56 protein-coding genes and 2 pseudogenes (1 of these 58 cut by a window edge) are annotated in these 54,568 nt (G+C 73.9%); 30 read left to right on the forward strand and 28 right to left on the reverse strand.

Features of this window, described 5'->3' with window-relative positions; translation table 11 throughout:
- Nucleotides 1-187: 187 nt before the first annotated feature.
- Nucleotides 188-805 (reverse strand): GDSL-type esterase/lipase family protein, encoded by a 618-nt coding sequence (locus tag AB0O40_RS13740; RefSeq protein WP_365039738.1) that lies wholly within the window; start codon nt 803-805, stop codon nt 188-190.
- Nucleotides 806-992: 187 nt separating this feature from the next.
- Here AB0O40_RS13740 and AB0O40_RS13745 point away from each other — a divergent pair, with 187 nt between their 5' ends.
- From AB0O40_RS13745 to AB0O40_RS13760, 4 genes are all read left to right on the forward strand, one after another.
- Entirely contained in the window at nt 993-2,033 is a 1,041-nt protein-coding gene (locus tag AB0O40_RS13745; RefSeq protein WP_365039741.1) for a hypothetical protein, read from the forward strand.
- On the forward strand, nt 2,030-4,099 hold the full coding sequence (locus tag AB0O40_RS13750; protein WP_365039744.1) for a hypothetical protein: 2,070 nt from the start codon (nt 2,030-2,032) through the stop codon (nt 4,097-4,099). The genes AB0O40_RS13745 and AB0O40_RS13750 overlap by 4 nt, the downstream gene beginning before the upstream one ends.
- Nucleotides 4,096-5,049 (forward strand): AAA family ATPase, encoded by a 954-nt coding sequence (locus tag AB0O40_RS13755; protein WP_365039746.1) that lies wholly within the window; start codon nt 4,096-4,098, stop codon nt 5,047-5,049. Before AB0O40_RS13750 ends, AB0O40_RS13755 begins: the two co-directional genes overlap by 4 nt.
- A 186-nt stretch (nt 5,050-5,235) precedes the next feature.
- A complete protein-coding gene (locus AB0O40_RS13760; RefSeq protein WP_365039749.1) occupies nt 5,236-7,845 on the forward strand; it encodes a TIR-like protein FxsC in 2,610 nt (869 codons plus the stop codon).
- Between the two features lie 52 nt (nt 7,846-7,897).
- Here the strand turns inward: AB0O40_RS13760 and AB0O40_RS13765 are convergent, their stop codons facing one another.
- Complete coding sequence (locus tag AB0O40_RS13765; RefSeq protein WP_365039752.1) at nt 7,898-8,527, reverse strand: hypothetical protein; 630 nt, start codon at nt 8,525-8,527, stop codon at nt 7,898-7,900.
- Nucleotides 8,528-8,766: 239 nt separating this feature from the next.
- Here AB0O40_RS13765 and AB0O40_RS13770 point away from each other — a divergent pair, with 239 nt between their 5' ends.
- Nucleotides 8,767-9,567 (forward strand): hypothetical protein, encoded by an 801-nt coding sequence (locus tag AB0O40_RS13770; protein WP_365039755.1) that lies wholly within the window; start codon nt 8,767-8,769, stop codon nt 9,565-9,567.
- Nucleotides 9,568-9,595: 28 nt separating this feature from the next.
- On the opposite strand, the gene AB0O40_RS13775 is transcribed toward AB0O40_RS13770, so the two are convergent.
- The 3 genes from AB0O40_RS13775 to AB0O40_RS13785 form a co-directional block, all read right to left on the reverse strand.
- The gene (locus tag AB0O40_RS13775; RefSeq protein ID WP_365039758.1) at nt 9,596-10,660 is read right to left on the reverse strand and encodes an esterase-like activity of phytase family protein; all 1,065 of its coding nucleotides are present in this window, start codon (nt 10,658-10,660) and stop codon (nt 9,596-9,598) included.
- A gap of 193 nt (nt 10,661-10,853) precedes the next feature.
- The gene (locus AB0O40_RS13780) at nt 10,854-11,957 is read right to left on the reverse strand and encodes a hypothetical protein (protein ID WP_365039761.1); all 1,104 of its coding nucleotides are present in this window, start codon (nt 11,955-11,957) and stop codon (nt 10,854-10,856) included.
- Between the two features lie 333 nt (nt 11,958-12,290).
- The gene (locus AB0O40_RS13785; protein ID WP_365039764.1) at nt 12,291-13,166 is read right to left on the reverse strand and encodes a hypothetical protein; all 876 of its coding nucleotides are present in this window, start codon (nt 13,164-13,166) and stop codon (nt 12,291-12,293) included.
- Between the two features lie 169 nt (nt 13,167-13,335).
- On the opposite strand from AB0O40_RS13785, the gene AB0O40_RS13790 reads away from it, so the two are divergent.
- Nucleotides 13,336-13,785 (forward strand): SRPBCC family protein, encoded by a 450-nt coding sequence (locus AB0O40_RS13790; RefSeq protein ID WP_365039767.1) that lies wholly within the window; start codon nt 13,336-13,338, stop codon nt 13,783-13,785.
- Nucleotides 13,786-14,165: 380 nt separating this feature from the next.
- Complete coding sequence (locus tag AB0O40_RS13795; protein WP_365039770.1) at nt 14,166-14,417, forward strand: hypothetical protein; 252 nt, start codon at nt 14,166-14,168, stop codon at nt 14,415-14,417.
- Nucleotides 14,418-14,443: 26 nt separating this feature from the next.
- Here AB0O40_RS13795 and AB0O40_RS13800 read toward each other — a convergent pair whose 3' ends face one another.
- A complete protein-coding gene (locus AB0O40_RS13800; RefSeq protein WP_365039773.1) occupies nt 14,444-15,199 on the reverse strand; it encodes a metallophosphoesterase in 756 nt (251 codons plus the stop codon).
- A gap of 351 nt (nt 15,200-15,550) precedes the next feature.
- Between AB0O40_RS13800 and AB0O40_RS13805 the strand changes: the two genes are divergently transcribed.
- Nucleotides 15,551-15,958 carry an STAS domain-containing protein gene (locus AB0O40_RS13805; RefSeq protein WP_365039776.1) on the forward strand — a complete coding sequence of 136 codons (408 nt, stop codon included), beginning with the start codon at nt 15,551-15,553 and terminating at the stop codon, nt 15,956-15,958.
- A 153-nt stretch (nt 15,959-16,111) separates the two neighbouring features.
- Here the strand turns inward: AB0O40_RS13805 and AB0O40_RS13810 are convergent, their stop codons facing one another.
- A complete protein-coding gene (locus AB0O40_RS13810; RefSeq protein ID WP_365039779.1) occupies nt 16,112-16,660 on the reverse strand; it encodes a DUF4262 domain-containing protein in 549 nt (182 codons plus the stop codon).
- A 179-nt stretch (nt 16,661-16,839) separates the two neighbouring features.
- Between AB0O40_RS13810 and AB0O40_RS13815 the strand changes: the two genes are divergently transcribed.
- Complete coding sequence (locus AB0O40_RS13815) at nt 16,840-17,637, forward strand: hypothetical protein (protein ID WP_365039782.1); 798 nt, start codon at nt 16,840-16,842, stop codon at nt 17,635-17,637.
- A gap of 29 nt (nt 17,638-17,666) precedes the next feature.
- On the forward strand, nt 17,667-18,320 hold the full coding sequence (locus tag AB0O40_RS13820; RefSeq protein WP_365039785.1) for a maleylpyruvate isomerase N-terminal domain-containing protein: 654 nt from the start codon (nt 17,667-17,669) through the stop codon (nt 18,318-18,320).
- 75 nt (nt 18,321-18,395) lie between these two features.
- Here the strand turns inward: AB0O40_RS13820 and AB0O40_RS13825 are convergent, their stop codons facing one another.
- Complete coding sequence (locus AB0O40_RS13825) at nt 18,396-19,013, reverse strand: hypothetical protein (protein ID WP_365039788.1); 618 nt, start codon at nt 19,011-19,013, stop codon at nt 18,396-18,398.
- 257 nt (nt 19,014-19,270) lie between these two features.
- Here AB0O40_RS13825 and AB0O40_RS13830 point away from each other — a divergent pair, with 257 nt between their 5' ends.
- Nucleotides 19,271-20,320, forward strand: a complete 1,050-nt coding sequence (locus tag AB0O40_RS13830) for a serine hydrolase (protein WP_365039791.1) — start codon at nt 19,271-19,273, stop codon at nt 20,318-20,320.
- 224 nt (nt 20,321-20,544) lie between these two features.
- Entirely contained in the window at nt 20,545-21,027 is a 483-nt protein-coding gene (locus AB0O40_RS13835) for a VTT domain-containing protein (RefSeq protein WP_365039794.1), read from the forward strand.
- A gap of 21 nt (nt 21,028-21,048) precedes the next feature.
- Here the strand turns inward: AB0O40_RS13835 and AB0O40_RS13840 are convergent, their stop codons facing one another.
- On the reverse strand, nt 21,049-21,894 hold the full coding sequence (locus tag AB0O40_RS13840) for an alpha/beta hydrolase (RefSeq protein WP_365039797.1): 846 nt from the start codon (nt 21,892-21,894) through the stop codon (nt 21,049-21,051).
- A gap of 258 nt (nt 21,895-22,152) precedes the next feature.
- On the opposite strand from AB0O40_RS13840, the gene AB0O40_RS13845 reads away from it, so the two are divergent.
- Nucleotides 22,153-22,815 carry a hypothetical protein gene (locus AB0O40_RS13845; RefSeq protein WP_365039800.1) on the forward strand — a complete coding sequence of 221 codons (663 nt, stop codon included), beginning with the start codon at nt 22,153-22,155 and terminating at the stop codon, nt 22,813-22,815.
- 35 nt (nt 22,816-22,850) lie between these two features.
- On the opposite strand, the gene AB0O40_RS13850 is transcribed toward AB0O40_RS13845, so the two are convergent.
- The 4 genes from AB0O40_RS13850 to AB0O40_RS13865 form a co-directional block, all read right to left on the reverse strand.
- Complete coding sequence (locus tag AB0O40_RS13850; protein WP_365039803.1) at nt 22,851-24,317, reverse strand: S8 family serine peptidase; 1,467 nt, start codon at nt 24,315-24,317, stop codon at nt 22,851-22,853.
- A 35-nt stretch (nt 24,318-24,352) separates the two neighbouring features.
- The gene (locus AB0O40_RS13855; RefSeq protein WP_365039806.1) at nt 24,353-25,810 is read right to left on the reverse strand and encodes a S8 family serine peptidase; all 1,458 of its coding nucleotides are present in this window, start codon (nt 25,808-25,810) and stop codon (nt 24,353-24,355) included.
- Nucleotides 25,811-25,994: 184 nt separating this feature from the next.
- Complete coding sequence (locus AB0O40_RS13860) at nt 25,995-26,420, reverse strand: hypothetical protein (protein WP_365039808.1); 426 nt, start codon at nt 26,418-26,420, stop codon at nt 25,995-25,997.
- A gap of 261 nt (nt 26,421-26,681) precedes the next feature.
- Nucleotides 26,682-26,861 carry a hypothetical protein gene (locus AB0O40_RS13865; protein ID WP_365039811.1) on the reverse strand — a complete coding sequence of 60 codons (180 nt, stop codon included), beginning with the start codon at nt 26,859-26,861 and terminating at the stop codon, nt 26,682-26,684.
- 249 nt (nt 26,862-27,110) lie between these two features.
- On the opposite strand from AB0O40_RS13865, the gene AB0O40_RS13870 reads away from it, so the two are divergent.
- Nucleotides 27,111-27,386, forward strand: a complete 276-nt coding sequence (locus AB0O40_RS13870) for an isoamylase early set domain-containing protein (protein ID WP_365039813.1) — start codon at nt 27,111-27,113, stop codon at nt 27,384-27,386.
- Between the two features lie 154 nt (nt 27,387-27,540).
- Entirely contained in the window at nt 27,541-27,894 is a 354-nt protein-coding gene (locus tag AB0O40_RS13875) for an STAS domain-containing protein (RefSeq protein WP_365039816.1), read from the forward strand.
- 28 nt (nt 27,895-27,922) lie between these two features.
- Here the strand turns inward: AB0O40_RS13875 and AB0O40_RS13880 are convergent, their stop codons facing one another.
- Nucleotides 27,923-28,324 (reverse strand): ATP-binding protein, encoded by a 402-nt coding sequence (locus AB0O40_RS13880; RefSeq protein ID WP_365039819.1) that lies wholly within the window; start codon nt 28,322-28,324, stop codon nt 27,923-27,925.
- A 217-nt stretch (nt 28,325-28,541) separates the two neighbouring features.
- Here AB0O40_RS13880 and AB0O40_RS13885 point away from each other — a divergent pair.
- Nucleotides 28,542-29,579: pseudogene (locus tag AB0O40_RS13885) on the forward strand (Ku protein).
- Between the two features lie 75 nt (nt 29,580-29,654).
- On the opposite strand, the gene AB0O40_RS13890 reads toward AB0O40_RS13885, so the two are convergent.
- The 4 genes and pseudogenes from AB0O40_RS13890 to AB0O40_RS13905 form a co-directional block, all read right to left on the reverse strand.
- On the reverse strand, nt 29,655-29,876 hold the full coding sequence (locus AB0O40_RS13890) for a hypothetical protein (protein WP_365039822.1): 222 nt from the start codon (nt 29,874-29,876) through the stop codon (nt 29,655-29,657).
- Between the two features lie 121 nt (nt 29,877-29,997).
- Entirely contained in the window at nt 29,998-30,972 is a 975-nt protein-coding gene (locus AB0O40_RS13895; protein ID WP_365039825.1) for a PQQ-binding-like beta-propeller repeat protein, read from the reverse strand.
- Between the two features lie 71 nt (nt 30,973-31,043).
- Nucleotides 31,044-32,982: pseudogene (locus tag AB0O40_RS13900) on the reverse strand (catalase).
- A gap of 181 nt (nt 32,983-33,163) precedes the next feature.
- Nucleotides 33,164-33,589 (reverse strand): hypothetical protein, encoded by a 426-nt coding sequence (locus tag AB0O40_RS13905; RefSeq protein ID WP_365039828.1) that lies wholly within the window; start codon nt 33,587-33,589, stop codon nt 33,164-33,166.
- 390 nt (nt 33,590-33,979) lie between these two features.
- Between AB0O40_RS13905 and AB0O40_RS13910 the strand changes: the two genes are divergently transcribed.
- Nucleotides 33,980-34,474: a hypothetical protein gene (locus AB0O40_RS13910; protein WP_365039831.1), complete on the forward strand. Its 495-nt coding sequence runs from the start codon at nt 33,980-33,982 to the stop codon at nt 34,472-34,474.
- A 3-nt stretch (nt 34,475-34,477) separates the two neighbouring features.
- On the opposite strand, the gene AB0O40_RS13915 is transcribed toward AB0O40_RS13910, so the two are convergent.
- The 3 genes from AB0O40_RS13915 to AB0O40_RS13925 all read right to left on the reverse strand — a co-directional run bounded on the left by AB0O40_RS13915 (nt 34,478) and on the right by AB0O40_RS13925 (nt 36,756).
- Nucleotides 34,478-35,041, reverse strand: a complete 564-nt coding sequence (locus tag AB0O40_RS13915; protein ID WP_365039834.1) for an FxLYD domain-containing protein — start codon at nt 35,039-35,041, stop codon at nt 34,478-34,480.
- Between the two features lie 138 nt (nt 35,042-35,179).
- A complete protein-coding gene (locus tag AB0O40_RS13920; RefSeq protein ID WP_365039837.1) occupies nt 35,180-35,902 on the reverse strand; it encodes a response regulator transcription factor in 723 nt (240 codons plus the stop codon).
- Nucleotides 35,899-36,756 (reverse strand): histidine kinase, encoded by an 858-nt coding sequence (locus AB0O40_RS13925; RefSeq protein ID WP_365039840.1) that lies wholly within the window; start codon nt 36,754-36,756, stop codon nt 35,899-35,901. Before AB0O40_RS13925 ends, AB0O40_RS13920 begins: the two co-directional genes overlap by 4 nt.
- A gap of 139 nt (nt 36,757-36,895) precedes the next feature.
- Between AB0O40_RS13925 and AB0O40_RS13930 the strand changes: the two genes are divergently transcribed.
- Both AB0O40_RS13930 and AB0O40_RS13935 read left to right on the forward strand, forming a co-directional pair.
- Nucleotides 36,896-37,603 carry an ABC transporter ATP-binding protein gene (locus AB0O40_RS13930; protein ID WP_365039843.1) on the forward strand — a complete coding sequence of 236 codons (708 nt, stop codon included), beginning with the start codon at nt 36,896-36,898 and terminating at the stop codon, nt 37,601-37,603.
- Complete coding sequence (locus tag AB0O40_RS13935; RefSeq protein WP_365039846.1) at nt 37,600-39,936, forward strand: FtsX-like permease family protein; 2,337 nt, start codon at nt 37,600-37,602, stop codon at nt 39,934-39,936. The genes AB0O40_RS13930 and AB0O40_RS13935 overlap by 4 nt, the downstream gene beginning before the upstream one ends.
- A gap of 140 nt (nt 39,937-40,076) precedes the next feature.
- On the opposite strand, the gene AB0O40_RS13940 is transcribed toward AB0O40_RS13935, so the two are convergent.
- Nucleotides 40,077-41,114, reverse strand: a complete 1,038-nt coding sequence (locus AB0O40_RS13940) for a hypothetical protein (RefSeq protein WP_365039849.1) — start codon at nt 41,112-41,114, stop codon at nt 40,077-40,079.
- Between the two features lie 182 nt (nt 41,115-41,296).
- Between AB0O40_RS13940 and AB0O40_RS13945 the strand changes: the two genes are divergently transcribed.
- From AB0O40_RS13945 to AB0O40_RS13960, 4 genes are all read left to right on the forward strand, one after another.
- Nucleotides 41,297-41,479 (forward strand): hypothetical protein, encoded by a 183-nt coding sequence (locus AB0O40_RS13945; protein ID WP_365039852.1) that lies wholly within the window; start codon nt 41,297-41,299, stop codon nt 41,477-41,479.
- The gene (locus AB0O40_RS13950; protein WP_365039855.1) at nt 41,469-41,969 is read left to right on the forward strand and encodes a DUF5959 family protein; all 501 of its coding nucleotides are present in this window, start codon (nt 41,469-41,471) and stop codon (nt 41,967-41,969) included. The genes AB0O40_RS13945 and AB0O40_RS13950 overlap by 11 nt, the downstream gene beginning before the upstream one ends.
- 172 nt (nt 41,970-42,141) lie before the next feature.
- Nucleotides 42,142-43,419 (forward strand): sensor domain-containing protein, encoded by a 1,278-nt coding sequence (locus tag AB0O40_RS13955; RefSeq protein ID WP_365039858.1) that lies wholly within the window; start codon nt 42,142-42,144, stop codon nt 43,417-43,419.
- Nucleotides 43,407-44,057: a response regulator transcription factor gene (locus tag AB0O40_RS13960; protein ID WP_365039861.1), complete on the forward strand. Its 651-nt coding sequence runs from the start codon at nt 43,407-43,409 to the stop codon at nt 44,055-44,057. Before AB0O40_RS13955 ends, AB0O40_RS13960 begins: the two co-directional genes overlap by 13 nt.
- A 129-nt stretch (nt 44,058-44,186) precedes the next feature.
- Here the strand turns inward: AB0O40_RS13960 and AB0O40_RS13965 are convergent, their stop codons facing one another.
- The 3 genes from AB0O40_RS13965 to AB0O40_RS13975 all read right to left on the reverse strand — a co-directional run bounded on the left by AB0O40_RS13965 (nt 44,187) and on the right by AB0O40_RS13975 (nt 47,133).
- Nucleotides 44,187-44,483 carry a DUF6225 family protein gene (locus AB0O40_RS13965; RefSeq protein ID WP_365039863.1) on the reverse strand — a complete coding sequence of 99 codons (297 nt, stop codon included), beginning with the start codon at nt 44,481-44,483 and terminating at the stop codon, nt 44,187-44,189.
- Nucleotides 44,484-44,516: 33 nt separating this feature from the next.
- A complete protein-coding gene (locus tag AB0O40_RS13970; RefSeq protein ID WP_365039865.1) occupies nt 44,517-45,746 on the reverse strand; it encodes a glycosyltransferase family 4 protein in 1,230 nt (409 codons plus the stop codon).
- Between the two features lie 97 nt (nt 45,747-45,843).
- The gene (locus tag AB0O40_RS13975; RefSeq protein WP_365039868.1) at nt 45,844-47,133 is read right to left on the reverse strand and encodes a glycosyltransferase 87 family protein; all 1,290 of its coding nucleotides are present in this window, start codon (nt 47,131-47,133) and stop codon (nt 45,844-45,846) included.
- Between the two features lie 140 nt (nt 47,134-47,273).
- On the opposite strand from AB0O40_RS13975, the gene AB0O40_RS13980 reads away from it, so the two are divergent.
- The 4 genes from AB0O40_RS13980 (at nt 47,274) to AB0O40_RS13995 (ending at nt 51,730) form a co-directional block, all read left to right on the forward strand.
- Complete coding sequence (locus tag AB0O40_RS13980) at nt 47,274-48,026, forward strand: hypothetical protein (RefSeq protein ID WP_365039871.1); 753 nt, start codon at nt 47,274-47,276, stop codon at nt 48,024-48,026.
- A gap of 274 nt (nt 48,027-48,300) precedes the next feature.
- Nucleotides 48,301-50,481 carry a hypothetical protein gene (locus tag AB0O40_RS13985; RefSeq protein WP_365039874.1) on the forward strand — a complete coding sequence of 727 codons (2,181 nt, stop codon included), beginning with the start codon at nt 48,301-48,303 and terminating at the stop codon, nt 50,479-50,481.
- Nucleotides 50,482-50,621: 140 nt separating this feature from the next.
- A complete protein-coding gene (locus AB0O40_RS13990; RefSeq protein ID WP_365039877.1) occupies nt 50,622-50,813 on the forward strand; it encodes a hypothetical protein in 192 nt (63 codons plus the stop codon).
- A gap of 308 nt (nt 50,814-51,121) precedes the next feature.
- Entirely contained in the window at nt 51,122-51,730 is a 609-nt protein-coding gene (locus tag AB0O40_RS13995; protein ID WP_365039880.1) for an ankyrin repeat domain-containing protein, read from the forward strand.
- 128 nt (nt 51,731-51,858) lie between these two features.
- Here AB0O40_RS13995 and AB0O40_RS14000 read toward each other — a convergent pair whose 3' ends face one another.
- Nucleotides 51,859-52,092, reverse strand: a complete 234-nt coding sequence (locus tag AB0O40_RS14000) for a hypothetical protein (protein WP_365039882.1) — start codon at nt 52,090-52,092, stop codon at nt 51,859-51,861.
- Between the two features lie 117 nt (nt 52,093-52,209).
- Between AB0O40_RS14000 and AB0O40_RS14005 the strand changes: the two genes are divergently transcribed.
- Nucleotides 52,210-52,332, forward strand: a complete 123-nt coding sequence (locus AB0O40_RS14005; RefSeq protein WP_365039885.1) for a hypothetical protein — start codon at nt 52,210-52,212, stop codon at nt 52,330-52,332.
- Between the two features lie 48 nt (nt 52,333-52,380).
- On the opposite strand, the gene AB0O40_RS14010 is transcribed toward AB0O40_RS14005, so the two are convergent.
- Nucleotides 52,381-52,833 carry a DUF5990 family protein gene (locus tag AB0O40_RS14010; RefSeq protein ID WP_365039935.1) on the reverse strand — a complete coding sequence of 151 codons (453 nt, stop codon included), beginning with the start codon at nt 52,831-52,833 and terminating at the stop codon, nt 52,381-52,383.
- A gap of 5 nt (nt 52,834-52,838) precedes the next feature.
- Nucleotides 52,839-53,420, reverse strand: a complete 582-nt coding sequence (locus AB0O40_RS14015) for a helix-turn-helix domain-containing protein (RefSeq protein ID WP_365039888.1) — start codon at nt 53,418-53,420, stop codon at nt 52,839-52,841.
- A gap of 161 nt (nt 53,421-53,581) precedes the next feature.
- Between AB0O40_RS14015 and AB0O40_RS14020 the strand changes: the two genes are divergently transcribed.
- Nucleotides 53,582-54,043, forward strand: a complete 462-nt coding sequence (locus AB0O40_RS14020; protein ID WP_365039891.1) for a nuclear transport factor 2 family protein — start codon at nt 53,582-53,584, stop codon at nt 54,041-54,043.
- Nucleotides 54,040-54,568, forward strand: the 5' portion of a protein-coding gene (locus AB0O40_RS14025) for an NmrA family NAD(P)-binding protein (RefSeq protein ID WP_365039892.1). It continues 365 nt past the right edge of the window; the window shows 529 of its 894 coding nt (coding positions 1-529); its start codon is at nt 54,040-54,042; the stop codon falls past the right edge of the window. Before AB0O40_RS14020 ends, AB0O40_RS14025 begins: the two co-directional genes overlap by 4 nt.

Consider the following 54,568-nt stretch of genomic DNA (forward strand, 5'->3'; position numbering starts at 1 on the left):
GTGCTCGTCGTTACCAAGCTGTGTGACTCGTGATCACGTCCCTCACGTTGGTCCGCCCCACGCGAGCATCACTGGAGAACCACTCAAACCCGCAGGTCAGAGCCTCATTCAGATCATTGCAGCGGCCATTCAACAACTCCGGACCCGGCGGAGAGCCGCCCGCTCCCGGCGGATTCCGGACGCTGCCTCAGAAGCGGGGCGTCAGGGGCCCCAGACCCAGGGCGCGCAGGGTGTGCTCCGCCATCTGGAGGTGGCCGGCGGCGTTGGGGTGGGCCGGGTCGTCCAGCCAGGCGATGGGGTCGGCCTCGCCGAAGTGCGCGCGCCAGTGGGCCTCGTGGTCCACCAGCAGGGCCCCGGTCTCCCCCGCGATCTCGCGTACGGCCTGCGCGTACGCGGGCAGCTCACCACGGGCCTCCCGGCCGGCCACGCTGACCAGCACCGGCGTGTGGAGGACGATCTGGGTGTCGGTCCGGGCGCCCGCCCGGTCCACGATCTGCCGCATGGCCTCGCGGAACTCCGGCAGCCCCGCCAGGCCGGCCCGCGCGTCGTTGGTGCCGAGCGACACGGACAGCACGTCCGGCGCGAAACGGCCGATCAGGTGGTCGTAGGCACCAAGCACGTCCACGGCCCGCCAGCCGGACACCCCGCTGTTGACCACGAGGTCGGTCAGCCGGTCCAGCTCCCACCGGACGCGTTCCTGCAGGTGCTCCACCCAGCCGCGGGCGCCGTGGGTGTGCAGGACGGCCTGGGTGATGCTGTCCCCGGCGGCCACCCACGTCATGGGCTGGGCAGACAGGCGGATCATCTCGTTCTCCTCGCGCGCTCACGGCCCCGGCGACTGCCCTGGGCCCCTTCCAAGATCACACGCATAACGCACCGGGCCGCCGTGATCTTCCGACCGCCGGACCTCCGACCTCCTGCAGCGATCCTGGCCCGGGCGGCGCCGGACGTTGTTAGCCTGCGGGGAGTTGCCACCACGGGGAGGCTGGTTGATGCGATCGCGCCTGGTCTTCGTCCACGGGATCGGCGGGCCCCGCGATCCCGCCACGGACCTGGCCGCCTGGACCCGGGCACTGGCCTCGGGCATGCGCGCGGCCGGCCACGGGCAGGCGGCCGACGAGCTGGAGGGCACCGCGTCCGGCGAGCACCCGGATCAGCGGCGCTCCGTCCGTTTCGCCCACTACGCCGACCTGTTCGGCGCCGCGCAGGCCCAGGGCGGGGAGCACGGCCGGACCGACGGGGCCGAGGCCGAGGCCCTGTCCGAGCTGCTGGTCGCGTGGGTGGCCGAGCTGGCCGCCGTACACACCGACGACCGGGACCTCGCGGTCCTGGCGCACGCCCGGGCCGAGGCCGCGCCACGGGCGCAGGAGCAGGGCGTCCTGGAAGTGGTGCGCCGGGCACTGAACGTCGCGACCACCGTGCTCGCCCTCAAACCGTGGGGCGCCGCAGCCGGGTGGGTCACTCCCAAGGTCCTGGTGGGCCAGCTGCGGCAGGTGGCGCGCTACCTCGCCCGTGCCGAGGCCGACGCCGACGGGACCTGCCTGGACCGGCGGATCCGCGCCCGGGTCGCCGAGGCCGTCGGAGCCGGGCCGGCCGTGGTGGTGGCGCACTCCCTGGGCACCGTGGTCGCGCTGGAGGCGCTGCACGAACTCGAGGCGCAGGTGCCCCTGTTCGTGACCCTCGGCTCGCCGATCGGCATGCGGACCTTGGTGTGGCCCCGGCTGCGCCCCCAGCCGCCGGGCGTCCCCGCGGCCGTCGGCGGCTGGCTGAACTTCTGGGACCGGGACGACGTGATCGCCGTACGGCCGTGCTTCGAGCGGGAGTTACGCCCGGGCCCCGGCGGGATCGTGCCGGTCAGCCGGCGCGTCGACTCGGACGGCGTCTGGGTCCACTCCGCCGAGAAGTACCTGGCCCAGCCGGGCGTGGCCGGGCCCGTCGCGCAAGCCCTCGGCCTGGCGGACGGTACCGCGCACACTCCGGACGGAGCCGGCCCGCGCTCCCCCGGCCCCGGCAGTACGGCCGACCGCGGGTGAGGGGCCGCACCCCCGGCCGCCCCCGGCACGTCCTGGTGGTCGCCCCGCAGTGTGACGCGATGGACCCCCTGGCCCGCCTGACGGAGGCCGCGGACGGGCTGTACGAGGCGCTGACCGATCCCTCGCTCGGCGCCTGCGACAGCGCGTTCCCGGACGGCCGTGCCGCCCTGCTCGCCGGTGACGGCCTGACGAGCGAGGTCGTACGGGCCGCCGTGACCGAGGCGATCGACCACGCCGCGGCCCGCCGGGCCGTCCTGGTCCTCGCCTTCCTCGGGCACGGCTTCACCCCCGGCCGCACCGGCACCCTCCACCTGATGTGCGCGGACTCCACGGACGACCTGCGGCACCACTCCGTGAACGTCAGCGAGCTCCTGGCGGTCGCCGCCGACCACCCCGGCACTGACGGGGTGCTCGCGCTCGTCGACACCTGCCAGGCGGCCGGCGCGCCCCCCACCGCCGAGACGCTGGCCGCCGGTGCCCGGCGGGGCCGCACCCGGCTCGGGGTGTTGATGGCCTCCTCGCTGGACCAGCCCGCGGTCGACCTCGCCTTCTCCCGCCACCTCACCGCTCTGGTACGGGCCGGACTGCCCGGTGCCGGGCCGGCCCTCGCCCTGGACGACGTACGCGACGCGCTGGGCACCGTCGTCCTCGGGCAGAACATCACGCACGTCGACTACCACGGCGACGGTCCGGCCGGACCGCTGTGGCTGACGCACAACGCCCAGGCCCCGGACGGCCTCGACGGCGGCCTGATCGGGCCGACGGGCAAGGCCGAACTGGTCGAGGCGCTGGCCGAGTTGGACCCGGCGCCGGCCGTCCCCGCGGCCACCGATCCCGCCGCGGTCCACGCGTGCCGGGCCGAACTGCGTCGCCGCCCGCCCGGCCCGCCGCGGGAGCGCGCCCTGCGGGCCCTGGACGGGCTCCTCCTCGCGGCGCGCACCGTCGAGTTCGTCCGCGGCTGGCTGGGCGCCGAGCTCACCACCGCGCGGATCCGGCGGGCCCTGCACACGTCGCTGGCGGCGGAGGGCCGGCCGCCGGCCCACGCCGCCGAACCGACCGAGGTCACCGTCATCGACGAGCTGGTCTTCAACCACCCCGCCACGGACCGGGACGGCCGGCGTGGCCTGGCACGGTTCGTGGTCCTCCTCGGCCAGGCGTGCGGCAAGGACCTCGACGACCTCGACCTGCGCGCCTGGGCCGGGAAGGCCGGGGCCCTGGTCGAGGTCAACGACGCCGTGGAGCAGGCCCGTCGGCGCAGCCGGGACCAAAGGCTCAGCCTCGTCGTCAGCCTGCACTCCTCACTCACCGGTGACTGGCCCGAGGTGCTGGACGGCTGGCTGCTGCTGGACGGCGCGCTGATCCACCACGAGCAGTTCGCCAACGAGGCCGCGGACCGCAGGGGCGCGGAGTACGCGATCGAGTCCGCGGTGCTGTGGGCCGAGGAGCACGCCGCAACGCTGGAGCTGCCCCTCAAACGGCTCGACCTGGCCGTGCCCGGTGGGCTCCTCCTCGCCTGGCGGCCCGAGGAGGCCGGGGTCGCCATGCTGCTGGGTATCCGGTACGAGGTACGGCTGCACTGGAGCAGCCGCCTCACGCCCGACGCCGTGCTGCGCAGCATCGAGCCGGTGGTCGCCGACTGCTGGAAGACGATCGCCCGGCACGAGGACGGGGCGCCCGTGGACTGGCTGGCCCGCGAGGACCTGGCCGATCCGGGCACCCTGCGAGGGCACCTGCGCCACGGCCGGTACACCCGCGGCATCGGGCTCACCCAGCACCCGGGCTCGGACGCGCGGCTGTTGGAGATGCTGCTCGCCTACACCCCCGTCCTCCTGTGGCCGCACGCGCCGGACGGCTTCCCCCGGGAGCGGCAGGGCTGCCTCGACCGGAGTTGGTGGGCGATGCCGGGCGCGCTGGCCAGCGCCTACCGGGACCGCTGGCGCGGGATGCCCGACGCGGGCCTGGCCGATCTGCGGGCCGTCTGGGACGACGAGGACTGGCTGCGCTTCTGCCGGCATTTCCGTACCTCCGCTCCCCCGACCCGAACCCGAGAAGAGGGGACTCCATGAACTGGGACGCCTGCTACCGGGGCGACGGTGTGACCAGGCCCGACACGGCCCTGCCGGCGCCGCCGCCGTGGCGCACCTTCCCCCGTCCGTCCGCCGCCGAGGTCTTCAGGCCGCCGGCCGGACTGACGGAGGCGGTGAACGCCGCGCTCGCGCTGCGCCGGCCCCTGCTGATCACCGGGAGCCCGGGCACGGGCAAGTCCAGTGTGATCGAGCAGGTGGCCGCGGAGCTGGCGCTGGGGCCCGTCCTGCGGTGGCACATCACCTCCCGCAGCAACCTGGCGGACGCCCTGTACACCTACGATGCGTTGGGCCGCATCCATGCCCACCGCCTCCAGCAGGAGGTCGTGCGGGCGGGCGGCGCGGCCGGCCAGGACGATGTCGCGGCCTTCCTCACCCTCGGGCCGCTGGGGACCGCCCTGCTGCCCGCGGACCGGCCGCGCGCCCTGCTCGTCGACGAGATCGACAAGGCCGACCTGGATCTCCCGGGCGACCTGCTCGACGTCCTGGAGCGCGGCGGGTTCCGGATCGCCGAGCTGCTGCGCGAGGAGCAGCGCGCCGCCCGGGTACGGGCCTGGGACAGCGAGGAGCGGCACCTGGTGGCGGACGGCCGGGTCCAGTGCACCGAGTTCCCGTTCATCGTGATGACCAGCAACGGCGAGCAGGAACTCCCGGCGCCCTTCCTGCGCCGCTGCGTGCGCTACACCATGCCGCGGCCGACGGTGGAGTTGATCCGTGAGGTGGTGCGCGGGCACCTGGGATTGGACGTCGGGCCCACCGGGCCCGCCGCCGAGCTGGTGGACGACTTCGTGCGCCGGGTGGCGGCGGGCGAGTCCGTGGCCGTGGACCAGTTGCTGAGCACCCTGCACCTGCTGGAGGGGCCGGCCCGGTCGCCGAACGCGGAGCGCGAACACCTGGTGGCGCTCCTCATGAAGGACCTTTCGGGTGCCTGAGGACCCGTTGGCCTCCGTGGTGTCGGCCCTCCACGGCCTGGGCCGGGAGATGGACGGGCGGTCCCTGGCCGACCTGCTGTGGCTGGCCGCGACCACCTCGGAACGCCGGGCGGCAGCCGGCGGGTCGGGCAGCGGCCCGGCCTCGGCGGCCGCGCCCGCCGCCGACCCGCGTGAACGGCTCAGCAGGTGGGGCCGCCGGCTCACGCCGCTGTACGGGCCCGCGTCGACGGGCGCCGGGGCCACCGTGCCGGCCCGTGCGGTGTCCCTGCCCGGCGGGAGCGCTGTGCCGGGGCCCGGGAGGTCGCCCGCGCGCTCCGGCCGCTGCGGCGGCCCTGGCCGGGCGGGCGCCGGCCCCGGCTGGACGTCGGCCGGACCGTGGCGGAGTACGCGCGCACCGGTGTGCTGCTGCCCGCCTTCGGGCCCGCTCCGGAGCGCTGGTTCGACCTGACGGTGGTGGTGGACCGGTCTCCGACCATGGCCGTGTGGGCGGACACGGTGGACGAACTACTCAAGGTCCTCGCCACCACCGGCGCCTTCCGGACCGTCCGGGTCCGGAAGCTGGACCTGGGTACGCCGGCCGATCGCTCCGGGACCGTACCCGTGCGGTCCGGTCCGGGTGGCGGGCTCGGCGCGGCCCAGCGGCGCCGGCTGGTGCTGGTGGTCTCGGACTGCGTGGCGGGGGCGGACGGCGGACGCTTCTGGGACCGGATCCACGCATGGGCCGCGGTCGCCCCCACCGTGCTGGTCAACCCGCTGCCGCCCAGGATCTGGCGGCCCAGCGGGCTCGACCTCCCGGCGGTCACCGTCACCACGCCCGGCGTTCCTGGCGTACCCAACGCCCGGCTGCTCTTCGAGACACCGCCCCTGCTGGAGGCGTTCGCGCCGGCGGGCGACCGGCTCCCCGTGCCGGTCACCGGGTTGTCCCCGCGCTCGCTGGCGCGCTGGGCCCGGATGCTGATGCGGGTCGACCCCTCCGGCTGCGCGGCGGTACTGATGCCGGGGCCGGGGCGGGATCCGGTGGCGCCGCCGCCCGCCCCGGCCTGGGACTCGGACGACCTCGTCGAGGCCTTCCTGCACCGGGCCGGCGCGCCCGCCGTCCGGCTCGCCGTGCTCTGCTCACCGTACGAGCGGCTGAGCACGGCCCTACTGCACCTGGTGCGCCAGGAGCTGGTCCCGGAGGCGGAGGCGGCCGACCTGGCCGAGGTCGTGGTGGGCGGCCTGGTCACGGTCGAGGCCGCGAGCGGCACCGGGATCGGGACCGGGGCGGTGCTGCGCTTCCGGGACGGGGTCCGCGAGCGGCTGGCGCCCCGGCTGGGCGTCCGGGACGCCCAGCTCGTCCGGGACGCGATGAGCCGGTTCCTCACCGCGCGGGGGACCGCCGCGGGCGGCCTGTCCGTGCTGGTCCCCGACGCTGAGGGCGAGGCAGCGCTGCCGGCGGACCCGACCCCGCTGGCGGAGGTCCCCGCGGAGACGCTGACGCGCGTCGTCCCACGGCGCTCGGCGCCGCCCAGCCGCGGCTTCGTGGTACCCGAAACGCCCCCACGGGACCGGCCGTACTTCTTCCTCAGTTACGCGCACACCCCACGGTTCGGTCCGACGGGCGCGGATCCCGACATGTGGGTCGAGCGGCTCTTCCGCGATCTGTGCGAGCACGTCATGGCCCTCACCGACCTGCCCGAGGGCGAGCCGGCGGGCTTCATGGACCGGGAGATCCGGTCAGGCGAGGGCTGGTCGGAGCGGCTGAGCTCCGTGCTGGCGAACTGCCGGGTGTTCGTGCCCCTTTACTCCCCTCGGTACTTCGCCAGCGAGACCTGCGGCCGGGAGTGGTTCGCCTTCGCCCAGCGGAGCATCCGGCACGAGGCACGGACCGGTCGCGCGGCCCAGGCCATGGTCCCGGCCCTGTGGGTGCCGGTGCCGGACCGGAACCTCCCCCTGGTCGCGCGGCGCCTGCAGCACGACCCGGCCCGTTTCGGAGCGCGGTACGCCTCCGAAGGCCTCCACGGGCTGATGAAGCTGCGGGTGTTCGCCCAGGACTATGAAAGGGCCGTCTACGAGCTGGCCAAGAGCATCGTCAGCACGGCCCAGCGGGTGGATCTTTCGGCCGACTCCGCGGTGGACTACCGCAGCGCTCCGAGCGCGTTCGGTCAGCAGCCCGCCGCCGGAGCGGGACTGCGGATCGCCGTGGCCGCGCCGACCCGCCGCACCCTGCCCGAGGGCCGCGACCCGGCCTACTACGGCGAGACCCCCGACGACTGGAACCCCTACCACCCGCAGTCCACGAGGCCGCTGGCCCATCTGGCCACCGAACTGGCCTACCAGCTCAACAGCCAGGTGAACGTCTCCACGCTCGAAGCCGAGCTGGACCTCACGCAGCGCGGGGAGGCCGTACCAGGGCCCTTGCTCCTGCTGGTGGACCGATGGGCGTCGCGGGTACCCGCGCTGCGTGCCCGACTGGCGGCGCTGGACGCGACCCACCGCCCGTCGGTGAGCGTGATCATCGCCGCGAACCCCCGCGACGCGCAGAGCGACACGGCGGCCGGCGAACTGACGCAGACACTGGCGCGCGTCATCCCGCACCTGATCACGACGGCGCGTACGGACGACCCCCGGACCCGCGCCGGGCGGGCCGTCCGGACCCTCGAGGAGTTCAGCCGGACGATGCCGGCGGCCCTGGAACTGGCGTACCGGGACTACTTCCGTCACGCCCAGCCCTACCCGCCCGCGCCCACCCGCGGCGACGCCCGCCCCCGACTCCGGGACATCATCCCCGAACCTCCCGGGGAGGAACCCGGCTGACGCCGGGGCGGGGCGGTGGGCGAGGGCACGGCGGCCGGGACGCCCCGGCGGGCTAGGAAGGCGTACCCGGAGTCCGGAGGGTGCGTTCGACGGTGGAGACGACGCGGACCAGGGACGGGGGCTCGGGGGACGAGGCGAAGCCGAAGCGGACGGGTGGGGAGACGGGGGCGAGCGGGCCGAGGTCATGGCCGTCGAGCCGGGTCCGGGCGGTGACGACGGGACGGAGGTCGCCGGCCGCGTACCACTGGCGGCAGCCCGGGCGGGAGCTGCCGCGGGTCCGTACGCCGGTCATCAGGCGGGACGGCAGGTCGGAAAGGGCCGCCCACAGCGGGCGGCTCGCCAGCGGCCGGGGGACGGCGCGCAGGGCGAGGCCGAGGGGGCCGCGAGCTCCGACGACGAACCGCAGGTCCAGCGGGCCGGCCGCGACCTGCCACACGGCGCCGTGACGGCCCACGGTCACCGGCACGGTGCGGACCTCGTCGAAGTGGTAGACGGCGGACACGTACGCGGCCGTCGGCCCGGTCGGCGCGAGCAGCGTGCGCCATCCGTCGGCGCGCTCCAGCATCACGTCGCTGAACGGCCCGAACGGCGACCGCGGCCAGTGGCCCACGACCACCCGCGTCCCCGATCCGGTACCCACGGCGGCGATCCACCCGTCGAAGGTCAGCCGTTCCCTGTCCACCCCGCCTGCATACCGCACCCTCCCCCGACCTGCCACCCGGCCGCCCATCGGCGGGACCGCCGCTTCCCGCCCCGGCCCGCCGGCCGTTCGGACCCTCACGGCCTCCTGGCCGAAGGAGCCTCACCCGTTCGGGGGCGGGGAACGTTTCTGCGATTCCGGTCGTGTTGACGATCGCGGCATGATCACGGCGCCCTGCGGATGCAGGGAGAACCCCTTCCCCTTCTCGGAGGTGACCGTCTGTGGTCCTCGTCATCGTCGTCGCGGTCGTGGCGCTGCTCGCTGGTCTCGCGGCGAACAGGTACCTGCGGCCCAGGCTGCTCACCGAGGACGACGGGACGGGCATGGCCGTCAAGGACCTCGTCGGGCCCCTGCTGACCATGACCGTCCTCCTGCTGAGCTTCGTCCTGGTCACCGCCAACGGCTCGTACGGCAAGGCCGAGGTCGCCTCGCGCGGTGAGGCCCGGGCGCTGGACCAGCTCGTGGAGAGCGCCGAGTACGCACCCGCCGCCCAGCGCGGGCGGGTGCAGTCCGACGCCGTCTGCTACGCCCGGGCGGTCCGCACCCAGGAGTGGCCGGCCATGGCCGACGGCCACGGCTCCCCCGCCCCCAGCGTGTGGTCGGCGGACTTCCGGCAGACCTTCCAGGACCTCCAGGGCCAGCCCGCCTTCGGCATGCTCGTCGCCGCCGACAACAAGCGCTCCGACGAACGCGACGAACGTCTCACCCAGGCCAGCCCGAGCATCCCCGGTGCCATCTTCTGGTTCCTGCTCGCCACCCTCGTCATCACCGTCATGGCACTCGGCATCTGCCTGCCCAGGACCCACAACCGCGGCCAGCTGATCACCCTGACCGTGATCACCGCTCTGCTCACGACCATGCTGATCATCATCCGCGACGTCGACCGGCCCTTCGACGGCATCATCGTCGTGGACTCGACCGCGATCACCGAGGTGGAACGCCAGGCCACCCGCGACTTCCTCGCCAACCACCCGGCGTCCGAACTCCCCTGCGACGAGCGGGGCAACCGCCGCCCGGCCTGACCGCCGCCGCCCGGGCCGGGCCGGCCCACTAGGACCGGCGGGCCGGGAGGCGTACGTCCATGCGGTAGAGCCGGGTGATCTGCTGCGGGAACTCGTTGTCGTCGCTGACCAGCAGCAGACGGACCCGGCCGGGGCCGTGCTCGCCGGTGACGACCATGCCCTCGATGTTGTCCACCAGCGGGTGGTTCTGGGGCAGTTTCGAAGGGGCGCCCAGCGTCGGGCAGGTGTCGAAGTCCCCGATCGGCGTCTTGCGGGCCAGGCGCAACCGCGGTCCCTCGGTCAGGGTCTCCACCGCCGAGGTGTCGCTCGCCCCCAGCGGATCGGCCGCGTACAGCCGCACGGTGATCCTGAACTCCCGGGTGAAGCCCCGCTCCAGCACGATCAGCCGCCCGTCCCGGGTCGCCGCGAGCTCGGCCACGCCGTGACCCGCGTCGACGGGATAGGCGTACTGCCGGCCGAGCACGAAGCGTCCGTCGTGGCGCCGCTCCCAGGTCTGGATCCGCTGGAGGCTGCGGCCGAGGCCGTCGGTGCCGTCCCCGGCCAGCGGGCCCTCCAGCGCCGCGACCAGGGTGCGGCCGCCGGGCAGCAGGGTCAGGGACTCGAAGGTCTGGTTGACCGTGGCCCGGCCCGCCGGGGCGATCCGGAACGCGGGCGGCACGGGCAGGGTCGTCAGCACCCGGCCGGTACGGGAGTAGCGGCGGATGGCCGGGGCGGTCTCGTCGGTGACGAGGTAGCTGCCGTCCCGGTCGACGACCACCCCCTCCGAGTCCAAGGCCTGCCCGGCGCCGTCGGTGAGCGGCAGCCGGGCCGTCGCCGTGGCCGTCGGGGTACGGCCGCCCGCGACCTGGAGCCGGTACAGCGCCGACCGGTCGGAGACGGCGGCGACCGAGCCGTCCCGGTCGAGGGCGAGGCCGGAGATGCCGCCGACCGGCTTCCCGTCCAGGGGGGCTTTGTCGAGCGAGTCCGAGAAGCCGGCGACGGACAGGAACGGCGAGCAGGCATGGTCCGTGGGGACGGCGGCGGCCGTCGGGGCGGGCAGCGCGCAGAGCGCGGCGGCCGCGACCGTGGCGGGCAGGAGCGTACGAAGGCGCATGGGGCCTGTTCCTTCTGATTCGGGCGGTGCGAGCGGATTCGAAGACGTACGCGTGTGTGCGGGGGCGGACGACTGCCGAACTGTCATATGACGAATCGAAAGAAACCGGAAGAGGAGACGGCGTCGCGGCAACGAATTCGCCAACTCCCGTTCACGTACGGCCGGGTACGGTCGGCTTCTGACGCCCCGGCAGCTAGAAGATGCTGCCGGGCGGGCGCCGGGCGAGGCGGTCGAGGGCTTCGCGCACCCACGGGCTCCGGACGACGGGAAGCCGCACGAGGGTGCGCTGGAACGCGTTCTCATCGGCCCGGAAGCGCCCGGGCCGCGGGGCGGGCGGGTCGTCGCGCAGGACGCCGGCCGGCAGGCCGCCGGAGGCGGGCACCGGCAGGTGCGAGCGGGGGAAGGCCAGCCGCAGCCACATGCCGAACGGCAGGGGCACCCGGGGAGCCGCGCCGCCCGCGCCCTCGGGCCGCCACATCTCCCCGGTCTGCGGATGGGTCGGTACGAGGAGGATGTCGGCGCCCGCCGCGGGCACGGGGCGTCCGGGCCCGGCCGGCACGGCGCGCAGTGGCGGTGCTCCCGCGGGCAGCATCGCGTCGAGGGCGCGTTGGAACACCTGGCCGCTCAGGCCGTCGGGGACGGCCACCGGACGGCCTTCGGAGGCGGCCAGGAGATGGGCCAGGGCCCGGCCGGCCGCGGGCTCCCATCGGGGGCTCCACGACCAGAAGTGCTCCACCCCCCGCCGCGCGCCCCACATGGCGACCGGCTCGAAGGGAGCCAGGTCCTTCCCCTCGTCCAACACCTCCGCCCAGGACAGCGGTACGGGGTCGGCGCCGCCGACCGGGACCCGGCGGACGGCATCGGGGGCCAGCCAGACCGCCTGCCAGAGCGAGCAGTCGTCGATCCGGCTCGCCACCGGCAGGCCGCACCCCTCACACGCCAGATTGGGGCCGTCCGCCCCGTCGAGCCCGCAGCAGTAGCCGTCGGCCCGGTCCGGGATCAGCCGGGTGCCGCGGACGTCACCGGGCGCGATGACGACCGCGCCGGGCAGGCCGTCGGAGAGGTGGAAGACCGGCGCGTAGACGCCCCGGGCCTCGGCCTCGGCCGGATCGATCTCCTCCCACCGGCGCCACGGCGGCCCCCAGGGCTCCGGGTCCACCGCGAAGGTGCCCGGCTCCATGAGCACCGGGAGTTGCAGGCCGTTCCCGTACTTCTGATGGGCGTGGGCCGGCAGTTCGACCCGGGACAGCGGGGCGGTCAGATCGGTACCGCATCCCGCACAAACAAAAACGAACAAATGCCCTCCGGTGGCGAATCAGAGGACATGATCGCGGCTCTCGCGCCTGGCCCGCCAACGGTTTTCCGAAGGCGACCCGGCCCAGGTCAGAGCGGCGCGCCCGGACCCGGACCGCGCTCACGCCACGCCGCGGAGCCGCCCCCCGGGACGTCCCACCAACCCGGCGCTCCAGGGCATCGGTTCGAGCTCGCTGGGCATGAGCGCGTCATGCTGCTCGCCCTGCTCAGCGTGCTCCCCCTCGGAGTCGCCATGGTCCTGACCGCCCTCGCCGACCTCGCCCCGCCCGGCCGCCGCCGCGGCGCCCGGTAGCCGCGACCGGGCCGTTCGGGCCCGTCACTGGACCAGCTCGGTGTGCGGATGGCCGCCGTTCGCCGGACATGCGTACAGCTGGATGCGGTTGACGTCCAGCACGGTGACCTCCGGGGGGTTGGACCAGATGTCGGCGGGCGTCTCGGGGACCTCGCCCTCTTCCTCTTCCGGTATCCAACTCGTGCTGTTGCGGTGCCATTCGGACGAGGCGATGGTCAGCAGCGGTGTCATCGCGGTACCGCAGGCGATGCAGAACCGCGGCATCGGGTCGGTGAGGCCCCAGGCCGACCAGCCGCCGACCTTCCACCCGGGGGCGTGGGACAGCGCGTGGTCATAGAGCTCCCGGGGGTCGACCCCGTCGAGGTCGACCCCCGCTGCCCGCCACAGCTCGGGGTCAGTGATCTGCTGCCTCAACTCCTGCGGGAGTTCCAGTGAGCCGGGGTATTCGGTGATCTGCTCCGGTGCGAGCACGCACGGCTCGGGCACGTACAGGTCCTCGTCCGCGTCGAAGGCCTCCGGCGGCGCGGTCAGCACGTCCGTGACGTCCGCGGCGGTCCGCCAGCACACCTCGATCGGGATACTCGAGTCCGGATCGTGCTCCGAGGGGCACCACAGCACCTGCAGCACGTCGGCCCGCCCGGGCGGCCGGAGCAGCGGTATGTCCCGCGCGTACAACTGCGCCACGGGCACCAGGGGGTGGAGGCCGTCATGCCCGAGGTAGCAGCGCGGCCAGGGCTGCTGCGCCGGCCACAGCAGCGGCCCGCCGATCGAGCTGTCGTGCACCGTGGGAGAACCGGGACGCGGGTGCAACCGGACCGCCGGGCGGGCCAGCGGGGCCAACGCCGGGAAGACCTCGGCGATGTCGACCGGCCGCGGCGGGGTGGTACGTGTGCCGTTCATGCCGACGATCTTGCCAGCCCCCTCTGACAACGGGCCGACTCACCATCCGCCGAGCACTCACCGTCGGTCATGAGGATGCGCGGGCCGATCGCGGGCAGGCGCGGCCCCGGAGGAAGAGATCCCCGGGCACGGCCGGGCCCGTCCGGCCGGCGAACAGGAAGGACAGTTCATGTCCCAGGTCGAAGAGTCCATCAAGGTCGATGTCCCCGTGCGCACCGCGTACAACCAGTGGACGCAGTTCGAGGCGTTCCCGCACTTCATGGACGGCGTGGAGCGCATCGAGCAGCGCTCCGACACGATGACGCGCTGGGTCGCCAAGGTCGGCGGCGTCACCAAGGAGTTCGACGCGGAGATCACCGAGCAGATCCCCGACGAGCGCGTCGCCTGGACGACCCTGGGCGGGGAGGTGCGGCAGGCCGGCGTGGTGACCTTCCACCGGCTCGCCGACCGCGAGACCAAGGTGATGCTCCAACTCGACTACGACCCGGAGGGCTTCACTGAGAACGTCGGCGACAAGCTCGGCTTCGTCAAGCGCCAGATCACCGGCGACCTCAAGCGCTTCAAGGAGTACATCGAGGACCGCGGCCGCGAAACCGGCGCCTGGCGGGGCGAGGTCTGACCCTCCCGTCGGCCCGCCGGTCCGGCCCCCTTCGCTGCCCTCCCCGCGTGGAGCGAAGCGAAGGGGGCCGAGCAGGTTCAGGACAGGCAGAACCCGTCGTCCTCGATGTCCTGCATCGTGATGCGGGACTCGTCGACGGCATCGGCGCACGATGTTGGGCCCCGCCGACCTCACCGGGCGGGTGCGCACCCGTCGCCGCGAGGGCCGGATACGTGGTGAGGATCCGGGTTGCCGGTGCACATGGACACCACGACCGAAACCACGCCGCTGCGAGCCGTCGCGCTGGTCTGCAGTCATCCGGATCGCCGACCACGACGTCAAGACGGGTATCGCGCTCGACCTGAGCCGGGCCCGTCCGCCCGGGCTGGAAGGAGGCCGCGGTGGTGACCCCGGACGAAGCCCTGCGCCGGATCGCCTTCCTCCTGGAATGGCGCGGCGCGTCCCCGTACCGGGTACGGGCCTTCCACACGGCGGCCGACGCCGTCCGGGACCTGCCACCGGGCCCCGTCGACCCGGCCCGGGCCGAGCAGCTGCGCGGGGTCGGCCCGGTCACCGCCGAAGTGATCGGCCAGGCCTCGACCGGGTCGGTACCGCAGTACCTTCCAAGCCCCGCTCGGAGACCGGACCGATGACCGCCCCTGCCCCGCCCCCGCCCGCGTCAGACGAGGACGGTGCGGTGGTGGCTGGTCAGGTGTCCGGCGTCGTCCAGGACGTGGAAGAGGACGGCCGGGGGCTGGTCGAGGTGGACGTGGTCCGTCGGGTGGGCGTACCGCTCCCAGGGCATGCGGAGGGTGGAGACGACCCCGGGCGCGACCAGCAGCGGCCGGCCGGCGAAGGTGGTCGCCGCGGTGGTGTGGGCGTGACCGCAGATCAGGGCCGCGATGTTGGGGTGGCGCTGCACCAGTTCGGCGAGCCGTTCCGCGCCGAACTGCCGCAGGCCGTCGATGTAGGGGTGGTGGAGCAGGGCCGGGGGGTGGTGGAACCCGACGAGGACGGGCAGGTCGCCGGGCGTCTCGGCGAGTACGCCGTAGAGCCAGCGCAGGGTGCCGTCCTCGAGGAAGCCCTCGTCCTTCCCCGGTATCGAGGAGTCGCACAGCGCGATGGTGAACCGGTCCGTGCGCAGCACCCGGTTGACCGGTCCGGTCGAGGCCGGCTCGCCCAGCAGGTGCTCCCGGAAGGCGCTCCGGTCGTCGTGGTTCCCCGGGCAGACGATCAACGGATGCCGCGATCGCAGGAGTTGACGGGCCTGCCCGTACTCGGAGGGGAGCCCGTGGTCGGCGATGTCACCGGTCACGACCACGGCGTCGAGGTCGTACGGCAGGCCGTCCAGGTACGCCATGACCGCGCGCGTGCGCTCGATGCTGCGGGGCTCGCTGTCGAGGTGGGTGTCGCTGAGATGTGCGGTGACGATCATCGCGGTGCCTGGTCCTCGTGGGATCGGGTGCGGTGGTGAGGGATCTTGGGTGGGGCGGGCGGCCCGGCGCGGTGGTTCGGTCCGGCTCGTCGTCCCGCGCCGGCACCACCCCCCGCACGATCAGCGTGGGGACCTGCACCGTGTCCCCCGCGTACCAACGCCCAAGCCCGGCTTCGAAGATCCGACCATCGGATGAGCGTAGAGGCATGCGCGCGGGGCCGGGAAGGGCGCACCGCGATCCGTACGGGACCGCCGCGCACAGATGCGGAGGAGGAGGCTCCGCGCGCCTGCCCTCCGTACGGGCTACGGCACGTCACCATGGGATCCCCCTGACAGCGGAGGCGAGCACGCTTGATCATCACGGACGTCCAGCACTGCGGCACATCGACCCTGATCAACATCAGCGGACACCTCGACCATGCCTCGGCCACCCCGCTCGAGCGGGCGATCGACAGCCTGACCGGCTACGAGCGCGACCTCATGCTCGACGTCCACGGCATGACCTCCATGGACGACGCCGGTCTGCTCCACCTCCTCGCGCTCCACCACTACGCCGAGGACCTGCAGCTGCGGGTACGGGTGGTCGGCTGGCAGCCGCAGCCCCAGCAGCTCATGGCCCGCATCGCCGGCATCCCCGGCCCCAAGTCGGCCACCGGCGAACGCTTCGCCCTCGCAGGCTTCCGCCGCCTGATCGAGACCCGCGCCCAACGCGCCCTCGACGAGGCCGACCCCGCCAACGCCTGGTCCCCGGACGCCTGACCCTCCCCCACCGCACTCCCGGCAGCGGGCCCCGGGGCCGGCCGGGAGCGGGTGGGCGGATGACGACCGGACTCGGCGAGGACGGGGGCATGGGCCGGTCGCCGAGACCGCCACGACCGGCCTGATGGACCGCCTCCCCGACCTGGCGTCAGATCAGAGCTCGCTCGTCCAGACGCCGACGGGATGGTCGCCCGGGGGCAGCCACAACTGCGGCTGTGAATCGCGATGCCGCTCGTCGGCCTGCTCGTCCCAGTGGAAACGTCCCTCCTCATCCGGCCACGCCACTTGCAGGACGGGCAGCGGCGTCTTCCGGTAGAACCCGATGGCCCGGCCCAAGTAGGTCCTGTACCAGCCCCGGTCGACCTGCCGGAGCGCCAACCGACGGCCGCCGACGACGTCGGGATGGTGCCGGCCGTCGGCCAGCACCTCGCCCGCGGCGCACGTGTCCCCCAGGGCGTTGAGCATGCGGTGCATGGCGTGGACGTCGAGTCCGAACATGGCCAGCTCGGGACCGCCGTACGTGTGCGCGAGCCCGATCGTGTAGGCGAAACCGGGGCCGATCTCGTCCTCGGGGACCATCACGACGTGCCAGCCGTGCCGCTGTACGTGCTCGATGACCGTCCGGTCGATGCGGTCCGCTTCGTCCCGGTCGCCGTAGTCATGGCAGAGGACACAGCGGCAGTGGAACGGGACGTCGGTCATGTGCGGAGCATACGAGCCCGGGGTTCGCGCCTGGTCATCGGGCGTCTAGGGTCACCTGCCCCGCCGACCTGAGCATCCGCCCCGCTGGAGCATCCAGTAGCACGCGACACCGGCCTCGGGGCACGGCGATCGGGGCAAGCCCGGCGGGCGTTGTCAGAGGGCGGTGCCAGACTGCCCGCATGAGCCTCGCTGATCTGACCCTCGCGCACTGGCGCACCCTCGACCCGGCCGCCGCCGGCCGGACGGCCCGGCAGGCCGCGGAGTTCGTCGGTGGCCGGGTGGTCTCGGTCGACGGCGTCGAACACCTCGGCGGGACGCTGCACCGGGTCCGGATCGAGCGCGGCGGACGGGAGTTCGCGCTCGTCCCCGGCGGGCGGGTCACCCTCGGCTTCGACCCGGACGCCTGGCGGCCGACCCCGGCCCAGGAGGCGGACTACGCCCTCAGCGAGGCGGAGGGGTACGGATTCGGGCTCGACCTCCGGGCGTACCTCGCGTCCGTGCTGAGCCCCCGGCGCACGGTCGAGCTGCCGGCCGTGCTGATGGCCGTCGCGGACGAGCCCCTGACCGAACTCCCGGCCGACATGCCCGCCGTACTCGCCGCCGACGGGCTGCGCCTGCCGAGCTCGGACGAATGGGAACACGCCTGCGGCGCCGGGGCGGACACCCTGTTCCGTTGGGGGGCCGACTGCCCGCTCGACCGGATCCCGTACGGGGACCGCTCCGGCCCGCACCAGCAGCCCGGCGCCCTCGGGCTGCGCATCGCCCACGACACCTACACCGCCGAGGTCACCAGCGACGCGGGCGCCGTCCACGGCGGCGACGGCGGCGAGTCGGTCTGCGGGGGCTACGGCAACCTGCTGGCGTGGCTGCCGCTGGCCACCGCCAACCGCAACCCGTCGATGGCGGAGTTCGTGTACGGCCCGGACGGCGAGGACATGTGCGAGGACTTCAGCACCCGGCCGGTGCTCGCCCTCTGACGGTGCCGGGCCCTGCTAGCGTGCGGCGGATGGACCTCTTCTCGCTCTCGTGGTCGGCGCTGCGGGCGGCGGTCGACGGGCTGACGGACCGGGACTTCGAGCTGCCGTCCGGCTGTGCCGGCTGGCTCGTCCGCGATCTGGTCTGCCATCTGGTCATCGACGCCCAGGACGTCCTGATCACCCTCGCGACCCCCACCGATGCGGAGCCGACCCGGAACGCCGTGACGTACTGGGAGGTCGTCGAGCCGCCGACCGGCGAGGACCCCCTCGACGCGCTCACCGTCCGGCTCGCCGCCGCGTACGGGGACCCGGGCCTGCTCAGGTTCCACCTCGACGACATCGGCTCCGCGGCGGGCCGCGCCGCCGTGCTGGCCGATCCGAACGTGCGGGTGGGCACCCGTGAGCAGGTCCTCACCGCCCGCGACTACCTCGACGCCTACGTCCTCGAGTGGACCCTCCACCACCTCGACCTCGTGGCCCACGTCCCCGGCGCCCCCGCCCCACCCGCCGCGGCCCTCACCCGCTCCCGGACGATGCTGGAACAACTCGCCGGCGTCCCGTTCCCCCCGGCCCTCCCGGACTCCGACGCCCTCCGCATCGCCACCGGCCGCCGCCCGCCCACCGACGAGGAGCACGCCCGACTCGGGCCCCTCGCCGAGCGCTTCCCGCTCCCCATCGGCTGACCTCGTCCGCCGGACACAGCGGGAGGTGGGCGGTGCCGAGTGCGCCGCAGCACGTCGGCTTCGGGTCGGGTCGCGTCAGAGGTACGGGCTCCACTGGCCCAGGCGGGCCAGGAGGTGGCGGGTGGCGTCTTCGGTGAGGGCGAGGGCGGCGGCGGTCTCGGGGAGGGGGAGGTCGCGGCGGGTGTCGTGGGCGGCCCAGTAGCCGAGGCGGCCCGCCAGGACCTCCAGGGAGCGGGTCGCGCGGACCGCGGCCACCGGGGACGTCCTGGTCAGGTTCTCGATCTCCGTTTCGAGCTGTGCCAGGAGGGCGGTGACCGGCTCGGGCAGGGGCACGGCCGTGGCCGCGACGTCGATGGTGTGCGCGTCCCAGTCCCGCTCGCAGGCCCCGGCCTGGGCGTCGCCCACCTCCACCAGCTCTTCGGCGTCGCTCGGGTCCTCGGTGGCCTGCTGCCAGGCGAGGGCGTGGTGGGGGCCGGTCCAGCCGCAGGAGCAGACCGCGCGGAGGGCGGCGGCGCGGGGGCGGGTGCCGTGGCCGTCGTAGACGTACCACTGGGACACCGAGCTGCCGCCCGGGCCGGAGGCGGCGTCGAAGTACACGGGCTCCGGGACGGTGCCGTCCGCCAGGAGGACGCCCACCACGCCCCGGTGCGAGGCGCCGAACTCGTCCGTCGTCCATTCGTCCCGCTCGATCATCGGACCCCTCCCTCGGTCGGCCATCGGTCACGCATCACCGAGCCTGCCCCGCCGGAGCCCGCCGTGCACCGCTACGGGCCCGACGATGCGGACGGTTGCCCCCACCCGTAGTGGATCCGTGCCCGGGGCAGGCGGATCGCGGGGTGACTGAAGGGCCATCGAAACAATTCCGACAACGGCCCGATGCGGTGGACATCCACTCTTGGCTGAGTCGCCCCCTTTGGGGAGGCAAACCCCTCTGCTCCAAGGAGAAGGCCATGAGTGCGCTGCTGCCCACCGTTCCGGGCGGGTCTCGGGAAGCGTCGGACCCGACCGCCGGCGGGCGGCCGCCCGTGGCCGGAGCGCTCCGGCGCCACGGTGCGGAACTCGTCGGGCGGGGCTGGGTCGCCGCCTGCCGGGCCGGGGACGCCGCCGCGGCCGCGGCGCACCGGATCGGGGCCGCGTCCGTGCTGCCCTGGCCGTACGAGGGCCAGGCCGCCGCCGAGGTCGTCGGGGTGGGCACGCTGGGGGCGGTGGGCGATCAGGCTCCGGTGCCGATCGCGAGCCTCACCAAGGTGATGACCGCGTACGTCGTCCTGCAGAGCTTCCCCCTCGCGGCCGGGGACGCCGGTCCCGTGATCCGGATCGATCGGACCGCGGCGCGCGAGTCGGAATCGACGATCGAGTCGGTGGTGCCGGTACGGGAGGGGCAGGAGTTCCGGCTCCGGCAGCTGATGGAGTTCCTGCTGGTCCCGTCGGGGAACAACATCGCCCGCTTCCTCGCCCGCTGGTGCGCGGGGGACGAGGCGGAGTTCGTGCGCCGCATGAACGCCACGGCCGCCCGCCTCGGCATGACCCGGACGCGGTTCACCGGGTCCTGCGGAATGGACCTCGGCAACGTCAGCACGGCCTCCGACCTGCTGCTGCTCGCCCGGGCGGCGATGCGGGACGAGGTGTTCCGGACCGTCGTGGGCACCCCGTCCGTGCCGCTGCCCTCGGGGCAGGGCCTGGCGCACACCACCAACCGCCTGCTGGGCCAGTACGGAGTGGTGGGTCTGAAGACCGGTACGAGCACCCCGGCGGGCGGCAACGTGCTGTGGGCGGCCTACGTGGACACGGCCGGGCAGCGGCGGCTGGTGCTGGGGGCCGTCCTGGCGCAGCGCGCCGGCCGCTCCCCGGTCCGGGCGCGGGCGGCCGTGTGGGCGTGCACCCGCCGGATGGTCATGGCCCTACAGCGGGAGGCCGCCGACGGGCTGCCGGTCGTCGGGCCGCCCCTGCGGGCCCCGGAACAGGCCGAGCCCCGTCCGGTGCCCTCCGGCACCCTGTAGTGCGGGCACCCGGTCGGTTAGGGTTACCTTGCCTGGCGGGTACGAGCCTGCGGATCGGGTCCGGCCGCGGCATGGCCACCCGGGTGGGCAGCAGACGAACGGCAGGGTCAGGGTGCAGGTGAGAGACGGTGACCGGGCTCGCGCGCGGCGTGCGGCCGCTGGCAGCACGCTCGTGCGGGTGACGGACGTGGCGGGATCCGGCCGGCGGCCCGGGGCGGCGCGCCGTGGATGACGTCCTGCTCACCGCCGGAGCGCTGTACGCCATCGTGCTGTTCCGCGCCGGCGGGACCTTCGCCGTCGGATGGCTGGCGGGCGCCGGTGCGCGGCGCAGCCGGTTCGCCGGGCGCACCTCCTCGCCGAAGTTCCAGCGCGCCGAGCGGGCGATCCAGCGGTGGGGCGCGCCGGTGGTGGCCGTGTCCTTCCTGACCGTCGGCTTCCAGACCGCCGCCAACTTCCTCGCGGGCAGCATGCGCATGCCGTTGCCGCGCTATCTGCCCGCCCTCTTCCTGGGCGGCGCCGCCTGGGCGCTGCTGTACGCGACCGCGGGGCTCGGCGCGCTCCGGGTGCTGGGCCGGCTCTTCGCCGACCAGCCGGCCCTCGGGGCATCAGCCGTGGCCGCCCTCGTCCTCGCGGGCTGCGCGGCCGTGGCGTACCGGAGGCGACGGGCGGACCGTGCCTCCGGTGACCCCGTGACCGACGAGGCGTAGTACCGCGTACCGCCTGTCGACCTAGCCGAGCGAGAGCATCGCCGCGGCCACCTCCTCGGCCGCCGTCTCCGGGAGCGCGGTGCCGGCCTTCTCCAGGACCAGGAGCCGGGCCGCGGGGATCTCGCGGGCGATCGCCTCGCCGTTGCCGACCGGGAAGAACCGGTCGCCCCTGCCGTGCACGACGAGCGTGGGGATGCCGATCTCCGGCAGCCGTTCGCGCCAGCGGGGCGTGCAGTCGATGCGGGAGAAGACCATGCCCATCTGGTTGGCCATCTGGACCGGGGGCTCGGTGCCCGGCGTGCGGTCCCAGATGCGGGCGGCGACCGCGCGGGCGGCGGCGGGGTCGTCGCCAAGGATGTCCGCGCCCTCGGCGGCGAAGTCCGCGACCGCCTCCCGGTCAGCCCAGTCGGGCAGCGGGCGCGAGAACAGCCGGCCCATCGTGGGCTGGTCGTGGTCGGGCAGGTCGTCGTCGGCCGGACCGGGGGCCACCGCACGGGTGCCGATCAGGGTGAGCGCGGAGAACGCGTCCGGCCGGTCGAGCGCCGCCACCTGGGCGACCATCCCGCCGACCCCGGCCCCCGCGAGGTGCGCGGGTCCCCCGCCCAGCGCGTCGGCCAGCGCCGCCGCGTCCGCGGCCAGGTCGCGCAGCGTGTACGCGGGCGACAGCGGATCCGGCGCCGTCGTCGAGCCCCCGCTGTCGCGCAGGTCGTAGCGCACCACCCGGCGGCCGCCGGCGGCCAGCCGCTCGCAGAGCGCGTCGGGCCAGGAGAGCATCGTCGGCCCGCCCACCAGGAGGACGAGGGGCGCACCGTCGTCACCGAAGGACTCGACGGCCAGGTCGATCCCGTTGGCGTGGACTGTGGTCATCGGAATCACCTTGAGGTCGTCGGGGGTGGAACGGGTCGGACCGGCCGCGGGCAGGCCGTCGCTTCGAGTCATACCAGGGCAGACCCGATCGGCCGCCGGAACTCATCGGTCCGGCCGGGAAAAGCTTCCGGGCGCCACCGTCCGCGACGTACCGATCCGGCCATGGCGGGGTGTCCGTGGCCGGTGAGGGCGCCGCGCGACCGGCCCCCGTACGGCACAATCGCGGGCGACCAGGCAGACCGCAGGAGTGGGGGAAGTGTGGGGTTGTTCGGCTGGCGGGACCGGCGCAAGGGCATTCCGAACGACCCGGCGCTCCGGGCCGCGGCCGCCGAGAACCCCGGAGGCAGCGTCGCCGAGATCGACCGGACGTACATCGACGACCCGGACGGCTACGTACCGGCCGAGGCCATCGTGGGCGCCTGGACGGTGGACGACCGCGGGAAGCTGACCGGCGAGTTCCGGGTCAACCCCCGGCACGGCGCGCCCCGGGACGACTTCACCCGGCTCACCGAGCCCGACCACTGGCTCGGCTGGCTCGGCGACGATCCCGCGGCGGCCGTGCGCCGGGGCATCGAGGACTCGCTGCGCGCCCAGGTCGCGGACGCGGCGGTCGAATGGATCAAGGTCCTCGACACCCCGCACTTCCTCACCGGCGGCCATCCGCACGTCGAGCGGGACGAACTCCTCCTCATCAACCGCGCGGCGCTCGCCCTGCCCTTCGCTCTGTCCGTGCGCACGGCGCAGCACGGACGCTCCGTCCTCGTGGGGACGTTCACCTGGGCTGCGGTGAACCTCGCCGGGCGCCGGGACCGCAGGGACCGGCACTGGCTCGACCTCGGCGTGGGGCTGGACTGGGCCGGTGCGCGGCTGGAGGAACGGATCTACGAGGTGGACGGCGCCGGCGACGACCCGGGCGAGTGAGCCGACGGGCCGGCCGGTCGGCTGGCCCGTGGGGGTCAGTAGAGCGCGGCGTCGAGCAGAGAGCCGTAGGAGCGGCCGCGGACGGGGTGGTCCGGGTCGCCGTGGTAGCCGAAGTCCGGGGTGTGCCGGCGGTGGCGGTCGGCGTCGGTCACGATCCGGCGCACCGTGCGGGCCGGGTCGTCCTTCGTGCAGGGGCCGTGGGCGACACAGAGCGCGGTGACGCCCGCGGCGATCCCGGTGGCGGGTCCGGTGCCGGTGCTGAGCAGGGGCAGCGGTTCGGCTGCCGGACCGGTGGCCTCCACGCACGCGCCGGGGGCCGCCACCACGTGCCGCCGGTCGGCCGGCGAGCGGGCGAAGCCCGACGACGGGATCGCGGCCTGGTCGTCGAGGAAGCCGAAGGACGCGTAGTCGGTGCCGCGACAGGCGGCCGGGTCCTGCCCGCCGGGTCGGCCGTCGAAGTCGGCCATGGCGGTGGCGGTCAGCACCTCGTCGTAGCCGGCGGGCGCGGCGACCGCGATGTCGTACCGGAAGCTGCCCGCGGCGGCGACCAGGGTGACGCCGGCCCGGGCGGTGTTGCAGACCGCCATGTGGAGCGCGTCCGCGTTGTTCGCCCCGCAGGCGCCGTCGTCAGCCGGGGCGAGGTTCGTACTGGCGAAGGCCAGGGTGGCGACGTGGATGTCGTTGCCGGGATCCGTGTCGGTACGGCTGGCCGCGGCCCGGTCGAGGGCGCACAGCACCGCCGCGTCGGTGGCGGGTGTGCCGTCGTCCGGGAAGACCTTCAGCGACCACAGCGGTGCGCCGGGCGCGGTGCCGACGATGCCGGACCGGTTGTCGCGGGCGCCGACCAGGCCGCCGAGGAGGGTGCCGAAGCCGGCCGGGTCGGAGAGGCTGGTGCCCGGCACGACGGGCTGCCCGGTGGTGCAGTCGGTGCCGCCGCGGACGTTCAGGTCGGGGTGGTCGCCGGTGATCCCGGTGTCGACGACCGCCACGTTCACCCCCGTGACGGCGCCGCGGCCGTCGCCGGACCGGGCGGTGGAACGCTCGGCGTCGATCCGGTCGGCCCAGGCGGGCAGGCACTGGCGGCGGGTGATGTCGACGGCGGTACGGCAGGACGGCGACGCCGGGGCCACCGGCCGGGTCGTGCTCGCCAGGGGCGGGCGGACCCGCTCCGTCGCCGGGCGGTACGTGCGTTCGCGCGCCACGAACCGCACCTCCGGCGAGCGTCCGAGGGCGGCGGCCTGCTCCGGGGTGAGCGTGGCGGCGTACCCGCGCAGCGCGTGGCGGAAGACGGCCCGGACCGAGGTGGCCGCCCGGCCGCCGACGGCGCCCAGCTGGCGGGTGGCGAGCGCGGCCGGGTCGGCGGCGGCGCTCTCGTCCAGGACCACGATGTAGCGGTCCGGACGCTGCGGGGCGGCGGCGCTCACCGCGGGGGTGAGGACGCCCGGGAGGGCCGTGGTCAGGGCCAGGGCGGCCCATGTGCTCGTCCGGCGGGAACGTTTCACGCCTGCTCCTGGGTTCGTGCGTGCACGGGACGGTCCTAGTAGTCGGCGGCGTGGACGAGCGGGCCGTAGTGGCGGCCGGGGAACGGTGACCGGTCGTCGCCCTCGAAGCCGTACGCGGGGTGCGCGTGCTGGTGGCGGCGGGCGTCCTCGGTCAGGGTCCGGACGGTGCGGAGCGGGGTGGCCGGGTCGCAGGGGCCGTACGCGAGACACAGGACGGCCGTGCCGGCCGCCACCGGGGACGCGAAGCTCGTGCCGTCCACCGCCGCGTACGATCCGGCCGGTTCCGAGGTCGTGGTCAGGACGCAGACCCCGGGGGCGGAGACGGTGTGCAGCCGGTCCGCCCGATTGCGGACGAAGTTGCTGAACTCCAGGGTGGCCTGGTCGTCCTGTTCGCCGAAGAAGGCGTAGTCCGAGCCGTAGCAGTCCGATGGGGACTTCGCGCCGGGCCTGCCGTCGAAGTCCGTCATCGCGGTGGCGGTCAGCACTTCCTGGTACGCGGCGGGCGCGCGGCGCGCCAGGTCGACGTTGTCGTTGCCGGCCCCGGCGATCACGGTGACCCCGGCCCGGGCGGCCGCGCAGACGGCCAGGTGGAAGGTGTCGCCGTCGACGGTCCCGCAGGCTCCGTCGTCCGTGTCGGCGCGGCCGTCCTCCGTGGTGGTCAGGCTCATGTTGACGACGTGGATGTCGTTGCCGGGGTCTTGGTCCGTGCGGGTGGACACGACCCAGTCCAGGCCGCACAGCAGCACCGCGTCGTCCGACTCCCCGGTCTCGTCGTCGGGGAACACCTTCACCGCCCACAGGGGCGCGCCGGGGGCCACCCCCACGATCCCGTGGCCGTCGTCGCGGGCCGCGATCACCCCGCCGACCTCGGTGCCGTGCGGGTCGCCGACGACCAGGCTGTCGCCCGGTACGACCGGGGTGCCGCCGAGGCAGTCGGCCCCTCCCCGGACGTTCAGGTCCGGGTGCGTGCCGTCGATGCCGCTGTCCATGACCGCGACGTTGACGCCGGTGACGGATCCGCGGCCGTCGCCCGAGCGGGCCGAGGAGCGCTCGGCGTCGATCCGGTCCGCCCATTGCGGCAGGCACTGACCGGGCGTGGTGCTTCCGCAGGGCACGGGCCCGGCGGGGGTGCGGTGGGCGGGCGGTACGGCCCGGTAGGTGCGCTGGGGGCTGACCAGCCGGACGGCGGGGTCGGCGCGCAGGCGTTCCGCGTCGGCCGCGGTCAGCCGGGCGGCATAGCCGCGCAGGGCGTGCCGGTAGACGGCCGTCACCGTGGAGCCCGTGGCGTTGCGGCGGCTCAGCCGGGCCGCCTCGGTCCCGGGATCGGCCGCCGTGTCCTTGAGGACCACGACGTATCCGGTCGCACGGCCGGGCGGAGCGGCCGCGGGCGACGGCGCGGCCGCGACCAGCGCGCACAGCGCGAGGGCGCCGGTCACCGCACCCACCGGACGGGACATCCGCAGCCGCGGGGACCGCTTCACCTGTGTCAGCACGGGCCACAGGATCACCGGGCCGGCGCCCGTCGTAGGGGACGCGGTGCGCGGGCGGGCCCGTGTTCACCCGGAGGCAGCAGGTACGGCTCGGGGTGGCCCCACCCCCGGGGGCGCCGGGCACACGTGCGGACGCCGGAGAGGGCTGGCCTCTCCGGCATCCGCATGTCTTCCGTCTCGGGCGGTATTACTTGCCGAGCTTGTGCTTCAGGTTTTCCTTGATCTGGGCCTTGATGCTGACGTTGTTCTTCGTCACCTTGCCGCCCGTACCGGAGGCGTCGCCGCTGACGGAGGTGGCGTCACCGCTGTTCAGGGCATCCGCACTGGCATTGCCGGAGGTGGCGTTGCCGGTGGTGATGGTGCACTTGCCCTTGCAGTTCCCGACGCCGGTGTTGGCGGCTCCGGTGGTCGCGGTACCACCGACCGTGGTGTTCTCGGCGTTCGTGTCACCGCTGGTCCCGATGCCGTCCGCACTGTCGTCCTGCACGAACGTCACCGCGTGCTGCGGGGCCGGAGCGGCCATCGCGGTGGCCGGCAGGGCCACACCGCCACCGAGCAGCAGCAGGGAGGAACCGGCGAGGACGACACGGCGGGTGAAGGAAAGCTCGAACATCGGAATTCTCCATTCGGTGCAGAAACAAAGGGGACTATTTCAATACGGACTATTTGAATTAGCCCCGGGAGAACCGAAAGGGAATCGATCCGGTTTCTCGTTCTCCCCCGGGGCTACCCGGTGGGGCGTACTTCAAATAAACCGCAGGGCATCGATCAGGACACGTCCCTGCAATTCGTGTCTTGCGCAGGAGAATCGATCTTGATAATCTCCCGCGGCGCCACCGGAACCCGGGAGCCGCGGGCCCTGCCCGTCACGTCGTCATCGGCGCCGTCCGAAGCGTGAGGTGTGCGCCGCCCCGATGCCGGCCACGTGCAGGGCCAGCACCATCAGGCCCAGGATCATCACGTTGCCCGAGGTGAACACGTGGTTCGTGGAGATCTCCGCCGCGTTGATCAGGAACGCGAAGAAGAACAGGACCGCAGCCGCTATACCGAGCATCACCGCTCCTTCCAGATGGTGTTGCCCGTATGCCCCCGCGTTCCGGCCTCACACCGGGATCGTCGGCCCGTGCCGCAGGGTTGCGCCGTCCGCTCTCCGGAGCAGGTACCGCCCGCCCGCCACCCGGAGCAGGTTCCGCCCACCGGCCGGGTGACCGGCCCGGCGCCGTGGGCGCGTACCCCCGTACCCGGGCACGTACCGGCCCAGGATGCTCCAGCCACAGCAACCCCCACCCCACAGGAGCCACCGGTGCTCGAACGCAAGAAGCTCAAGGACCGCGCCCGGATCACCTTCGTGCTGCCCGATCACGCGCCGGCCGGGCCGGTCAGCGTGGTCGGCGACTTCAACCAGTGGAACCCGCACGCCCACCCGCTCACCCCGCGCGGCGACGGCACCCGGGCCGCCAGCATCACGCTGCCCGCGGGCAGCGACCACTCCTTCCGCTACCTGGCGGCCGGCGACTACTGGTTCGACGAGGAGAGCGCCGACGGCCACGACGGCGCCAACAGCCGGCTGCGCATCTGACGACCCGGCGGCCCCCGTGCCCGGCGTGCACCGGGCCTGGGGTTTCCTCGTGTACTGGCCCTACCGGCCACGGAGCGCGAGGCTGGCCGGAGTGCCGGTAGCCGTGGCACAGGACAGTGCCTACGCTGTGATCACCGCAGAGGGGACCCCACACATGCATGGCGACGACGAGACCGGCAGATCCGGCATCGAATCCGAGACCCGGGACGACGGTTCGGCCGTGGTCCGGCCGCGCGGCGAGATGGACATCGACGGCGCGGCGGCCTTCCGCCGGGCGGTCCTGGAGGCCCTGGTGGGGCCGCCGCGACCGCCGCGCGTGGTGGTCGACCTCCAGGACCTGTCCTTCTGCGACTCCTCCGGCCTCAACGCCCTGCTCGAAGCCCGCAACGCCGCCACCGAACACGGCCAGGCCCTCCATCTGGCCGCCCCGCGGGACCAGCTGCTGCGCCTGCTCGAGCTGACGTGCACGACGGAGCTGTTCACGATCGACCCGGTCCCGCCCCTCTGACCGGCTCCGCCGCGCGTGCCGGGGCAGGTCAGCCGAGGGCGGGCAGATGGGCGTGGACGGTCTTGCCCCCGCTGCCGGTGGGGCGGACCGCCACCTCGGTGGCCAGCCGGCGCACCAGCGGCCAGCCGTACCCGCCGCCTGCGCCGGCCCGATCGGCCCGGCGCAGGCGGGGCGCCTCCGGGCTGGGGTCGGTGACGTCGATGTCGATGCCGCCCCGGCCCCAGGAGACGTCCAGCGTGCAGGGGCCGGGGGTGTGCCGGACCGCGTTGGCCACCAGTTCGCTGGCTACCAGCAGGGCCGCGTCCTGCGCGGCGACCGGAACCGGGTGACCGGCGCGCAGGACCTCGTCCAGGAAGCCGCGCATCTCCGTGCGGGCCCGCGCCGCGGCCCCGTCGCCACCACACACGCAATGCCGTCGCCGGGGGTCCATCACCCCTCCTCGGCCCTCGCCCTGTTCCTCTCGGACAACGCCCCTGCCCGACCGGACCGCCGCCATGCCCGCCCGGGTACCGGGATGTCCGGCCCGCGGTCGCGGTACGCGTCCGGACCGTCGCGCCGGCCGCATGGCCGGCGCCGGGCGGGGATGACCGCCCTCGGACGGGGCATACGCCCGGTCTCGGGGCACGGCATGCAGGTGGTGGAGAGCGATGGCCAGACCCGTGTGGACCGGGGTGCTCAGCTTCGGGCTGGTCAGCGTCCCGGTGGCGTTGTACACGGCGACCGACAGCCACACGATCCACTTCCACCAGCTGCAGCGCGGCACCTCGGACCGGATCCGCAACCGCCGGGTCAACGAGCGCACCGGCGAGGAGGTCGCCCCGGACGACATCGTCAAGGGCTTCGAGACGGGCGAGGAGTACGTGCTCGTCGAACCGGCCGAGCTGGAGGAGATCGCCCCGGGCCGCTCCAAGGTCCTGGAGGTCACCGGTTTCGTCGACCTCGACACGGTGGACCCGATCTTCTTCGACCGGACGTACTACCTCGGCCCGCGGGGCAAGGAATACTAGAAGGTCTACCGGTTGATGGAGCAGGCCCTCGAGGAGTCGAACCGGGCCGGGATCGCGACGTTCGTGATGCGGGGGCGCGAGTACCTGGTGGCCCTGAAGGCCGAGAAGGACCTCCTCGCGCTGCACACGCTGCACTGGGCGGACGAGATCCGCGACCCGCGCAAGGAGATCCCGGACCTTCCCAAGGCCTCGAAGGCGAGCGCGGGCGAGCTGAAGATGGCGCAGCAGCTGATCAACGCCCTGGCCGTCGACTGGGACCCGGCCGATTACCACGACGCCTACCGCCAGAAGGTCTCCGCCCTGATCAAGGCCAAGAAGGCCGGCGAGACCGTGGCGAAGGCGGAACCGGCGCCGGCCGCCACCGGCACGGTGGACCTGATGGAGGCGCTACGGGCCTCCCTGAGACGGGCCGGCAGCCCGAAGGGGGGCGGCGGGAAGGCGGGCAGCTCCACGGCCGGCTCCGGGGAGGCCGACGGCTCGGCGGCCGGTGGCTCGAAGGCCCGTGCGGGCGGCGCCGCCCGGCGGCCGGCCGCGAAGAAGCGTGCAGCCTCCGGCACGAAGCCGCTCCGGTCGCTGACCAAGACGCAGCTGTACGACAAGGCGACTGAGGCCGGCATCCGGGGCCGCTCCCACATGAGCCACGACGAACTCGCGGACGCGCTCGCCCATCAGAGGTAGTGCGGTGCCGGTACCCCGGCACGGCGGGTGCCGCGCCGCCCCGGGACGCGGCGGCGCGGCACCCTCAGACGGTCGTCAGTGGCCGGACTGCCCGGGGTCCCGGTGGCCCCCTTCGGCCATCCTCTGCTCCTGCTGCCTGCGGAGGTCCTCAGGGCTGTGGCCCCGCACCGGCCGGCTGGCCTGCGGGTGTACCGGGTCCGGGCCGGGATGGTCGCTGACCTGCTCCTCACGGCCGATCCCCGGCTCCTGCTGCTTCTTCTCCATGCCGCGTGCCTCGTCGCGCTGCTTGCCGCCCATGGCTCGGCTCCCTTCCTCGGTCCCCCGTCGTCTACCCAGCCGCGACCGGCTCAGCCCCGGCCGTCCCAGCCTGCCGCGAGCACCGGGTTCCCGCAGGTCGAGACGGTCCCGGCCACCGGGCCTACAGGGTCAGGGTGAAGGAGCCGAAGCTGCCCTTGGCCGCGAAGAACAGCCCAGCCTCGTCGGCGGCGGCCAGCCCGCGCAGGCGCCGACCGGGCAGGGAGCACGTCGCCACCGTCCGGCCGTCGTGGCCCAGCCGTCGGATACCGCCGTTGACGTCCCCCACCACGACGCCGTCGGCGTACGGCACCGGATCGGGCACCAGCCGCGGCTCCGCGTCGAGTGACCACCGCGACCTCCCGTCGGCGGGATCCACCGCAAGGAGCCCCCGGCCCGACCGCAGCACCCACACCGACCCGCCGACGTACCCGGCCGCCCCGAACGGCTCGTAGGACCCGAGCCGGGCGGGCCCGTCCGCGCCGGTGCCGAAGGCCACCAGCGACGAGTCCTCGCAGACCGCCACCACCCGTTCCGCGTCGAGCGGAAGGAACACCTGCGCGTCGGACACCGCGAGCCGGTCGGGCAGCCGCCACGCCGCCAGGGCACTCCCGTCGACCGGATCGAGCAGAACCGCGTCGCGGCCGCTGCCCGTGAGCACCCCACCGCCCCATACGAGGGGCCGTACGGACGTGACCGCCGACGGGGTCGTCCACCGCTCGGTCCCGTCGCTGAGGTCAAGGCCGCTCATCGGCGTGTAGCCGCGCCACCCGCCCGTCACGACCGTGTCCGCGTGGACCACGAGGTTCCCCGTCAACGCCGGTGTCGCGACGCTCCACAGAGACGCACCCGTGCGCAGGTCGATGCAGGACAGCCGATCCGGTGTCTGCGGCAAGACCAGCACGCGGTCGCCCGCGAGGGCGATCCCGCGCGGCCAGGTACCGAGCGGGACGTCCCAGCGCACGGCGCCGTCGGCGCGCTCCAGGCAGACCAGCCGGGTGTGCCGCTCGTGCAGGACGACACAGTCCGGCCCCACGACGAAGGCGGAAGCGCCGCCCGGCTGGTGCAGTTCGCGCTCCCAGAGCACTGTGGCGATCATCGGGCCATCCCACCACAGGCCGTTGGGACGAAGCCGGTCGCCCGGTAGCGGGGGGGCGGGCCCTGCGCTCGCTAGGACGCCGGGGTGGGGAAGCGGGACCAGACGCGGTGGGTGGACAGGAGGGCGGCGAGGTGGCGGAGTGCGGTGGGGCCGTCGGCGGCGGTGACGATGCCCGGGGCGTCGTCCGGGATGCCGGCGGCCTCGAAGAGGCGGTTCGCGCCGTGCCAGCCGCCGATCGCCTTGCCGTGCCGGTAGGCCTCGCCGAGCAGGGCCAGTACGCGGGGGTCCGCCGGGGCGGCGGACCGGGGGCCGCCCGCTGTGGCGTCGCGGGCGCCGTACGCGTCGGCCGCGACGGCGGGTACTCCGGCGAACAGCAGGGCGTCGAACTCCACCGACCGGGCGGCGGCGAAGGTGCGTTGCACGGTCACCGGATCGCCGTCGGTGGTCAGTTCGCCGCCGACCGGGGCGATCACCAGCGGCACCATGCCCGCGTCCAGGACAGCCTGGCGCACCTCCCCGGCGCCCGTCGGATCGCCGTCCGGGTCCGTGACGATGCCGACGGTCCGGCCGTCCAGCGGCCAGGTGCCGCCGATCTGGGAAAGCTGCCGGCTCGGGCTGACGTCCGCCGGCGGCTCGGTGGCCGCGGGCACCGGCAGGCCGAGTCCCGCAGCCACGGCGGCGCACAGCTCGTCGTCGATGCGGGCCAGCGTGCTCAGCACCCGCTCCCGGACGGACTTCTCCTCGCACTTGGACAGCTCGAAGGAGTAGGCGGCGACGATGTGTTCGCGCTCGAGCGGGCTCATGCTGAGCCAGAACAGCCGCGGTTGGGAGAAGTGATCACCGAAGGAGGCCGGCGCCTCCCGGACCTTGCGGCCGGCGGGCACCTCGACGGGGGCTTCGGCGAAGGCCCTCTCGCCGGCCCCGGCGAAGAACGGGCAGCCCCCGTCCAGGCTGTTGGGGTGGTAGGGCGCCACGCCCCGGTGCACGGCGCTCTGGTGCGTCCCGTCCCGCAGCATGTCGTTGACCGGCGCATGGGTGCGGTTGATGGGCAGCTGGGGGAAGTTGGGGCCGCAGGTCGATGCCCTCGAAGGTCTGCTCCGGCGTGTCGGGGAAGGTCTGCAGGCCCAGCTCCCACTGCGGGAACGCGCCTCCCGCGATGGCCTCCGCCAGGTCCCGGCGGTGGAAGTCGGGGTCCGTGCCGCCCAGGATCTGTGCCTCCTCCCAGACCAGGGAGTGCACGCCCAGCTTCGGCTTCCAGTGGAACTTCACGAGCGTGGTCGCGCCTTCGGCGTCGGTGAGGCGGAAGGTGTGGACGCCGAAGCCCTCCATCATGCGGAAGGAGCGGGGGATGCCCCGGTCGGACATGTTCCAGATCGTGTGGTGGGCGGTCTCGGTGTGCAGGGAGACGAAGTCCCAGAAGGTGTCGTGGGCGCTCTGCGCCTGCGGGATCTCGCGGTCCGGATGCGGCTTGCCCGCGTGGATGACGTCCGGGAACTTGATCGCGTCCTGGATGAAGAAGACCGGCATGTTGTTCCCGACCAGGTCGAAGACGCCTTCCTCGGTGTAGAACTTCGTGGCGAACCCGCGGGTGTCGCGCACCGTGTCCGCGGAGCCGCGCGATCCGAGCACCGTGGAGAAGCGTACGAACACCGGGGTCTCGGTGTCGGCGGCGAGGAAGGCGGCCTTGGAGACGCCCGCGGCCGTGCCGTAGGACTGGAAGACGCCGTGCGCGGCCGCGCCGCGGGCGTGGACCACGCGCTCAGGGATCCGCTCGTGGTCGAAGTGCATCAGCTTCTCGCGCAGGTGGTGGTCCTGCAGCAGTACCGGGCCGCGCGGACCCGCCTTGAGCGAGTGGTCCGTGTCGGGGAGGCGGGTGCCGTGGGCGGTCGTGAGGTGTTCGCCGCTCTGCGCCATCCGCGCGTGGTCGGCGCCGGTGGGCTGGCCGGTCGGACTGACGGTTTCCGGGCCCTGCTGGTCGGCGGCGGGCGGCGGCGGGGTCTTCTCGGGCATCGGATCTCCAGGGCGTAGGAGTCGGGCGTTACGCGTGTGACCGGTGCGGGAGATCCCAAACAGGGGTGATCGGGGCGTGGCAGCGGGTTCGCTTTGGCGGCAGGCGCATGCGGATGCCGGAGAGGGTGGCCTCTCCGGCATCCGCATTCTGTCCGGGTCGTACGTTCCGGGGTCGCCCGGATTACTTGCCGAGCTTGTGCTTCAGGTTTTCCTTGATCTGGGCCTTGATGCTGACGTTGTTCTTCGTCACCTTGCCACCCGTACCGGACGCGTCACCGCTGACGGAGGTGGCGTCACCGCTGTTCAGGGCGTCCGCACTGGCATTGCCGGAGGTGGCGTTGCCGGTGGTGATGGTGCACTTGCCCTTGCAGTTCCCGACGCCGGTGTTGGCGCTTCCGGTGGTCGCGGTACCGCCGACCGTGGTGTTCTCCGCGTTCGTGTCACCGCTGGTCCCGATGCCGTCCGCACTGTCGTCCTGCACGAACGTCACCGCGTGCTGCGGGGCCGGAGCGGCCATCGCGGTGGCCGGCAGGGCCACACCGCCACCGAGCAGCAGCAGGGAGGAACCGGCGAGGACGACACGGCGGGTGAAGGAAAGCTCGAACATCGGAATTCTCCATTCGGTGCAGAAAAGGGGGTTATTCAATGCGGGATATTTGAATGAGCCCCGGGAGAACCGAAAGGGAACCGATCCGGTTTCTCGTTCTCCCCCGGGGCTTCCCGGTGGGGCGTGCTTCAAATAAACCGCAGGGCACCGATCAGGACACGTCCCTGCAATTCGTGTCTTGTGGAAGTCAATCGATCTTGTTATTCTCCCGCGCCCTGTCGACGGTTCCGTCGACGAGGAGCACGGGGAAGCTCCCGGCCTGGCCCTTGGCGAGGGCCCGCGTCCGCAGGCCTCGGGGCGCTCAGCAGCCACACAGGTGCACATGACAACTGTCATATCGCATCGGTGATCCACGGCCCTGCCGCGCGTCCCGGCCTTCGGGACACAGTGGTGGCACACACCACGACCTCGGGGGAAACCATGAAGCTGCTCGGCACCAAGACCGCCACCGACGAAGCCGTCGACACCACCGGCCTGTCGCCCGCCGAGTACCGGCTGCCGGTCTGGTTCTTCGCCTTCGAGGGGGTGCTGGCGGCCGCATTCGACATCCTCAAGGCCTTCCCCGACGCCTGGCCGGCGCTGGTGCTGCTGCTGGTCGTGAACATCGGCATCTCGCTGACGCTGATGCGCCGCCGGATCCAGCTCGCCAAGGCCCTGTGGCACGGCAAGGAGACCCGCAAGATCGCGCTCGGTCTGATCGCCCTGCGGATCGGCAGCCACTTCGCCCTCAACGCCCTGGGCCTGGCCATCACCTCCACCGTCGGGCACCTGCTCTTCGCCCTGGTCATGGCCGCCATCACGGTCGGCCTGCTCGCGTACTCCCAGCACACCGCCATCCGCGCCCTGACCCGCAGCCGGGCCCGCGAGCAGCACGCGGCCGCGTGACCGTCAGGACGCGAAGCGCGTCACGTCGGTGATGCGGCAGGTGATCTTCGCGGTGATCTGGTCGAAGCCCTGCGCGGTGGCCTTGGCGCGCTGGCCGGAGGCCAGGTCGTTCACCACGGTGGTGGCGTCCCCGAGCCGGGTGTTCGAGGCGTCGACGAACTCGACCTGCACCCAGTAGTTGCTGGTCTTGCTGGACCTGTTCGTGATCAGCAGGTCGGCCTCGGCCCAGTCGGTGCTGCCGTTCACCTTGCACGAGGTGATCTGTACGTCGCCCCGCGGGCCGGGCACCGTGTCCTGGGGGCGGCCGGAGGGGGTTTTGGCGGGGGCCGGGTCGTCGTCGCCCACGACGGCGAACAGGGCGATCAGCGCTACCACGAACAGCACGGCGAGGCCGCCGATCACCGCGAGGACGACCACCAGGGTCCGGCGCCGGCGCGGGGGTGGGGGCGGGGGTGGGCCCCAGCCGGGGCCGGGGGGCCAGGGCGGGCCGGAGTCCGGCGGCTGCCCCGGAGGGCGGGGGGTCCAGCCCGGTGGCCGGTCGTCGGACGGCGGATGCGGATTCGGCATCTCGACCCCCTCACGGGTGGCGCACGGTACGGACCACCGCACCGAGGTATGCGTCCAGGGTCGGGCGCGACCCGGCGGCGCGCATCCGCACAGGGTGCGGGCGCCGCGCCGGTCGGGGCCGGTCCGCGGGCGCGGAGGCTACTCCTCGGTTCGGTCGCCGGCCGTGACCAGGCCTGTTTCGTACGCGAGGACGACCGCCTGGGCGCGGTCGCGCAGGCCGAGCTTGGCGAAGATGCGGGCCACGTGGGTCTTCACGGTGGCCTCGCTGAGGGTCAGTTCGGCGGCCAGCTCCGTGTTGGACAGGCCCCGGCCGAGCAGTGTCAGGACCTCCAGCTCCCTGGGGGTCAGGGCGGTGAGGTCGCGGTGGACCGTGGGCAGGGCGGGGGCCTGGTCCGGCCGTCGCCCGCCTTCGGCGGCGAAGCGTTCGACCAGGCGCCGGGTGATCGAGGGCGCGAGCAGGGCGTCGCCGGTGTCGACCAGGCGGACCGCGGCGGCCAGGTGCGCGGAGGTGACGTCCTTGAGCAGGAAGCCGCTGGCCCCGATGGAGAGGGCGGTGTAGACGTACTGGTCGAGGTCGAAGGTGGTGAGCATCAGGACGCGGATGTCAGGGTCCTGGGCCAGGATGCGGCGGGCCGCCTCCAGGCCGTCCAGGTTCGGCATCCGGATGTCCATCAGCACCACGTCGGGGCGGAGCGTGCGGGCGGCCGTGACCGCCTCGATGCCGTCGGCCGCTTCCCCGACCACGTCGATGCCGCGGGCGGTGAGGATCATGCGGAAGCCGGTGCGGATCAGTTCCTGGTCGTCGGCGATCAGGACGCGGGGGGCGGGGACCTCGGGCGTCGCCGTCCCGCCGCTGGTCATGCACGCTCCAGCGGGATGCGGGCGCGGACCCGGTAGCCGCCGCCGAGGCGGCGGCGGGCGTCCAGGTCGCCGCCGTAGACGGCGACCCGCTCCCGCAGGCCCAGCAGACCCCGGCCCGCGCCGTCGGGGCGCTCCCCGTCCGGCTGCGGCGGGGCGGGGGCGTCGCCGCGCAGCACGCTCGGCCCGCTGTTGAGCACCTCGACCCGCAGGGAGTGGTCGGCGTAGCGGACCGTCACCTCGGTGGGCCGGCCCCCGCCGTACTTGAGCGCGTTGTTCAGCGCCTCCTGCACGATCCGGTAGGCGGTGGTGTCGATGCCGGTCGGCAGCGGGCGCGGCTCACCGGAGATCCGTACCTCCACCGGCAGCCCGGCGAAGGCGAACCGGTCGATCAGGGAGCTGAGCCGGCTCAGGCTCGGCTGGGGGGTCAGCTGCGCCGCCTCCTCGGGCGCCGGCTCGCTGCCGTCCTGCGCGGGTGCCAGCAGGCCGAGCAGGTGCCGCAGTTCGGTCATGGTGTCGCGGCCCGCGCTCTCCACCGCTGCCATCGCCTTCTCGGCCTCCTGCGGCATGGCGTCCAACACCTCGCGGGCGGCGTTGGCCTGAACGACCATCAGGCTCACCTTGTGACTGACGATGTCGTGCAACTCCCGGGCGATCCGGGCTCGTTCCTCGTCGACGGCCGTCCTGGCGGCGCTCTCACGCTCGCGTTCCAGCAGCCAGCCGCGCTCGTCGACGGACCTGCGGTGCGCCCGCCTCGCCCGGGCCAACGCCACCGCGAGCCAGCCCGCCGCCGCCACCGTCGCGGCCACCGTCGCCGCGAGGGCGAGGTTCAGAACATCGGTATCGGATCCCCACACGGTGCACCACCTTGGCAGGGCGTACCAAGATCCGCATCATCCCCGGGCAGGATGACGTACATCCCCAGGATGACCTGCGGCGACGGTTACCACCACGGGGTGACGACCGGTCGTCGAGGTCCACCGTAGTTTTCCCGGCATGAACTCGGAACAGGACAGGGCACAGGTGGTCGTACGCCTCGACGGCGTACGCAAGGAGTACGGGGACTCGGCCGCCCTCGACGGGGTCTCGCTGGAGATACGGGCCGGTGAGGCGGTCGCGGTGATGGGCCCCTCGGGCTGCGGCAAGTCCACGCTGCTCAACATGGTCGCCGGGCTCGACCGCCCGACGGCCGGCTCGGTCGTCGTGCACGGCGAGGACCTGGGCACGCTCAGCGAGACCGGGCTGGCGCTCTACCGGCGGCGGCGGGTCGGCATGGTCTTCCAGTTCTTCAACCTGATCGACGACCTGTCGGCGCTGGACAACGTCGCGCTGGCCGCACAGTTGACCGGCAGCCCGGCGCGGCAGGCCCGGCGCCGCGCCCTCGAACTCCTCGACGAGCTGGGCATCGCCGGCCGCCGCAACGCCTATCCGGCGGCCCTCAGCGGCGGCGAGCGCCAACGCGTGGCCGTGGCCCGTGCCCTGATGAACCGTCCGGCCGTACTGCTGGCGGACGAGCCGACCGGCGCGCTGGACAGCCGGGCCGGTGAACAGGTGATGGACCTGCTGATCGACCTCAACCAGATCGGCCAGACGCTGCTGATGGTCACCCACGACCCGCAGCTGGCCACCCGCTGCGCCAGCCGGCTGATCGAGTTCGCCGACGGCAAGGTGGTCCGCGAGAGCGCCCTGGAGCGTACGGCGTGAGCGCGGTGTGGCGGGCCTCGCGCGCGGCGGTCCGGCGGCGCAGGCTCCAGACCCTGGTCATCGGGCTGGTCGTCCTCACCTCCTCGGTCGCGCTGGTGGTGGCCCTCGGACTGATCAGTGCGGCCTCGGCGCCCTTCGACGACACCTTCGGCCGGCAGCGCGGCGCCCACGCGAGCGCCGTCTTCGACTCGTCCCGGGCCACCGGCCCCGAGCTCCGGCGGGCCGCCCAGCGGCCGGGGGTCACCGCGGTGGCCGGCCCCTTCCCGGTCGCCACCTTCTACGTCGAGGCCGCCACGGGCGAGCCGCGGCCCGGGGTGGACCCGCTGCCGCCCGGACCGGTCACCGTGGTGGGCCGCCCCGATCCGTCCGGCGCGGAGGTGGACCGGGTGGACGTCTGGTCCGGGCGCTGGGCCACGGCGCCCGGCGAGATCGTGCTCATGCGGCCGCCGGCCCAGCGCTGGGCACCGAACGAGGAGCTGGGCAGCCAGGTCCGGCTCCCCGGCGCCCCGCCGCTGACCATCGTCGGCTTCGGCTCCAGCATCAGCCGCACCGCCAACGCCTGGGTGGCGCCCGCCCAGATGCCGGGCCTGCACCCGACCTCCGCCCAGCTCCTCTACCGCTTCGACCGGGCGGGCACGGACGACCAGGTACGGGCGGGCCTGACGGCGGTCAGCACCGGCCTGCGACCCGGGGCGCTGCTCGGCTCGCAGTCGTACCTCACCGTCAAGCAGTCCATGACCAGCGGCGCGCGCATCTACATCCCCTTCCTGACCGCCTTCGGCGTACTCGGCCTGGTGGTGGCGGTGTTGATCGTCGCCAATGTGGTCAGCGGCGCCGTGGTCTCCGGGTACCGGCACATCGGGGTGCTCAAGGCCGTGGGCTTCACGCCGAACCAAGTGGTGGGCGTGTACCTGGTGATGGTCCTCTTCCCCGGTCTGGTCGGCAGCGCCCTCGGCACCGCGGCCGGGGTCCTCGCGGCGGATCCGCTCCTGAAGGTGGTCTTCTCCGGATTCAATTCCGGTTACTTCACGCCGGAGTTGAGCCCTTGGACAGCCGTGGTGACGCTGCTGGGGATGCCCGTGGTGGTCGCGCTGGCCGCGCTGCTGCCGGCCCTGCGGGCCCACCGGCTGCCGGCGGTCCGGGCGATCAGCGCGGGCAGCGCGCCGAGCGCCGGACGCGGTCTGAAGGTCCAGAGGTGGCTCGGCCGGACCCGGTTGCCGCGTCCCGTCAGCCTGGGCGTCGGGCAGCTCTTCGCCCGGCCGGCCCGGACCGCGATGACGCTCGCGGCACTCGTCCTGGGCGTCACCACCGTCACCCTGGCCACCGGACTCACCACCACCGTCGACCGGTTCATGGGCGCCCAGGGCCCGTCGGCCCAGTCTGTCGTCTACCTGAACGCGGGCGGCGACACCGTGGCGAAGATGACCACCGACGAGGTGGAAGCGCTGCTGCGCAGACTGCCCGGCGCGCGCCACATCACCCCGATCGCCCCGACCGAACTGCACGTGGTCGGCGAATCGACCCTGGTACGGGGCTGGTTCACGAAGCCGGACCGCGACGCGGAGTACCGGGAGGGCACCCTCGTCAAGGGCCGCTGGACCGAGCAGGCCGGGGAGATCGTCGCCCCGGGGGCCTTCCTGAAGAAGCGCGGTCTGGGGATCGGGGACCACCTCACCCTGGAGCGCGACAAGCGGCGGACCCGGGTGACCGTCGTCGGCGAGACCCTGGCCGGCGACTGGGACACCCTCTCCTCCAACTGGCAGACGCTGACGGCCCTCAACCCGGCCCCCGTGCCGAACCAGTTCTACGTCGAGCTGGACCCCGGTACCGACGTCAAGGCCTACAACGCCGCGGCCAGGACCGCCGAGCCGGCCCTCAATCCGACCGCGAGCGGCGGCGTGGACGCCAGCACGGTCAGCATCGTCGGCTCCTCGGTCCTGCTCACCGTCCTGCTGGGTACGGTGGCGGCGCTCGGCGTCTTCAACACCGTCCTGCTCAACACCCGCGAACGGCGCCGCGACCTCGGCATGCTCAAGTCGATCGGCATGACGCCGCGCCAGGTGACGGCGATGGTCGTGGTCTCGATGGCCGCCCTCGGCGTGGTCGGCGGCCTGGTCGGGCTGCCGCTCGGGATGGCCACCCACCACGTGGTCGTCACGTCGATGGCCGAGGCGATGGGCTCCGACTTCCCGCCGAACCTGCTGCGCGTCTGGCAGACCCCCGGCCTGACGCTGCTCACGCTGGCGGGCGTGGCCATCGCGGTCCTGGGGGCGCTGCTGCCGGCCCGCTCGGCGGCCCGGCTCACGATCGCCGAGGTCCTGCGGAGCGAGTGAGCCGGCGGGGCGGCCGGGGCGCCGGCCGGGCGCCCCGGTCGGCCCTCCGAGCCGCCGCCCGGGCGTCCGCGACGGCCTGGCGCGTGCCCCTGGTCGGGCCCCTGCGCCGCAAGGTCCCAGGCCGCTGCGAACGACGGGTGTCAGCCCGTGCGGGCCTCCGCCTCGCGCAGAGCGCGGGCTGCCGTCTCGGCGGCCCGCTCGGCCTTCGTCCGCGCCCGGAGTGCCTGGTCGTGGCGGGTACGGGCGGTACGGGCGGCCTGCTCGGCACTGTCCAGTCGCGGCCGGAGGCCCTGTATCTCCGCACGCAGCGTCTCCGCCTCGGCCCGGGCCCGGTCCAGCTCCTCGGCGGCCGCCTCGGCCTCGGTCCGGATGCCATCCAGCTCGGCCGCGGCCTCTTCCGCGGCGGCCCGGGCGCGAGCCACGGCCTCGGCGGCGGCTTCGAGCCGGGCGGCCTCCGCGGCCTCCGCGGCTTTGACCCGGGCGGCTTCCGCGGCCTTCGCCGCCTTGGCACGGGCTGCTTCCGCAGCCTTCGTGGTCCGGGTGGTCCCCGCTGCCGCGGCGCCCTTGGGCCGAGTTCCTTCCGCGGCCTCCCCGCCCCCGAGCCCAGCAGCCTCCGCCGCACGCCGGTCCCCCGCCCCCGGCCCCTTCGTACGCCGCTCCGCAGGCGGCGAGCCGGCGCCTCCCGCCCCCGGCCCGGGTCCCAGCCCCTCGAAGCCGACATGCGCCTCAGGTGCGGCCGTGAGCCGTCCGGCGGCCCAGGTACGGGCGCCCTCCTCGTCCGCCAGCAGGGCGTGGAAGACCTCCCCCAGGTCCCGCAGGGCCGTCTCGCTCAGCCGCTCCCCCGCCTCGGCCGCGACCTGACCGGCCTCCCGGGCCAGTGCCGCCGTCACCCGGTGCTGCTCGTGCGAGAGGGCCCGGAGCTGCGCACCGTCCAGCTCGCGGTGCGCGGTCCGCAGCTGCTCCCCGAGCCGCAGCAGCGCCGCGGCCCGCTCCGGCCGGGCCCGAGCGAAATGGTTCGCGGCCCACACGACGAGGGTCGGCTTGCGCAACCGCTCGATCGCGCGGGCCGCCTCGGCGTCCCCCTCCGTTCGGGCCCGCGCCACCAGTACCCCCCGCGCCGCCACGAACCCGCTCGGCCGCACCCCGTACAGCTCCGCGATCACCGCCTCCATGTCCACCCCACCACCATCACCCCCACCCCGGCTCCCCGCCCACCCGGAACAGCTCCGGGCCGGACGTAACGCCGAAGCAGGGGTGTGTTCTGCTCCCGCTGGGGAACAAGCCGTGGATCAGTCCCGGCGCCGATCTGGGCACCACCAAGCGGGCCCGCGGCGGCGTGCCGGGGACGAGGAGGCCTCTCATGGCTACCGACATCGAGGCGCGGGACGACCGCCGGGCGAACGCCGGCACGGTGGCTCCGGTATCGACCGTCATCCACGTGACCGGCGAGCTCGACTGCGAGCACGCGGACGCGCTCGAGGCGATTCTCGCAGCTCCCCACCCCGTCGGGCCGACCGCCGGGTCAGGGCATCATGAACCCTGACAGGGGCGGGCGGGCGAGCAAGGGCGCGGGGGCACGGGTGGATCTGATCAGCCTCACGGACGGCGACAACAGCTTCCGGGTGCGCGTGCGGGGACGCAGATCGCCGGGCGTGCTGCACCTCCACGATCTGCTCGACGCGGAGGTCGTCATCAGCAGCAGCTTCGTCAGCGGCCGACTGGGCACGGCCCTGCGACCTGCCGACCTGGACACCTGGGACCGCGCACTGGACCGTCTTGCCGACGGTCAGGAGATCTGCTGGAAGGACGACGACCACAGTCCCGAGATCCGGATCCACCCCCACGACGAGGAGCAAGGGACGGTCGCCGTCCGGGTGGAGGACCTGGGCGCGTCGTGCGTGTCCGTATACATCCCGCTGGCCCTGGAGGAGGGCTGGATCGACGAACAGCGGCGGCTGCTCGGGCAGGTGCGGCAGGAGTGGCCGAGCGAAGTCCTCCAGTCCTCATGGGGCGTCTACGAGTGGCGGCGCTGAGGGTCAACCCCGGTCGGCGCCCGCCGGGGGCGCCCTGAACCGTCACCCGGCCCGGGTGCCCCGGCCCGACCCGGAGGGCTGAGGTCCGTCGGCGTTAGGGTCGGGTGACGGGGCAGGTCACGCCGGTGGCCGGGGCTCCCTCGTACCACCGATCCACTGGAGGAACCCCGCGATGGACGTCGCCGTCTGGGAGGCCCTACGGCGTCGTCCCAGCCGCTTCCTGTTGTCCCTGTGGCCCTTGCGGGTCTGGGCCTTCCTGCTCAGCGGCACCGTACTGGGGGCGCTGCTGCTCCTGGTGCTGGCCGTCCTGCTGTGCGCGGGCATCGGGCTGTCGATGCTCGGGGTCGGGCTGGTGGTCCTGGCCGGGGTGGCGGTGATCGGGATACCCGTCGCCGCACTGGAGCGGCGGCGGTTGCGGCTGGTGGAGCCCGTGCCGATCGCCGACCCGCACGGGTCGCTGCCGGGTACCGGGGTCCTGCCGTGGCTGCGCTGCCGGCTCAAGGAGCGGGCCACCTGGCGGGAGTTGGCGTACGCGCTGCTGTACGCGGTCGTCTTCACGGCGGTCGGCCTCGGCTTCACCGCGCTGCTCGGCCTGGCCGTCATGCTGCTGGTGAGCCCGGTTGTCGTCTGGGCCATCGCACCGGACACGATCATGCTCGTCCCCGGGCAGGCGATCTCCGAGCCCGCGGGTGCCCTGCCCGGCACCCTCGTGGGCCTGGTGGGCCTGGTCCTCGCCGCGTACGTGGGCGCCCTGTTGGCCGGGGTCCAGGTCAGGGCCGCCCAGTTCCTGCTGGGCGCGCGGGAGCCGGAGCTGAACAGCCGGGTCATCGAACTCACCCGCTCCCGCGCCAGGTTGGTGGACGCCTTCGAGGCCGAGCGGCGGCGCATCGAGCGTGATCTGCACGACGGCGCCCAACAGCAGCTGGTGGCCCTGAGCATGACCCTCGGACTGGCCGAACTGGAGCTGCGCGGCCAGGACTCCCCCGCCGGGCCGCTGGTCGCCCGGGCCCGTGGCGAGGCCCGTCAGGCCCTGGAGCAACTGCGCAACCTGGTCCGGGGCATCCACCCGCAGGTGCTCACCGACCACGGCCTCGCCGCGGCGGTGGCCGAACTCTCCCTGCGCAACCCGATCCCGGTCACCGTGGACATCGAACTGCCCCGCCGACTGCCCGCCCCGGTCGAGAACATGGCCTACTTCACCGTCACCGAGGCCCTGGCCAACGCGTCCAAGCACAGCGGCGCCGACGGGGTGGTGGTGCACGGCCGCTTGGAGGGTGCGCAGTTCGTCCTGGTGGTGAGCGACGACGGCCGGGGTGGGGCGGATCCGTCCGCCGGATCCGGTTTGCAAGGATTGGCCGACCGTGTGGCGATCTTGAAGGGCAGGCTGATCGTGAAGAGTCCCGTCGGCGGACCGACCCGGCTGCGGGTGGAGGTGCCGTGCTCCGCGTAGTGCTCGCCGAGGACGCCGTACTGCTGCGCGCCGGGCTCGTGGAAGTGCTCTCCCGGGTCGGCCACGAGGTGGTGGCCGCGGTGGGCGACGCCACGGAACTGGCCCGCGCGGTGGACGCCGACCGGCCCGACGTGGTCATCACCGACGTCCGGATGCCCCCCGGCTTCCGGGACGAGGGGCTGCGCGCCGCACTGGACCTGCGCCGCCGGCATCCGGGCCTGCCGGTCCTGGTGCTCTCCCAGTACGTCGCCACCGCCTACGCCACCCAGCTCTTCGGCGGGGGCGGAGCCGACGCGGGCGGCCTGGGCTACCTCCTCAAGGACCGCGTCGGGGAGGTCTCCGAGTTCCTGGACGCGCTGGACCGGGTGGCCGCCGGCCAGACCGTCATCGACCCGGAGGTGATCCGGGTACTCCTCGGCTCCTCGGACAAGCCCCTGCTCCGCCTGACCCCGCGCGAACGGGAAGTCCTCGCGGTGATGGCCGAAGGCCTCAACAACCAGTCCATCGCCCGCCGGTTGACCATCACCGAGGCGTCCGTGGTCAAGCACGCGAGCAACATCTTCATGAAGCTCGACCTCGACCCGACCGAGGGCAACCGCCGCGTCCTGGCCGTCCTGGCCCACCTGAGGGGCCAGTAAAGGCTGATCTCCCTCGTCGACGTCAGCAGCACCTGCCGCGGAGCCGTGCTCCACGACCGGCGACTTGTCGAGGTCGAGAACCCCGCCGGCCCTGAAGTCCTGGGCCGGGAGCGCCGCCCGGTGCGGGAGTCATCCCTCCGTTTTCGGCTCGATCGGTCGGACGTACCACTCCGAGGCGAAGTCCGCTCGCAGGACCGTCTCTGCCCTCGGGAGGTGGTCGGCGTCGTTGAGGACGACTGCGCTCACCACGATGTGGCTGCTGCCCTCGTCGATCGAGTCACGCGTTTCGTCCGTCCTCGGGTTCGGCGGGACGTCGATGCGGACCGGAGCATCGGCCGGCAGGCCGAGGAGAGCGTCGCGAAGTTCGCCCACGGTCAGTTCCACGGCCTCGTGGCGGTAGCGCTCTATGTTGGTCGTGTCGGACATGCGGCACAGGATAGGCATTCGCGCTCCGGCGGATCATCCGGATTTTGACGGCCGGCGTGCAGCGTCGCCCGGTGCTCGGGGGCTTGCCGGAAGGGCCACCGCCGAGCCGGCGGTTCGGTTCCGCTGCAGGGGACGGTCGGGGTCCAGGAGGGTGTCGAGGTGGTGGGCCGAGGTGTCCCAGGACCAGTGGGTGGCGGCCCAGCCGCGGCCTGCTTCGCCGCGCCGGCGGCGCTCCTCGGGAGAGGTGAGGACTGCGGTCAGGGCCTCGGCCACGGCAGCCGGTGAACGGCCGTCGACCACACTGCCGGTGACCCCGTCCAGGACCGTGTCCGGAGCCCCGCCCGAGTCGCCGGCCACCACCGGGAGCCCGCTGGCGGCCGCCTCGAGGAAGACGATGCCCAGCCCCTCCGCCTCCAGTCCGGCCTTGCGCGTGCGGCAGGGCATCGCGAACACGTCGGCGGCCGCGTAGTACGCCGCGGTCCCGGCATGGTCCAGTCCCCCGGTGAACACCACCCGGCCCGGGGCGTGCCGGGCAGCGAGGCGGCGCAGCCGGCCCGCGTCCGGGCCCTGTCCGACCACCACGAGGACGGCGTCCGGCACCTCCCGCAGGACCGCCGGCATCGCCTCGATCAGTACGTCCTGTCCCTTGCGGCGGACCAGCCGCGAGACGCAGAGGATGATTCGGCGGCCGGTCAGGCGGTGGCGTTCGCGCACCAGCCGGGCCCCATCGGCGTCCTCCTCGCCGGTGCGGAAGGCCGCCGGGTCCACGCCCGGTACCAGCCGCTCCAGCCGCGCCCGCGGACCGAGGGCCGGGGCTATCCGGGCCCGCGTGTACGCCCCGAGGTACGTCACCACGTCGACGTGGTCCCCGACCCGCCGCAGCAGCCGGTCGGCGCCGGGGGTGCGCGCCCACCAGATCTCGTGGCCGTGGGTCGTGGCCACCATCCGCCGGATCCCGCCGCGCCGCAGCTCCGGCGCCATCGCGGCCAGCGGGGCGGCGGCCCCGAACCACACCCGGTCGGCGCCGTGTTCCCGGGCCAGGCCGAGCGCGGTACGGGTGACCCGGCGGGTGGGCAGCAGCGTCCGGGCCCGGTCCCGCACCACCGGGAAGGGCAGGGTCGCGTCGTAGCGCGCGGCGCCGGGCTCGTCCGAGGTGTACACCACCACGTCGTTGCGGGGCAGCCGGGTCGCCATGGCGTGGACGAAGGTTTCGATGCCGCCCTGCCGGGGCGGGAAGTCGTTGGTGACGATCAGCGTGGTCATGGGAGGTCTTGTTCCTCGGTTCGTTCGGGTGGTTCGCGGGTGGTTGAGGGCCCGGTGTCGGGTGTCGGGTGCCGGACGCAGGGGCGCCGGCTGCCGGTCAGGGGTGGAGTGCCGGCCGCCGCCGGTCCGTAGGCGGCCCGCCCACGGCGACCACCCGGCTGCGCCCGGGGCCCGACCGCCTCACCTCGCCTCGTACCAGCCGCGGCCACAGCACCAGGACCACCGGCAGGGCCAGGTACCCGAAGCGGCCGGCCGGGGCGAGCAGGAACGCGAGGGAGAGGCCGAGGGCGAGCCGGTCGGCCGCGGCGACCAGGTGCCGGGGCGGGCGCAGGACGAGGGAGGCCGCCACCGCGAGGCCGCCCGCGAGCAGCAGGCCGGTGGCCGCGTACCAGCCGGCCGGTCCCAGGTCGGCGAGGAGCTTGCCGGGCATCGGGCTGCCGGCCGGGGTGGTGAACTCGCCCCGGCCGGTGGGGAAGGCGAGGACCTGCTCCGCCATGGCCCGGGGCGAGAGGAGCAGGCCGGGGAGCAGGGCCAGGGCCGTCCCCGTGAAGGCGACGAGCGCGGAGCGGAGCGCCGCCCGCGCCCCGGCGCGGTGGGCGAGCAGGGTCAGGACGACGGGCAGGGCGGGCCAGGCGGTCCACTTCAGGGCACCGGCGGCGGCCAGGGCCAGCCCGGCCGCCACCGGCCGGCCGCCGGCCGCGTACGCGAGGGCCAGGCACAGCAGGCCGGTCAGCGGCAGGTCCACCCCGCTCACCACGAGCGGGAGGGCCACCACCGGGGAGGCCATGAGGGCGCCCAGGGCCGTACGGTTGCCACGATCGGCGGGCCCTGACCCCGACGCGAGGGTACGGCGGCCCGCCCACAGGCAGCCGAAGAGCACCGCCGCGCACCACAACCGGGCGTCCCCGAGGACCCGTACGACCACCTCGTCCGCCCCCAGCACCGCCCGCGGCAGCCCGAGCACCGCCATGCCCGGCAGGTACGGCGTCACCTCGCGCACCGTGCGGGGCGTATCGAGGTACGGCGTCGCCCGCTCGGCCAGCAGCCGGCCCGCCCGCTCGATGACCGCCACCTCGCTCTGCCCGGCCCCGTACACCAGCAGGTACGCCAGCGGCACGAGGACCGCGCCGGTGAGTGCCGTACCGACCGCCAGGGCCCGGGTGCGGTCCCGGTCCGGCCCGCACCCGGCCACGGCCGCCGCCAGGAGGTACCCGACCGCGGCGCAGGCGCCCCAGATCCGGTGGGTGGCCAGGGTGGAGACGAGCGGGAAGGCCCCGGCCCAGGCGGCGGCGAGCAGCCAGCCGGCCACCCACACGGGCTTGCGGTCCAGGGGCCGACGAGCCCTCCGTACGGAGGACGCGGGGGCGAGAACAGGAGGAATCAGCACCCCGTCATTCCACCGAGCGGCCGGCCCGCGGTCATGACGGCCAAGTGGAGACCTGATGGTCGGCTTTACCCCACCATCCCGGCGACGCGTGAGGACATCCGCCCGCACCCGCACGCCGGGAGGGTTGTCATACTCCGAGGATGGAGAGCGGAGAGGTGGCGGCGGCGCGGGTCTGGCTGGCTGAGCAGGGCGTCCGTGAGGTACCCGGCGGGTGGGTGCGCGACGGAGCGCCCGAGGAGCTGCTGACGGCCAACCAGGTGGCCCACTCCTACGCCGCCGACGTGTTCGCCGAGGACCTGGACGCGGGCGAGCGGCTGCGGCTGGCCTTCGGACTCCTCGACCTCCTGGACGAGTACTGGGTCACCTGCGAGATCCGCTTCGAGGACGACGGGCCGGACGGCCCGCTGCCGGCGGACGTGCTGTGGGAGGGCTACCGGCGTCGGCTGGAGGCGGACCGGGACGCCGAGGCCGTCACGTACTCGCTGTGGGTGGACTGGTTCGAGGACCGCACCACGACCGCGGCGGCCTTCACCGCAGTGCTCGGCCGGGACGTCGACCGCATCGTCGCCGGCCCGACGCCGGACCTCCTCCGCCGGGCCGTCCGGGTCCTGGAGTGTTCGGGCCCGGTGCCCTGGGCCGTGAAGGAGCCGGCGTACCGCACCGCGCTGCGGCTGCCGGCCCTGCACCCGGCCCTCTTCAAGGGGCTGTTGTCGAGCTACCACGACGTTTACGGGAACCTCGTACCGGCCGGTGCGCTGGAGCTGCTGCATCGCCTTGAACTCCCGCCGGACACCCGGCACTTCGCCGCGCTCCGGTACGTCCTCGGCGCGGGGCACGCGAACCACCACCGCACGCCCGACGCCTGGGACGAGGCCGTGCACGCCTGCTCGTGAGGCCATGTCCGGCGGCCCGTCACGAGTCATGAGGCCATGCCCGGTGGCCCCTCCTAGCCCATGTCCGTGACGCATGAACGCCCAGGTCCAGACCGGAGGATTTGTGGTCACGCGGCCCGTCAGGCGGCGATCTGACGGCCGGACCCCCGGAACGGCGTATTTCGGCCGACTTCCCCGAGGGCGTGACGGGCGCGTTGACATCTGGAGGGGACTCTCCCAGATTCCGCATTGTCATGTCCATTTTTATCATCAACTCATCCATGAAGGGTGCGCGATGAGACGACGAAGAACCTTCGGGCGGGGCCGGACCCTGCTCTTCGGCCTGGTGCTCGCGCTGGTGGCGATGCTGGCCGGTCCCGCCGCCTCCGGCGCGGCGGCCGGTCCAGCCTGGTGGGAGCCGGTCGCCCGGCCCGCCCCGGACTCCCAGGTGAACGTCACGGGCGAGCCGTTCACCGGTACCGACGCCGCCGGACGGGTCCGCGGCTGGGTGGACGCCCACGTCCACCTGATGTCCGACGAGGCCTTCGGCGGCCGGCTGGTCTGCGGGAAGGTCTTCTCCCCCGCCGGCGCCGCGGACGCCCTGCGGGACTGCCCCGAGCACTACCCCAACGGCGTCCTCGCCCTGTTCGACATGATCACCAAGGGCGGCGACGGCCTGCACGACCCGACCGGCTGGCCCACCTTCAAGGACTGGCCCGCCTACGACTCATCCACCCACCAGCAGACCTACTACGCCTGGGTCGAGCGGGCCTGGCGGGGCGGCCAGCGGGTACTGGTCAACGACATGGTCACCAACGGCGTCATCTGCTCGCTGTACTTCTTCAAGGACCGCGGCTGCGACGAGATGACCTCGATCCGCCTCCAGATCCGCAAGACCTACGAGCTCCAGGACTTCGTCGACCGCATGTACGGCGGCCCCGGCCGCGGCTGGTTCCGGGTCGTCACCGACCCCGCCCAGGCGCGCAAGGTGATCGAGGCGGGCAAGCTCGCGGTCGTCCTCGGCGTCGAGACCTCGGAACCCTTCGGCTGCAAGCAGGTGTTCGACCGGGCGCAGTGCAGCGCGGCCGACATCGAGCGCGGGCTGGACGAGCTGTACGGCCTGGGCGTGCGCAGCATGTTCCTGTGCCACAAGTTCGACAACGCCCTGTGCGGGGTCCGCTTCGACACCGGCACCACCGGAATGGCCATCAACGCCGGGCAGTTCCTGTCCACCGGCACGTTCTGGAGCACGGAGCCCTGCACCGGCCCCGAACACGACAACCCCATCGGCTTCGGCCTCGCCCCCGGTCTCGCCGGCGAGGACGGGCCCGCGGTCCGGACCACGGCCGCCGAGACGGCCGAGGCCCGGGCGCGGATCCAGGCCTCCCTCCCCGCAGGCGTCGAACTCCCGCAGTACAGGGCGACGTTGCAGGACCAGGGCCAGTGCAACCGGCGCGGCCTCACCGCGCTGGGCGAGTACGCGGTACGGGCCATGGTCAAGCGCGGCATGATGCTCGAGGTCGACCACATGAGCGTGAAGGCGGCCGACCGGGCGCTGCGCGTCATGGAGGAGGAGCGCTACCCGGGCGTGCTCTCCACACACGGCTGGATGGACGAGAACTGGACCGAGCGCGTCTACCGGCTCGGCGGCTTCATCACGGGGCACATGTTCGAGGCCCCGGCCTTCGCCGCCGAAGCGCGCAAGTACGCGCCGCTGCGCGCCAAGTACGGCGCCGGGTACGGCATCGGCACCGACATGAACGGCTTCGCCTCGCTGCCCGGGCCGCGGGCGGCGGACGGCAACCCGGTGCGCTACCCCTTCCGCAGCCCCGACGGCGGCTCCGTCCTGGACCGGCAGGTCACCGGCAGCCGGGTCTGGGACGTCAACACCGACGGCGGCGGCACGCACTACGGCCTGATCCCCGACTGGATCGAGGACATCCGGGTGACCGGCGGCCAGGACGTGGTCGACGAGCTGATGCGCGGCGCCGACGGCTACCTGCGCACCTGGCAGGCGTCCCGGCAGCACCTCGGGCCGCAGCTGTCCACGTGCAGCACACCGGCCGATCCGGCCAGGGGGATCACGTACCAGGCCCATGTGGCCGACATCGGCTGGCAGACCTTCCAGGGCGCCGACGGCACCATGGCCGGCACCACCGGACTCTCCGAGTCGATCGAGGCCCTGCGGATCACCGCGCACGGCGCCGGCGACCTGTGGGTCCGGGCCCACGTCCAGGACGTGGGCTGGGGGCCCTGGCAGCAGGTGTCCGACGGCCGGCAGGTCGAGGTGGGCACCGTCGGGCGGCACCTGCGGCTGGAGGCGCTGGAGGTCCGGACCGGCTCGGGCACCGTCGCCGGCCGCGGCCACGTCCAGGACGTGGGCTGGACCGCCCCGGTGACGGGACCGTCCATCACCCTGGGGACGACCGGGCGGAGCCTGCGCCTGGAGGCCCTGTCGCTGAACCTGTGCCGGTGACCTGAGGCTCCCGCGGCGCGGCGGGGCCCGGTCTCCACCGATCGGATGAGACCGGGCCCCGCACCGGCAGGTCCCGGACGTCCGGGCGGTTCGGGCGTTTTAGGTTGGAATCTCCTTGTCCCTTCATGGAGAGGTCCAGCATGCGCGTTCTTCTGACCACCCTGGCCGCCGGCGCCATCGTCTTCGGCGCCGCCGGTATCGCCAGCGCCGACGTGGCCGTGGACTACCACCCGCAGCCCTCGTACACGATCGTCTTCGGCGACTGGCTCCAGTTCGCGGCAGACGACGTGTTCAACGCGGGCCACGACAACATGGTCGGCTCCAACAACTGACCGCCCACCGGCCGGTCCGCCGCCTCGCACCCCGAGCAGGCGGCGGACCGGGCGTGGCGGCGACGGCACGGCGGCGCACCCGGACGAACGGAGCCGGAGCGCCGCCGTCGCCGTGCCCGGGGGCGTTCCATGGGGGTCGTGGTCGAGGGTCATCCGATCGGTTGACGGCGGGGTCCACCGGTCCGGGCATCGGGGTCGAGCCGTCTCGGGGACCGGCCGGGCACGGGGGTGGGCGAGGATGAGGGGGAGACCGCCCGGCGGGGATCCCGCTGTGGGGCGGTGCTGCCCGGGGAGTGGAAGTGGAGACGATGAACGCACAGGAATCGCTGCTGGCCGCGGCCGCCGCGGGAGACGCCGACGGGGTACGGGCCGCGCTGGCGGACGGCGCGGACACCGGGGCGCGGGACGGTCAGGGGCGCACCGCGCTGTTGCTGGCCTCACTCGGCGACCATGTGGAGGCCGCGCGGGTGCTGGTGGCGGCCGGCGCCGATCCCGATGCGCAGGACCAGCAGTCCGACAGCGCCTGGCTGGTCACCGGGGTCACCGGCAGCGTCGAGATGATGCGCGCCCTCCTGCCGGCCGGCCCGGACCTGCGGCTGCGCAACCGGTACGGCGGCGTGAGCGTGATCCCGGCCTCCGAGCGGGGCCATGTGGCGTACGTGCGCGCGGTGTTGCGGGAGACCGACATCGACGTGGACCACGTCAACCGGCTGGGTTGGACGGCCCTGCTGGAGGCCGTCATCCTCGGCGACGGCGGCGCCGCCCACCGGGAGATCGTGGAACTGCTGCTCGCCGCGGGCGCCGACCCCCTGCTGGCCGACGGCGAAGGCGTCACAGCCCTCGAACACGCCGAGCAGCGCGGCTTCACGGCGATCGCGGAGGTACTACGGGCCGCCGAGAGCGGACGCGCGGCCTGAGGGTCCGGGCACGGGTAGCTGCCCGACCCGGGGGGCCCCGGACGGGTCGCCACCCTGGTAGGCCGCGACGCAGGCGGGTCGCGCCTCGGCCGAGTCCCGGGCCGACCCTCCACAGCCGGGGGTCCGGCCTATTCCCTCGCCCAGTAGGCGCACCCGTCCTGCTCGTCGGTGTCCTCGCGGGTAACAAGGCCGTAGCCGACTTCCGCGCACGCGATCGGGGCCGGTTCCGGCGGATCCATCCGCTCCCACCTCCCCGGCTGGTCCGCGCCCTCGTCGGCCTTCAAGTACATGGTCATCCCACCACCGGCCACCACCAGCAACACCCAGACGGCGCCCGCCCACCACCAGTACTTCCGCCGCACGCTCCCCCACCCCTCCCTCGACACCTCGACTCCGCGGCACACCCCCTGCACCGCCCCCACTCCTCCCGGCATCCTCCACCACGGGTCTGACAACAAACGGTTTGCCGCCGCGGTGGCATGAGGGCGTTCCACGACTCCTACCACCCCGGGCTGGTGGAGTTCCTGGGCGCCGCGATCACGGTGTTCGCGGAGCAGGGCAGCGGCTTCGCCGCCGGCGCGGGGGCCGGGGCTCCGGCGTAGTCGGGCGACACGGGCCGGGGCTCGCTCGGGCGGGCGTGCTCTGGCCGGTCAACCGGCGGACCAGGTGACGGACGGTGGGCGGACGGCGGCGCACAGGGGGTGGCCGCGGAGGTCGGTGAGGGTGAGGCGGGCGGTCAACGTGCCGCCAGCCAGCGCCGCTTCGAGCACGGCGGGGTCGACGGCGTCGAGCATGAGCTTGGCGCGGCGGAACATGACCCGTGCGCCCGTGTCGTCGACGCCGTCCCACCACAGGTAGACGAACCGCTGTCCGGGGCGGCCCTGGATCCAGGGCCCCGTCAGTTCCGTGCCGGTGGCACCCGGGCGCGCGGTGCAGTCGAGGGTCCAGGCGACCGAGTCCGCGTCGCCCGGCTGCGGGGCGAGCAGTTTGCCGCCGCGGGCCTTCGGCTGGACGGCCACCTGGATGTCCTCGTACCCGGGGAAGCCGGGGCCGGGCGCGATGCTCCGGCCCGGGAGGCCGGAGCCCTCGATGCGGATCCGCACTGCTGTCACGCCGTCACCCTCTTTGCGTACGCACCCAGTTCGGCGCGCAAGGTGTCACGCGGTACGCCGTCCCGGCCGGTCAGGCGCTCGACCAGGTCGGCCCGGGTGGCGGCGAGCAGGGCGTGGGCGGCGAATTCGGCGCCGGTCAGGCCGGGGACCTCCGCGAGCGCGGACCGCAGGAGCGCGTGCCAGCGGTCGTAGTGCTCGGCCTGGTAGGGGCCGCCCTCCCCGCTCTCTTCGAGGGCGAGCGCGAGGCCGCGGTTGTCGAGCTTGAAGCACAAGATGGCGTCGAGCAGGGCGGGGACGCGCTCCTGCGGCGGGGTACCCGGGCCGAGCGGCGGCGGTCCCGCCTCCGCCCGTTGCCGCAGCGGTTCCAGCCTGGCCTCGTAGAGCGCGCGGAGCAGGCCGGCCCGGTCGCCGAAGGCACGGAAGAGCGTGCCCTTGCCGACTCCGGCGGCCGTGGCGATGTCGGCCATCGTGAGTTCTTCGGGGTGTTCGGCACTCGCGAACAGCGCGTCGGCCGCCGCCAGGACGGCCTGGCGGTTGCGCTCGGCGTCCTTGCGGGGCCTGCGTTCGGACTCGGGCACGCGGCGCCTCCGGTTCCTGGGATTCCTCGGACCGATCGGTCCGGGCGGGCTGTGGGACCGCGTCAGCCGACTCGGGCGACCCGGATTGAAAAACGGACCACGGGTCCGTATCGTCGTTGAAGCGGACCCGTGGTCCGCATTCTACGAGACGGAGGACGCCCATGCCCGCGCCCACGCCCACGCCCCACCCCTCCCCCACGCTCGCATCGCCTGCGGCCCTCTACCGCCACGGCCTGCGGCTCCTGCTCGACAAGGACATCGCCGGCTGGGTCGCCCTGTGGGCCGAGGACGGGGTGATGGAGTTCCCCTTCGCCCCGCCGGGCCTGCCCGGCCGGCTGGACGGCCGGGCGGCGATCGCCGACTACATGCGGCCCTACCCCGACCACATCGACCTGTACGACTTCCCCGAGGCGGACCTGCGGATCCACCAGACCGCCGATCCGGGCACCATCGTGGTCGAGATGCGCGGGGTCGGCCGACTGGTGGCCGGCGACCGCCCGTTCGACATGACGTACATCGCCGTGGTCACCGCCCGGGACGGGCTCTTCACCTCCTACCGCGACTACTGGAACCCGCTCGCCGTCCTCGACGCCGGCATCGACCTGACCGGGAGCACCCGATGAGCACGCCCAGCCCCGCCCGGACCGCCGCCACCGGCGCCACCCTCGTCATCGGCGCCACCGGCACCACCGGCGGTCGCACCGCCGCCCGCCTCACCGCCGCCGGGCACCTGGTCCGGGCGGCCAGCCGGAAGGGGACGCCGCTCGCCGGTACCGATCCGGTGCGCTTCGACTGGTACGACCCGGCCACCCACGCGCCGGCCCTGCGCGGCGTCGACCGGGTCTACGTGGTCCCGCCCGTGGGCGATCCGGAACCGGCCCGGGTGGTCCTCCCCTTCCTGCGCCGGGCCCGGGCGCTCGGCGTCCGGCGGGCCGTGCTGCTCAGCGCCTCGGCCATCCCGGCCGGCGGGCCGGCCGTGGGCCGGGTCCACGCGGCCCTGCCGGAGGTCTTCGACGAGTGGGCGGTCCTGCGGCCGTCCTGGTTCATGCAGAACTTCACCGGCGAGCACGCACATGCGCACAGTGCCCGGACGGAGGGCGCCCTCTGGACCGCCACCGGCGACGGGCGGGTCGGCTTCGTCGACGCCG

The organism is Streptomyces sp. NPDC089919 (assembly GCF_040684615.1).
In the GTDB taxonomy this organism is placed as follows: domain Bacteria; phylum Actinomycetota; class Actinomycetes; order Streptomycetales; family Streptomycetaceae; genus Streptomyces.

Excerpts from the sequence above, each read along its gene's own strand:
- AB0O40_RS13965 (WP_365039863.1), bottom strand. The coding sequence starts at position 44,483 with ATGTCCGACACGACCAACATAGAGCGCTACCGCCACGAGGCCGTGGAA.
- AB0O40_RS13955 (WP_365039858.1), top strand. The coding sequence starts at position 42,142 with ATGGACGTCGCCGTCTGGGAGGCCCTACGGCGTCGTCCCAGCCGCTTC.
- AB0O40_RS13950 (WP_365039855.1), top strand. The coding sequence starts at position 41,469 with ATGAACCCTGACAGGGGCGGGCGGGCGAGCAAGGGCGCGGGGGCACGG.
- AB0O40_RS13800 (WP_365039773.1), bottom strand. The coding sequence starts at position 15,199 with ATGATCGTCACCGCACATCTCAGCGACACCCACCTCGACAGCGAGCCC.
- AB0O40_RS13740 (WP_365039738.1), bottom strand. The coding sequence starts at position 805 with ATGATCCGCCTGTCTGCCCAGCCCATGACGTGGGTGGCCGCCGGGGAC.
- AB0O40_RS13930 (WP_365039843.1), top strand. The coding sequence starts at position 36,896 with ATGAACTCGGAACAGGACAGGGCACAGGTGGTCGTACGCCTCGACGGC.
- AB0O40_RS13815 (WP_365039782.1), top strand. The coding sequence starts at position 16,840 with ATGAGCCTCGCTGATCTGACCCTCGCGCACTGGCGCACCCTCGACCCG.
- AB0O40_RS13755 (WP_365039746.1), top strand. The coding sequence starts at position 4,096 with ATGAACTGGGACGCCTGCTACCGGGGCGACGGTGTGACCAGGCCCGAC.
- AB0O40_RS13810 (WP_365039779.1), bottom strand. The coding sequence starts at position 16,660 with ATGACCGACGTCCCGTTCCACTGCCGCTGTGTCCTCTGCCATGACTAC.
- AB0O40_RS13830 (WP_365039791.1), top strand. The coding sequence starts at position 19,271 with ATGAGTGCGCTGCTGCCCACCGTTCCGGGCGGGTCTCGGGAAGCGTCG.
- AB0O40_RS13840 (WP_365039797.1), bottom strand. The coding sequence starts at position 21,894 with ATGACCACAGTCCACGCCAACGGGATCGACCTGGCCGTCGAGTCCTTC.
- AB0O40_RS13970 (WP_365039865.1), bottom strand. The coding sequence starts at position 45,746 with ATGACCACGCTGATCGTCACCAACGACTTCCCGCCCCGGCAGGGCGGC.
- AB0O40_RS14020 (WP_365039891.1), top strand. The coding sequence starts at position 53,582 with ATGCCCGCGCCCACGCCCACGCCCCACCCCTCCCCCACGCTCGCATCG.
- AB0O40_RS13880 (WP_365039819.1), bottom strand. The coding sequence starts at position 28,324 with ATGGACCCCCGGCGACGGCATTGCGTGTGTGGTGGCGACGGGGCCGCG.
- AB0O40_RS13995 (WP_365039880.1), top strand. The coding sequence starts at position 51,122 with ATGAACGCACAGGAATCGCTGCTGGCCGCGGCCGCCGCGGGAGACGCC.
- AB0O40_RS13920 (WP_365039837.1), bottom strand. The coding sequence starts at position 35,902 with ATGACCAGCGGCGGGACGGCGACGCCCGAGGTCCCCGCCCCCCGCGTC.
- AB0O40_RS13790 (WP_365039767.1), top strand. The coding sequence starts at position 13,336 with ATGTCCCAGGTCGAAGAGTCCATCAAGGTCGATGTCCCCGTGCGCACC.
- AB0O40_RS13785 (WP_365039764.1), bottom strand. The coding sequence starts at position 13,166 with ATGAACGGCACACGTACCACCCCGCCGCGGCCGGTCGACATCGCCGAG.
- AB0O40_RS13980 (WP_365039871.1), top strand. The coding sequence starts at position 47,274 with ATGGAGAGCGGAGAGGTGGCGGCGGCGCGGGTCTGGCTGGCTGAGCAG.
- AB0O40_RS13860 (WP_365039808.1), bottom strand. The coding sequence starts at position 26,420 with ATGTTCGAGCTTTCCTTCACCCGCCGTGTCGTCCTCGCCGGTTCCTCC.
- AB0O40_RS13895 (WP_365039825.1), bottom strand. The coding sequence starts at position 30,972 with ATGATCGCCACAGTGCTCTGGGAGCGCGAACTGCACCAGCCGGGCGGC.
- AB0O40_RS13825 (WP_365039788.1), bottom strand. The coding sequence starts at position 19,013 with ATGATCGAGCGGGACGAATGGACGACGGACGAGTTCGGCGCCTCGCAC.
- AB0O40_RS13985 (WP_365039874.1), top strand. The coding sequence starts at position 48,301 with ATGAGACGACGAAGAACCTTCGGGCGGGGCCGGACCCTGCTCTTCGGC.
- AB0O40_RS13820 (WP_365039785.1), top strand. The coding sequence starts at position 17,667 with ATGGACCTCTTCTCGCTCTCGTGGTCGGCGCTGCGGGCGGCGGTCGAC.
- AB0O40_RS13890 (WP_365039822.1), bottom strand. The coding sequence starts at position 29,876 with ATGGGCGGCAAGCAGCGCGACGAGGCACGCGGCATGGAGAAGAAGCAG.
- AB0O40_RS14005 (WP_365039885.1), top strand. The coding sequence starts at position 52,210 with ATGAGGGCGTTCCACGACTCCTACCACCCCGGGCTGGTGGAGTTCCTG.
- AB0O40_RS13865 (WP_365039811.1), bottom strand. The coding sequence starts at position 26,861 with ATGCTCGGTATAGCGGCTGCGGTCCTGTTCTTCTTCGCGTTCCTGATC.
- AB0O40_RS13905 (WP_365039828.1), bottom strand. The coding sequence starts at position 33,589 with ATGTTCGAGCTTTCCTTCACCCGCCGTGTCGTCCTCGCCGGTTCCTCC.
- AB0O40_RS13775 (WP_365039758.1), bottom strand. The coding sequence starts at position 10,660 with ATGCGCCTTCGTACGCTCCTGCCCGCCACGGTCGCGGCCGCCGCGCTC.
- AB0O40_RS13915 (WP_365039834.1), bottom strand. The coding sequence starts at position 35,041 with ATGCCGAATCCGCATCCGCCGTCCGACGACCGGCCACCGGGCTGGACC.
- AB0O40_RS13745 (WP_365039741.1), top strand. The coding sequence starts at position 993 with ATGCGATCGCGCCTGGTCTTCGTCCACGGGATCGGCGGGCCCCGCGAT.
- AB0O40_RS13990 (WP_365039877.1), top strand. The coding sequence starts at position 50,622 with ATGCGCGTTCTTCTGACCACCCTGGCCGCCGGCGCCATCGTCTTCGGC.
- AB0O40_RS13945 (WP_365039852.1), top strand. The coding sequence starts at position 41,297 with ATGGCTACCGACATCGAGGCGCGGGACGACCGCCGGGCGAACGCCGGC.
- AB0O40_RS13875 (WP_365039816.1), top strand. The coding sequence starts at position 27,541 with ATGCATGGCGACGACGAGACCGGCAGATCCGGCATCGAATCCGAGACC.